The sequence below is a fragment of the Flavobacterium sp. Leaf82 genome (assembly GCF_001422725.1).
Classification (GTDB): Bacteria; Bacteroidota; Bacteroidia; order Flavobacteriales; family Flavobacteriaceae; genus Flavobacterium.
This window is the reverse complement of sequence record NZ_LMMA01000014.1, coordinates 1-57,671: the sequence shown is the minus strand read 5'-3', so window position 1 is coordinate 57,671 and position 57,671 is coordinate 1. Positions and strand designations below refer to the sequence as shown.

Annotated in this window: 43 protein-coding genes (1 of these 43 running past the window's edge); 27 read left to right on the top strand and 16 right to left on the bottom strand. The window is 34.9% G+C overall.

The genetic code is table 11. The features are described 5' to 3' along the window. Together ASF10_RS11585 and ASF10_RS11580 are read left to right on the top strand one after the other, a co-directional pair. Positions 1-93 carry the end of a hypothetical protein gene (locus ASF10_RS11585; RefSeq protein ID WP_056249215.1) on the top strand. Its footprint begins 96 nt before the window's first position, so the window shows 93 of its 189 coding nt (coding positions 97-189); its start codon lies off the left edge, out of view; the stop codon is at positions 91-93. A gap of 105 nt (positions 94-198) precedes the next feature. Then, on the top strand, positions 199-459 hold the full coding sequence (locus tag ASF10_RS11580) for a hypothetical protein (RefSeq protein WP_056249211.1): 261 nt from the start codon (positions 199-201) through the stop codon (positions 457-459). Between the two features lie 102 nt (positions 460-561). Here ASF10_RS11580 and ASF10_RS11575 read toward each other — a convergent pair whose 3' ends face one another. Beyond that, positions 562-2,280, bottom strand: a complete 1,719-nt coding sequence (locus ASF10_RS11575; protein ID WP_056249208.1) for an FAD/NAD(P)-binding protein — start codon at positions 2,278-2,280, stop codon at positions 562-564. A gap of 316 nt (positions 2,281-2,596) precedes the next feature. On the opposite strand from ASF10_RS11575, the gene ASF10_RS11570 reads away from it, so the two are divergent. The 7 genes from ASF10_RS11570 (at position 2,597) to ASF10_RS11540 (ending at position 10,236) form a co-directional block, all read left to right on the top strand. Then, positions 2,597-2,884, top strand: a complete 288-nt coding sequence (locus ASF10_RS11570) for a hypothetical protein (protein WP_056249205.1) — start codon at positions 2,597-2,599, stop codon at positions 2,882-2,884. 580 nt (positions 2,885-3,464) lie between these two features. Beyond that, positions 3,465-3,755: a GNAT family N-acetyltransferase gene (locus ASF10_RS11565; protein ID WP_056249203.1), complete on the top strand. Its 291-nt coding sequence runs from the start codon at positions 3,465-3,467 to the stop codon at positions 3,753-3,755. 51 nt (positions 3,756-3,806) lie between these two features. Next, on the top strand, positions 3,807-4,424 hold the full coding sequence (locus ASF10_RS11560) for an alpha/beta hydrolase (RefSeq protein WP_056249201.1): 618 nt from the start codon (positions 3,807-3,809) through the stop codon (positions 4,422-4,424). Next, on the top strand, positions 4,424-4,774 hold the full coding sequence (locus ASF10_RS11555; RefSeq protein WP_056249199.1) for a hypothetical protein: 351 nt from the start codon (positions 4,424-4,426) through the stop codon (positions 4,772-4,774). The genes ASF10_RS11560 and ASF10_RS11555 overlap by 1 nt, the downstream gene beginning before the upstream one ends. A gap of 334 nt (positions 4,775-5,108) precedes the next feature. Then, positions 5,109-6,047: a ring-cleaving dioxygenase gene (locus tag ASF10_RS11550; protein WP_056249197.1), complete on the top strand. Its 939-nt coding sequence runs from the start codon at positions 5,109-5,111 to the stop codon at positions 6,045-6,047. Positions 6,048-6,186: 139 nt separating this feature from the next. After that, positions 6,187-8,961, top strand: a complete 2,775-nt coding sequence (gene acnA / locus ASF10_RS11545) for an aconitate hydratase AcnA (protein WP_056249195.1) — start codon at positions 6,187-6,189, stop codon at positions 8,959-8,961. Positions 8,962-9,444: 483 nt separating this feature from the next. Continuing rightward, a complete protein-coding gene (locus ASF10_RS11540) occupies positions 9,445-10,236 on the top strand; it encodes a polysaccharide lyase (RefSeq protein ID WP_056249191.1) in 792 nt (263 codons plus the stop codon). A gap of 118 nt (positions 10,237-10,354) precedes the next feature. Here ASF10_RS11540 and ppk1 read toward each other — a convergent pair whose 3' ends face one another. After that, positions 10,355-12,403: a polyphosphate kinase 1 gene (ppk1, locus tag ASF10_RS11535; protein ID WP_056249189.1), complete on the bottom strand. Its 2,049-nt coding sequence runs from the start codon at positions 12,401-12,403 to the stop codon at positions 10,355-10,357. A 452-nt stretch (positions 12,404-12,855) separates the two neighbouring features. Here ppk1 and ASF10_RS11530 point away from each other — a divergent pair, with 452 nt between their 5' ends. Then, a complete protein-coding gene (locus tag ASF10_RS11530) occupies positions 12,856-14,157 on the top strand; it encodes a hypothetical protein (RefSeq protein ID WP_056249186.1) in 1,302 nt (433 codons plus the stop codon). 89 nt (positions 14,158-14,246) lie between these two features. Here the strand turns inward: ASF10_RS11530 and ASF10_RS11525 are convergent, their stop codons facing one another. Then, complete coding sequence (locus ASF10_RS11525; RefSeq protein ID WP_056249183.1) at positions 14,247-16,211, bottom strand: KUP/HAK/KT family potassium transporter; 1,965 nt, start codon at positions 16,209-16,211, stop codon at positions 14,247-14,249. Between the two features lie 386 nt (positions 16,212-16,597). Here ASF10_RS11525 and ASF10_RS11520 point away from each other — a divergent pair, with 386 nt between their 5' ends. The 5 genes from ASF10_RS11520 to ASF10_RS11500 all read left to right on the top strand — a co-directional run bounded on the left by ASF10_RS11520 (position 16,598) and on the right by ASF10_RS11500 (position 21,409). Beyond that, a complete protein-coding gene (locus tag ASF10_RS11520) occupies positions 16,598-17,641 on the top strand; it encodes an NADP-dependent oxidoreductase (RefSeq protein ID WP_056249179.1) in 1,044 nt (347 codons plus the stop codon). A 78-nt stretch (positions 17,642-17,719) separates the two neighbouring features. After that, complete coding sequence (locus ASF10_RS11515) at positions 17,720-18,160, top strand: nuclear transport factor 2 family protein (protein ID WP_056249174.1); 441 nt, start codon at positions 17,720-17,722, stop codon at positions 18,158-18,160. A 46-nt stretch (positions 18,161-18,206) separates the two neighbouring features. Next, a complete protein-coding gene (locus ASF10_RS11510; RefSeq protein ID WP_056249169.1) occupies positions 18,207-19,112 on the top strand; it encodes a helix-turn-helix domain-containing protein in 906 nt (301 codons plus the stop codon). A 104-nt stretch (positions 19,113-19,216) separates the two neighbouring features. Beyond that, entirely contained in the window at positions 19,217-20,359 is a 1,143-nt protein-coding gene (locus tag ASF10_RS11505; RefSeq protein ID WP_056249166.1) for a helix-turn-helix domain-containing protein, read from the top strand. 153 nt (positions 20,360-20,512) lie between these two features. After that, the gene (locus ASF10_RS11500; RefSeq protein WP_117611371.1) at positions 20,513-21,409 is read left to right on the top strand and encodes an alpha/beta fold hydrolase; all 897 of its coding nucleotides are present in this window, start codon (positions 20,513-20,515) and stop codon (positions 21,407-21,409) included. 46 nt (positions 21,410-21,455) lie between these two features. Here the strand turns inward: ASF10_RS11500 and ASF10_RS11495 are convergent, their stop codons facing one another. The 8 genes from ASF10_RS11495 to ASF10_RS11460 all read right to left on the bottom strand — a co-directional run bounded on the left by ASF10_RS11495 (position 21,456) and on the right by ASF10_RS11460 (position 31,762). Continuing rightward, positions 21,456-21,749: a hypothetical protein gene (locus ASF10_RS11495; protein WP_056249163.1), complete on the bottom strand. Its 294-nt coding sequence runs from the start codon at positions 21,747-21,749 to the stop codon at positions 21,456-21,458. Positions 21,750-21,792: 43 nt separating this feature from the next. After that, the gene (locus ASF10_RS11490) at positions 21,793-23,151 is read right to left on the bottom strand and encodes a S41 family peptidase (protein ID WP_056249160.1); all 1,359 of its coding nucleotides are present in this window, start codon (positions 23,149-23,151) and stop codon (positions 21,793-21,795) included. 63 nt (positions 23,152-23,214) lie between these two features. Next, positions 23,215-24,003: a hypothetical protein gene (locus ASF10_RS11485; RefSeq protein ID WP_056249157.1), complete on the bottom strand. Its 789-nt coding sequence runs from the start codon at positions 24,001-24,003 to the stop codon at positions 23,215-23,217. 57 nt (positions 24,004-24,060) lie between these two features. Then, positions 24,061-24,915, bottom strand: coding sequence for a T9SS type A sorting domain-containing protein (locus ASF10_RS11480; protein ID WP_056249258.1), 855 nt, complete (start codon positions 24,913-24,915; stop codon positions 24,061-24,063). Positions 24,916-24,982: 67 nt separating this feature from the next. Next, complete coding sequence (locus ASF10_RS11475) at positions 24,983-26,284, bottom strand: hypothetical protein (protein ID WP_056249154.1); 1,302 nt, start codon at positions 26,282-26,284, stop codon at positions 24,983-24,985. A gap of 430 nt (positions 26,285-26,714) precedes the next feature. Next, a complete protein-coding gene (locus ASF10_RS11470) occupies positions 26,715-29,957 on the bottom strand; it encodes a TonB-dependent receptor (RefSeq protein ID WP_056249153.1) in 3,243 nt (1,080 codons plus the stop codon). A 150-nt stretch (positions 29,958-30,107) separates the two neighbouring features. After that, on the bottom strand, positions 30,108-30,962 hold the full coding sequence (locus ASF10_RS11465; RefSeq protein WP_056249151.1) for a FecR family protein: 855 nt from the start codon (positions 30,960-30,962) through the stop codon (positions 30,108-30,110). Between the two features lie 221 nt (positions 30,963-31,183). After that, positions 31,184-31,762, bottom strand: coding sequence for an RNA polymerase sigma factor (locus tag ASF10_RS11460; RefSeq protein WP_056249148.1), 579 nt, complete (start codon positions 31,760-31,762; stop codon positions 31,184-31,186). 472 nt (positions 31,763-32,234) lie between these two features. On the opposite strand from ASF10_RS11460, the gene ASF10_RS11455 reads away from it, so the two are divergent. From ASF10_RS11455 to ASF10_RS11430, 6 genes are all read left to right on the top strand, one after another. After that, positions 32,235-32,525, top strand: coding sequence for a hypothetical protein (locus ASF10_RS11455; RefSeq protein ID WP_056249142.1), 291 nt, complete (start codon positions 32,235-32,237; stop codon positions 32,523-32,525). Between the two features lie 261 nt (positions 32,526-32,786). Further along, positions 32,787-33,164, top strand: coding sequence for a response regulator (locus ASF10_RS11450; RefSeq protein WP_082472424.1), 378 nt, complete (start codon positions 32,787-32,789; stop codon positions 33,162-33,164). Positions 33,165-33,274: 110 nt separating this feature from the next. Next, positions 33,275-34,720 carry an ATP-binding protein gene (locus ASF10_RS11445; RefSeq protein WP_082472423.1) on the top strand — a complete coding sequence of 482 codons (1,446 nt, stop codon included), beginning with the start codon at positions 33,275-33,277 and terminating at the stop codon, positions 34,718-34,720. Between the two features lies 1 nt (position 34,721). Further along, complete coding sequence (locus ASF10_RS11440; protein WP_056249134.1) at positions 34,722-35,153, top strand: response regulator; 432 nt, start codon at positions 34,722-34,724, stop codon at positions 35,151-35,153. 76 nt (positions 35,154-35,229) lie between these two features. Next, entirely contained in the window at positions 35,230-41,607 is a 6,378-nt protein-coding gene (locus tag ASF10_RS11435) for a HAMP domain-containing protein (RefSeq protein WP_082472422.1), read from the top strand. Positions 41,608-41,628: 21 nt separating this feature from the next. Continuing rightward, positions 41,629-42,852: a sensor histidine kinase gene (locus tag ASF10_RS11430; RefSeq protein WP_198529583.1), complete on the top strand. Its 1,224-nt coding sequence runs from the start codon at positions 41,629-41,631 to the stop codon at positions 42,850-42,852. Positions 42,853-42,915: 63 nt separating this feature from the next. Here the strand turns inward: ASF10_RS11430 and ASF10_RS11425 are convergent, their stop codons facing one another. Together ASF10_RS11425 and ASF10_RS11420 are read right to left on the bottom strand one after the other, a co-directional pair. Next, complete coding sequence (locus ASF10_RS11425) at positions 42,916-44,277, bottom strand: sensor histidine kinase (RefSeq protein ID WP_056249129.1); 1,362 nt, start codon at positions 44,275-44,277, stop codon at positions 42,916-42,918. Then, a complete protein-coding gene (locus ASF10_RS11420) occupies positions 44,274-44,963 on the bottom strand; it encodes a response regulator transcription factor (protein ID WP_056249126.1) in 690 nt (229 codons plus the stop codon). The genes ASF10_RS11425 and ASF10_RS11420 overlap by 4 nt, the downstream gene beginning before the upstream one ends. Positions 44,964-45,227: 264 nt before the next feature. On the opposite strand from ASF10_RS11420, the gene ASF10_RS11415 reads away from it, so the two are divergent. The 5 genes from ASF10_RS11415 (at position 45,228) to ASF10_RS11395 (ending at position 49,351) form a co-directional block, all read left to right on the top strand. Further along, the gene (locus ASF10_RS11415; RefSeq protein WP_056249123.1) at positions 45,228-46,556 is read left to right on the top strand and encodes a hypothetical protein; all 1,329 of its coding nucleotides are present in this window, start codon (positions 45,228-45,230) and stop codon (positions 46,554-46,556) included. Positions 46,557-46,568: 12 nt separating this feature from the next. Continuing rightward, entirely contained in the window at positions 46,569-46,982 is a 414-nt protein-coding gene (locus tag ASF10_RS11410; RefSeq protein WP_056249120.1) for a Dabb family protein, read from the top strand. Positions 46,983-47,009: 27 nt separating this feature from the next. Continuing rightward, positions 47,010-47,483 carry a hypothetical protein gene (locus ASF10_RS11405; RefSeq protein WP_241774941.1) on the top strand — a complete coding sequence of 158 codons (474 nt, stop codon included), beginning with the start codon at positions 47,010-47,012 and terminating at the stop codon, positions 47,481-47,483. Between the two features lie 372 nt (positions 47,484-47,855). Further along, positions 47,856-48,326: a hypothetical protein gene (locus ASF10_RS11400; protein WP_056249118.1), complete on the top strand. Its 471-nt coding sequence runs from the start codon at positions 47,856-47,858 to the stop codon at positions 48,324-48,326. A gap of 206 nt (positions 48,327-48,532) precedes the next feature. Further along, positions 48,533-49,351, top strand: coding sequence for an alpha/beta fold hydrolase (locus ASF10_RS11395; protein ID WP_056249116.1), 819 nt, complete (start codon positions 48,533-48,535; stop codon positions 49,349-49,351). A gap of 187 nt (positions 49,352-49,538) precedes the next feature. Here ASF10_RS11395 and ASF10_RS11390 read toward each other — a convergent pair whose 3' ends face one another. Both ASF10_RS11390 and ASF10_RS11385 read right to left on the bottom strand, forming a co-directional pair. Beyond that, on the bottom strand, positions 49,539-50,963 hold the full coding sequence (locus ASF10_RS11390; protein WP_056249114.1) for a SusD/RagB family nutrient-binding outer membrane lipoprotein: 1,425 nt from the start codon (positions 50,961-50,963) through the stop codon (positions 49,539-49,541). Positions 50,964-50,974: 11 nt separating this feature from the next. Continuing rightward, positions 50,975-54,169, bottom strand: a complete 3,195-nt coding sequence (locus ASF10_RS11385) for a SusC/RagA family TonB-linked outer membrane protein (protein WP_056249112.1) — start codon at positions 54,167-54,169, stop codon at positions 50,975-50,977. An 866-nt stretch (positions 54,170-55,035) separates the two neighbouring features. On the opposite strand from ASF10_RS11385, the gene ASF10_RS11380 reads away from it, so the two are divergent. Then, positions 55,036-56,388: a hypothetical protein gene (locus ASF10_RS11380; RefSeq protein ID WP_056249109.1), complete on the top strand. Its 1,353-nt coding sequence runs from the start codon at positions 55,036-55,038 to the stop codon at positions 56,386-56,388. A gap of 125 nt (positions 56,389-56,513) precedes the next feature. Here the strand turns inward: ASF10_RS11380 and ASF10_RS11375 are convergent, their stop codons facing one another. Further along, the gene (locus ASF10_RS11375) at positions 56,514-57,518 is read right to left on the bottom strand and encodes an OmpA family protein (RefSeq protein WP_056249106.1); all 1,005 of its coding nucleotides are present in this window, start codon (positions 57,516-57,518) and stop codon (positions 56,514-56,516) included. Between the last annotated feature and the right edge of the window lie 153 nt (positions 57,519-57,671).

Sequence of the window (57,671 nt, the reverse complement as noted above, 5' to 3'; positions counted from 1 at the left end):
GAAAGTGCTTTTGAAAGTAAATCAACAAATAGCAATCATTATAATTTTAATCTCGGAAATCCCGAAGAAAATATTGAGGATAATTTTGATTAGAAATATGATAAATATAACCTGAAGAAGAGAACCAAACAACTGGCACGCCAGACAAATAGATAACAATTAAACAAAAATCAAAACTTTGTTTTTTAACTTAAACATATGGAAAATTTAATTAATCAAGAAAATCTTGAAGATATAACACGATTTATAGAGGAAAAAATAGATGATATCCCAGCCGAATATATACTGTGTGGGGCAATAGGAACATTATTGCTATCATCATACCTCAAGAAAAACGGTCATAACAAAACAGCAGGAATACTAGCAGGAATAACCATTCCTATAATTGCTGTAGGGATCAAAAAATATACAAATTTGCACGATTCAGAAGAAGAAGAATTTCAAAATGAAATTGCTTAGATAACTTATTATTTTATGCTATTAAAACTAAAAAACTCGAATTTAAAAATTCGAGTTTTTTTAGTTTTTGTAAGTAGGTAAAAGAAATAGTATTGTTTATTTTTATGTTTTTAAGATATCATTTACGATTCGCAACGAAGCAGCTTCACAGAAATCCAAACCTGAATAATCAGGGTTAAGACCACCAATATAAGGTACAGCCATAATATAAATATGTTTATTGTATGCGCCATACTCATCAATAATCTGAAAATTGTCATTGATTGCTATTCCGGAAACGTTTAGAAAATAAGCTCCCTGTGCATCTTTTTCAATAGCTTTTTGATCGTTTGCATAAGCAGTCTCGCCTGCAACATTTGATTTAAATTTTAAACGAGCCGGACTAATAGCACGCTGCGACAATAAACTCTTAAAGGGAAAATCCTGATAAGATAAATGCGGCTGCCCTACACAATCGATAAATGTATTATAAGAAACGGAATGTTTTTTATTCTCTTCATCAGTAAAATGATACACTATACCTCCCTGATTTTGAGGTTCAACCGTACTGTCATCTCCAACAGCCACAAGTTTAAGAACATCAGCATGATAAAGAGCAAGCAGTTCTTCACAGGATTTTTGAGGAACAAATGCAATTACAATCGAAATTAAAGGCATTAGTACTTTTTGAAGCCGTTGCATATCTTCTGCTGATAAATATTTAGCTGGATGGTTCATCGCAAAACTAAGAACAGCCAGCATTTCTTTCCAATACACTGATTCTTGTCTTTTAATCGATTTTTCTGCCTGGGCATATTCTGCTTTTAAAAGCTGAAAAGGATCCAGACGTTCTCGTAATTCCATCATTTCTGCAACAAAATCTTCGATAGAAAGTGATTCAATGCGTTGATAAAATTCATAATCCTTCTCCCGGAATATTTCTTTAAAATCCTTTTCAAAAATAAAATCAAGTGATAAAAACCCATCATTATTTTTGCGGTGCTCTTCTATTTCTTTCGCCGTCAATAAAGATTTATTAGACAAATGAGAATCTTCTAAGTGAAAACGAACCGCCGGAAGCATGCCACTGCGCGAATGCATCATAATTTTAAAATCAGCGCTTTCAGGAAGCAATTTAAAATTTAAAATTCCATCAGTCCCTTTTTCAAATGATCCATTATTTCTAGCAATTGTTCTAATTGCATCGATTGCGGTCAAAGATGATCCTTTTACAGCAACAGCATGATTAAAACGCTTTACAAGCTTTTGAGGAGGATATGGAGCATCATAATAACCTTGTATTTTTCCTTCGTAACGAATGGGCCAGTTATGTCCTGTGCTGATAATGGCAAAATCAAATTCTTTGAGATCTGCATCCATAGTCTGAACATAAACTACTGCATTTTTTAAGTCATAACTTATATCAGTAACCATAGTTTGAAAATGTGTTCGGGTAGTAATTCCAGCATCTTCTCCAAGAGTGCGAAGCATTTCAAACTGTGCCGAAAGATAGTAACCAAATAACAGCCTTGGAATTACCTTATACTCATTAAATTTATCGGGATCCATATTAAATCTTTCCAATAATTCTTGCGGAGCGGTTTTTATCCAATCCGCCATAGAAGTAACAATTTCCGGTACTTCATTGTCTGAAACATTCGTTATATGTTCATCATTTGCACCTTCAGGACTATAAGGCATTCCGGAACCCAATTGAGATTTTCGCTCGAAAATATCAACTTCAAAATTCTTAACTCCTGATTCAACAAGTCTTTTATAAATAAAAAGTCCGCTTGGACCGCCACCTAATATTGCAATACGTTTGTTGTTATAATTATCCATTTGGTCGTTATTATTGATTAGAATGCCCGTTATCGTTCAAAAAAAAGGCAGCATTACAATGTTAAAGATTTGATTTTAAACTAAAATAAACAGCCTTACTTTTCAGGTGTTTTTAAATTAATCTTTCTATACAAATTTTAAATACTTTCTGCATATTCCTGTTATATTATTTAGGGGAGAAATTATAAAATTAAGCGAGTCGTTTTTAGAGAAACAAAACCATAAACACTTGTATTCCAAATTATTTAACTAATAGACATGCTTCAATAAATCCATTATTTATCAATTTTCGTATATATTTTTAAAGCAGTTTATCATGGAAACATTATCTACATTTCATATAAAAATTCTGCAGATACTTGCCGTAAGATACGGAATGAGCTGCACTTTAGAAGAGCTTACCAGCCTTCTGACACCAGCTATTGATATTACAATAGCATTTTCAGACTATATATCCATCGAAAAAGAAAAGCAGGCAACGGTATTAAATGCACTAATCGTTTTGGATAATGAAGGTCTTATCTTTTTAAATTCAAGTACCGATAAAAGTATTATTACTATAAAAGGTATGATTAAAATAGACAATACGTTATTTTGTAATTAGGTGTTTTAAAAAGATAAACAGAATTCCTGTTTCGTTGGCACAATTCCTGTACTTATCCCAGAGGAAAATCTTTTTTAATCCGGCATACAAATCTCATCCAATTCCGGATGCCAGATCTTCCATGCTTCATAAAATCTTTCGATTTGTATTTCCTTTTTGGTTAAAGCTTTCAATAGGCTATTAACTTCATTTTCTATTTTATACTTTTTTATTTGATTTCTAAATTCTGAATTTTGTATCTGAGATTAATTCAGGAAATTTCTATATCCTGTAATTACGCTCTAAAAATCTACGATATATCGGTAAATTACAAAATCTAAAAATCAGTAATTACCTTTAAATGAAGCTGTTTCATTTTAAGGCACATTATTTGAAATTTATTTGCTATTGAGTATTAACTTTGAGATAACCAGTACAGAAGATTAAAATTCCAAACTTATTATGCCGTTTTTAAAAATTAAAAAAGGAAAACTACAAGATTAAAATCTTTCTTAATTTAGATTAATCGATAGATTTTCGAGTCTTGTCTAAGTTTGTAAAAGAAATTTAACAACGATCAATAACAAAATATAACACGAATATGGAAACCATTAAACTAGAATTAGACGAAAAAAAACACGGTGCTTTTAATCTTTATGTTGATGACAAAAAACAAGGCGAAATGACGCTGAGTATCAAACCTGATGTATTGACTGTTTACCACACAGGCGTAGAACCTGAAGCAGAAGGAAAAGGTTATGCAAAAAAACTGCTGAACGAAATGACATCTTATGCACGTGCGAATAATTTAATGGTTTTACCGCTTTGTCCATACGTTCATGCGCAGTTCAAAAAAAATCCGGAAGAATATAAGGATATCTGGAAAAAATAATTAAAACAGGACAGATCACTACTTCTCCAATTATTACTAAAAATTAAACTTATGAATACAGAAATTTTAACAGACGGCGTACCTTTAAACGAAGCTAAAAAAGCCTTGATTATGATTCATGGCCGTGGCGCAAGTGCTCATGATATTCTTTCGGTTGCGAGACATCTTAAGGTTGATGATTTTGCATTGGTGGCGCCTCAGGCAGAAAACAGGACTTGGTATCCGTATTCGTTTTTAGCGCCTCTTAACGAAAATGAACCTTCTTTTTCAAGATCGTTAGAAGCTATTCATCAGGCTGTTGTAGCAGTTCAGCAAAACGGAATCGAAAAAGAGAATATTTATTTTCTTGGATTTTCGCAAGGTGCTTGTCTGGCGTTAGAGTTTACAGCCCGAAACGCTGCAAAATATGGAGGCGTTGTCGCTTTTACAGGCGGATTGATTGGCGATAAAGTCTATGAAAATCATTATGCCGGAAATTTCGAAAACACACCAGTTTTCATTGGTACAAGTGATCCTGATTTTCATGTTCCTGTAGAAAGAGTAAATGAATCTGAAGCACTTTTTAAAAAATTGGGAGCATCAGTTACTAAAAAAATATACCCAAATATGGGACATACCATAAGTCAGGACGAAATAGATCTAGCTAACGAACTTGTTTTTACAAAATAATGGTTCTGATTACCCGAATTTACAGCGATGAAAATGGCGATAGTCATTTTGAAGACTTCGAGATTCCGTTGAAAAACAATGGCGATATTGGATTTTTATCTGATGATGAACCTGTAAAATCTATCGTTTTCCGGGAAGTAAATCCCTCCTACGACTATGATTTTCATAATGCTCCGGACCGTCAATATATTGTCTTGCTGGACGGCGGCGTAGAAATTGAAACGTCATTAGGTAACAAAAGAAAATTTGAAACAGGATCAATTCTTTTGGTGGAAGATACTACAGGTAAAGGACACAAAACAAAAAATATTGAACCAAAACTTCGAAAATCAATATTTATAAAATTATAAACTGCCGACGATTTGTCGGCTTTTTTTTACTAGTTTCGGTCGGTATTTCTATCCTGAAACAAGAAAATATAAGTAAGGATTTTATCTCTTTTCTAAATAAAATGGCTTGCATCATAAAATTACGATATATCGTCAGATTCAAAACTTTAATTACAATTAAAACACTACAAAACAATTACTTAAAACAGTTGGAATATTATTTGTTTAATAGTTTTCCCAACAATAAAACAGCTTTTTATTTCTTAATCTAGGTTAATCGATTCATCGCTGTAACGTGAGTAAATTTGTAAAAGAAATCAATAACAAAACAATAACAATTTAATATTTAAATACCATGGAAAATACAATTTTAGGCTTACATCATATTACTGCAATTGCAGGAGACGCCAAACGCAACTTTAACTTTTACTCAAAAATACTAGGATTACGTTTCATTAAAAAAACAGTGAATTTTGACGATCCGGGAACGTATCATTTTTATTTTGGTGATGAAGTTGGAAGCGCAGGTACAATCTTAACTTTTTTTCCTTGGGGAGAAGGAATTCAGCAAGGAGTAAAAGGTTCCGGAATGGCTACAGAAATTGGATATTCTGTTCCTAAAGGAAGTCTTGATTTCTGGCAAAAACGTTTTGAGCAATACAATGTAATTTACAACAAACCTTCAGAAAAATTCGGCGAAAAATATCTTACTTTCTTAGATCCGGATGGTTTAAAATTAGAATTAATCGAGTCTAAAACAGAGGACAACAGAAAAGGCTGGGAAACTGACGAAGTAAAAGCAGATGTAGCTACAAAAGGTTTTCATAACATTACTTTGACTTTAAACAATATTAAACCAACTGCTGCAGTCTTAACAGAAATATTTGGTTATAAACTAATTGCACAAGATGTAAACCGTTACAGATATGCTACAGATGCTGTAGAAAGTGCTGCAATTGTAGATTTGGTTGAACTGGCAGACGAAAAACGCGGTCATGTTGCAAACGGTTCTGTACACCACGTTGCTTTTCGTGTAAAAAATGACGAGATTTTAATGCAGTTCCGTGAAAAAGTCGAAGCTTACGGATTATCTATTACGCCACAAATTGACAGACAATATTTTCATTCTTTGTATTTTAGAGAACCGGGAGGCGTTTTATTTGAAATTGCTACTGATAATCCCGGATTTACAGTAGATGAAAGCTTAGAAGAATTAGGTTTAAACTTAAAACTTCCTGCGCAATACGAGTCTCAAAGAGCCGCTATTGAAGAACATTTGGTAAAAATTAATTAATTCAACATAGTGCAAAAATCCAAATAATAAGGATTAAAAAGCTGTCTAATTTTTAGACGGCTTTTTAACTTTTACTTAAGACCAAAAATAATTTATATCTGTTACCTTTTATTGATTTTTAATTATATACCATTTTATTATGCAAAATGACATTTACCAAATAAAAAAAGTATTAAAAACTGCCGGCAGAGAGTTTTCATACTATAGTCTTACTGAGATGCAGAAGCAGGGATTTGAAATCGAAAAAATGCCGTTTTCTATCCGTATTCTATTAGAAAATGTATTGCGGAATTTTGATGATTTTGCTATTACTAAAGAAAACATTGAGACATTATTAAACTGGAAACCAGAAGCATCAGACAAAGACATTCCTTTTAAACCTGCAAGAGTACTTATGCAGGATTTTACGGGTGTTCCGGCTGTAGTTGATATCGCTTCGCTTCGTGCTGAAGCTGCAAGAAGAGGAAAAAATCCCGATGCTATTAATCCGCTTATTCCCGTAGATTTAGTTGTAGACCATTCTGTACAAGTTGATTACTTTGGAACAGAATATTCGTATCAGCGAAATATGGATGAAGAATACAAACGTAATAGCGAACGTTATCAGTTTTTAAAATGGGCACAGCAATCTTTTGCCAATTTTAGTGTAGTACCGCCCGGAATGGGAATTTGTCATCAGGTTAATCTTGAATATCTTTCTAAAGGTGTGATTGAACGCAATGGCGAAGTTTTTCCGGATACACTGGTAGGAACTGACAGTCATACTCCTATGGTAAACGGAATTGGTGTTATTGCCTGGGGCGTGGGTGGTATTGAAGCCGAAGCTGCAATTCTGGGACAGCCTATTTATTTTATTATGCCGGAAGTTATCGGACTTAAACTGACTGGTAAAATTCCGTTGGGTTCAACCTCTACAGATATGGTGCTGACTATTGCAGAATTACTTCGTAAATACGGAGTTGTTGGCAAATTTGTAGAAGTTTTTGGCTCCGGTCTTGATAATTTAAGTGTTCCGGATCGTGCAACAATCGGAAATATGTCTCCTGAATTTGGATGTACCGTGACCTACTTCCCTACTGACGAAAAAACATTAGAATATATGAGGCTCAGCAACAGATCTGAAGAACAAATTCATTTGGTCGAAGATTATTGCAAAGCCAATATGCTTTGGAGAACTGGCGACGAAGCGATTGTTTATACAGATGTTCTGGAACTTGATCTGTCTTCTATTGAGCCAGTTATTGCCGGACCAAAAAGACCACAAGACAAAATATTGCTTAAAAATCTGGAGCCTGCATTTGCCGATGCACTGGATAAAAACTTTGGAAGAAAATATAAAAAACACACAAAGCAAACTACAACCTGGTTTGCAGAAGGCGGTTCACAGCCTTTAAACGAAAACAAACCAGTTCCTGAGAAAGTTCAGATTGACCCAAAAATAGAAAACGGAAGTAAAAGTGTCGTTGTCACTATTGGTTCAGAACAATTTACGCTTTCAGATGGTTCAGTTGCCATTGCCGCCATAACATCTTGTACCAATACTTCGAATCCTTTCCTGATGATTGGTGCGGGATTAATTGCCAAAAAAGCGAGAGAAAAAGGAGTAAATATAAAACCATGGGTAAAAACCTCACTTGCTCCGGGCTCAAAAGTAGTAACGGATTATTTGATCAAAGCAGATTTACTAAAAGATCTTGAAGCTCTGAAATTTCATGTCGTAGGTTATGGTTGTACCTCTTGTATTGGTAACTCCGGGCCTTTGCCTCCGCATGTCGCAAAAGCTGCAGAAGAACATGATCTTGTACTTGCATCTGTGCTTTCAGGAAACAGGAATTTTGAAGCCAGAATTCATCCTCAGGTTAAAATGAACTTTTTAATGTCGCCAATGCTTGTGGTTATTTTTGCCATAGCCGGAAGAGTCGATATTGACATTATAAATGAACCACTTGCTTATGATTCTAATCTGTTGCCTGTATATCTTAAAGATTTATGGCCGGAAAATGATGAGATCAGCAAAATATTAAGCGAAGTCCTGACTCCAAAACAATTCGAATCCAGTTATTCGACCATATTTGAAGGTAATGAAACATGGAAACAGCTTGAAATTCCTAATGAAAAAATTTACCGTTGGGATGATAATTCAACTTATATAAAAGAAGCCCCGTTTTTCAAGGATCTTCCGGATCACCCAAAAGCGCTGCAGGATATAACAAATGCCCGTACATTATTGGTTTTGGGAGACAGCGTAACTACAGATCACATTTCGCCGGCAGGATCTTTTAAAGAGAATTCTGCAGCAGGAAGTTATCTTTTAAGCCGCGGTGTAGAAAAAAATGATTTCAATTCGTATGGTTCCAGAAGAGGTCACGATGAAGTAATGATAAGAGGAACATTTGCCAATGTTCGTATCAAAAATGGATTGGCCAAACAAGAAGGTGGTTTTACGACCTATCTTCCAACGGGAGAAGAAATGAGTATTTACGAAGCATCGGTTAAATATAAAGAAGCCCAAACCCCTTTAGTTATTCTTGCCGGAAAAGAATATGGAAGCGGATCATCAAGAGACTGGGCTGCGAAAGGAACTTTCCTGCTTGGCGTAAAAGCTGTTTTGGCAGAAAGTTACGAGAGAATCCATCGAAGCAATCTGGTTGGTATGGGTGTATTACCGCTCCAATATAAAAAAGGTGAAAATGCGGCGAGTTTAGGACTTACCGGAAAAGAAGTTTTTACCATAAACGGAATTGCAGAAAATGTTACGCCTTTGAAAGAATTATCAATTACTGCCGTTAAAGAAAATGGAGAAATATTCAATTTTAATGTTATAGCAAGACTTGACTCTCAAATCGAAATAGAATATTATAAAAATGACGGAATACTTCAATATGTTTTGAGGCAATTTCTTCAAAAATCATAAAACAAAAATCACTTTGATTATATTAAAAAACAGGCTTTGTATAGAGCCTGTTTTTTTATTTTTATATTAAGCAACAATCTTAGTTGTATCAAAACCATCATTTTAAGACTGCATAATTTTTTCGTCTATTTTTTGATAATATCATTTTTAAAATCTAAAAAATAAGTATAAAACACATCTATCAGATTTTTTTGTACCCAAAAACGTACTTTTTTACTCCCTGTGCAACTTGTTATTAATCAACTTTGTAGTGTCAATTACTAATCGCATAAATGTGGTTTGTATTCAACAATAAAATATAACAGCATACCAATTTCAATATAATTACCTGAAACAGAATCAAATAAAAAACATCTTTTTATTTATATATCTATTCGATACGGATTTTGAGAATTGCAAAAGGCTTTTGTTTCAGTATAAAAAGATGATTATTATTTTATTATTTACTCACTATTAATTATTACTAACCCTTAACCTTTAAAAATGAAAAAAGCATTTAAATTAACCAGTTTGCTATTTATTACAGCATTAGTATTTAATTCCTGCGAAAAGGAACAAGCTCTAAATGTGCCGGAAAGCACTATCAAAGACGAGTTAAAAATTGTTAACAACGACGTCTCGCAAAACACAAACAAAGCCGAAGCCTTAGCCGCAGCAGCAGCCGGTAGTGCCGCAGCCAGAACGATTACCTTAAAAACAAATACCCTAACATGTCCGGGTGGTTTGTGTACATCATTTGGCGTTTGGTCCGGAGATGTTTACACCGTTTGGTTCACGATGAAATTTAACTCTGGATTTTATTGGAGCAGAGGTGGTAAATGCGGATATGGTATATTAATTGGCGATCAAAATACCGGTGGCGATCCGGGATGGGACGGTAATGGCGGAAGTGCCAGATTTATGTGGTATTGTCCCAACGGATCAAACACTGCCAAAGGAAGCGGAGCTTATCTACAACCTTACGTATATTATAAAGATCAGCCGGGACAATATGGTAATGATTTTGGAAAAAAATATTACATTCAGGAAGGTGTTACCTATAACTGCCAGATATCTGTTAAGTTAAATACAGGATCAAATACAGACGGATATGTCAAGTATTATGTAAATGGAACGGAAATGCTGAATCAAAAAATTCGTTGGGTAACTAACGATTCTAAACGAAATGTGAATGCAGTAAGTTTGCACACTTTCCGTGGCGGAAGTCAGGATTACTGGACAGCTCCGGTAACAAGTTCTATTTATTATCCTAGTGCAACCTGGGATGCGCTATAAAACCAAAGCTTAAATATTTTTATTATAACTAATATAATTATCTTAAGTTGAGATCATTAACACAAAAGCCTATTTCTAACAAAATGGGCTTTTTTATGTTATTTACTTATTATGAGTTTTAATCGTTATAAACTTCAACCTGATTATTGGCAGATATCCAGTTGTAAATTTCTGTTTGAGAACGTCTTGGAATATCGTTTTCAATTGCATGCAATTCGTTTTGACCTTCAGAATTAATCTCTCTTCTTTTTGTATTATCTTCTAATTGCAATTCGATAATTTTATTAATTTCTGCCATATGATTTTCATCAGATATAGGAAAAGCAACTTCAATTCTTCGATTTAAATTTCGGTTTAACATATCTGCAGAGGACAAGTAAATCTTTTCATTGCCATTATTCGCAAATTTATAAATTCTCGAATGTTCTAAAAACATATCTACGATGCGATAGATTTTTATGTTTTCAGAAACTCCCGTAATTCCGGGCAATAACGTGCAAATTCCGCGAACTATAAGCGTTACTTCAACATTTGCCTGACTTGCTTCTATGAGTTTGTTTATAATATCCTGTTCGTCAACGCCGTTTACTTTTAAAAATATCGAAGCTGGTTTACCTTCTTTTTTGTTTTGTATTTCATTATCAATCAACTCTATTAATTGATCTTTCATATTAAAACCAGCTACCAAAAGGTGATTTATTTCTTCTGACTTTTCTTTTGTTTTTAAAAAAGTAAAAACTTTCTTTAGGTCATTTGTATATTTTTCTTCGGAAGTAAAAAAACCAAAGTCGGAATAAATACTTGCGGTACTTTCGTTGAAATTTCCGGTTGATAAGTAACTGTAGTATTTTTTATTACCATATTTGTCTTTCATGGTAACGGTCGCCACTTTTGCATGAACCTTTAAATTAGGCATACTCTGAATTATTTTTATTCCGGCATTTTTCATTTCCCTAGACCAGAATAAATTATTGTATTCATCAAAACGCGCTTTTACCTCTACAAAAACAGTTACTTTTTTTCCGTTTTTTGCTGCGCTTATCAATGCATTTGCAATTAGCGATTGTGACGAAATGCGGTATAATGTAATTTTTATCTCAAGAACGTTTCTATTAATTGCCGCCTGATTAAAGAACTGTAATACATAATAATACGATTGATACGGAAAGTGCAGCAACTGATTTTGCTTATCAATAATTTCAAAAATAGACTTATTACTTTCAAAAGGCAAATGTTTAAGTCCGGGATAATTTGCTCCCTGAAGATTTGGTTTAAGAGGATTTGGTTTAAGAGGATTTGGAAACTTGAATAAATCATAAAGATTATGATGCGTTCCTCCTTTTATCATCTCGTCTTTTTTAAGCTGAAATGCTTTTTTACAGACCAAAATTGTATCTGCATCCATATTATAATCATATAGAAACCTTGTCGATGAACCTCGTTTTCGTTCTTCTATTTTTGCTTCAATTTTAGCAATTAAATCTCCTGAGTTTTCATCTTCTATCAGATAATTTTCATCCCTGTTTAGTTTTATGGCATTACAGGAAACCACTTTTTCATTGGGAAATATTAGCGATAAACAATTTTTTATTATGGTATCAATCGAAATAATATAATGCGTATTTCCCTGACTTTGCAATTGTTTATATCGATCCAGTTTATCAGACGGAATATTTAGATAAGCATAATGAAAATTGCCTGCCCTGTCTTTTAGTTTTACCATAAAGTACAAGCTTCGATTGCTTAAAAAATAAGTTCTGGGAAAGCTTATAGAAATATAAATTACCTGAATATAAGACAAAATAATACTTTTAAAATAGTATTCGATCTCATTCAAATGTTCTTCTAAAAGTTCCTGATTTTCATAGTAAACAATGTCATTCGCTTTTAATTCACGCAATATCGAACTGTTCCAGATTATTCCAAATCTATTTTGCTGAAGATTAACTTCTGCCAGAATTTTATCCAGTAGATCTTTATTTTTCTTTGAATTTTTGATTAGCAATTTTCTGATTTTAACCCTGAAAAATTCGTCCAGATTAGAAGAATGAATGGCTAAAAATTTAATTCGTTCGTATAATGCATTATTGGCATCATCAGCTTCATCTAAAATACAGTTGTTGAAAGAAAGCCACGAAATTTCTGCGGGAATAAGTGAGTTTTGCACGTTTAATAAACTTCAGTTACAGGAAAATAAATTGTTTTACTTTATTGATCGACTTGTAAATTTCAGCATTAATTATCTTAAAATACAAACCCACACAACCACTTAACCATAATTTAACTTATGGACAACATATCTTAATCTTCCTGATATCATTGTTATAAAGTAAGTAAACATGCTATCCTCACCGCGATATATACTCTATTTATCGCATCGGTTTTACTGACTTCGCAAGAAACAAATAATCTAAATCCTGTTAACTTTTTGTTAACGGTATTATAATACCACCCAGATAGTACGATTTCTCTTTTACAGTACTTATAAATAACAAGAATTATAATTCAAAAATAAACTTCTTGTTCTTATTCCTATTTTTTTATCAGTTGCTTTTACTATCGAATAGTTTATCAAAATCATTGAATTTAAACATGTTATAAACCATTAAACCCAGAATTATGAAAAAACAGAATCGAAAGAAGATTTTAAGTAAAGTGTTAATTATTGTATTATCTGCAATTACGTTCTCTTGTCAGGACACGACATTAGAGGAAACAGAAACTACCGCCGTGGTAAAAGAGCAGCAAAATTTCAAGAAAATCAGTGCGGCAGCAACTTCTGATTTGGCAAGAAGATGGGCACCAATTCATTACAAAGATGTAGATGCCACAGGTACTTATGCCGAAGGTGGAAAATCTGATTATCTTACGGCTATTAATTATGATAATGACTGGAATGGTGAAAACAACTGGAACAATCTTCCGGCTTTTGCCAATTCTTTAGCGGCACATTGTTACTATTCGATTGTAGAATCGAATACGCACTGGTATATTACTTATGCTTTTTTCTCTCCAAGAGACTGGACAGATAATCCGCTTTTATATTCGTTAGATCAGCACGAAAATGATTTAGAAGGCGTATTAATGATTGTAGAAAAAGATGGTTCTAATTATGGTGCATTAAAAGGGGCTGTTACCGTAAGTCACTCTGATTTCTTTTCGTATGTACCATCCGGAAGTTCTTTTGTAAGCGGATTGGAAAGCATTGACGGAACATTGCAAATGAGAGATTTTAACGGAGAATTACATCCTGTTACAGCACAAGATGCTAAAGGACACAGCCTTAAAGCGTGGCCGCAGCACGATATTGATGGAGACGGAATTATCTATTATCCATCTGCAAGCGGAGTAGCACAAATACCGGCTGACAATTATGATAATTATGTGGAGTACAAGCTTGTTGATATTTTTGAAAGCGGCGGATTATGGGACCAAAGATTTAATACACAATTGTTTTCAAGTCCGGCTGGAGGTTTTACAGGAAATGATTTTAAAACTGGCGGTGCAAACGCTCCGTGGGCATGGAATGACGGAAATGATGCGATTGTACAAGGTGGGGAATTTGCAACAGATCCAGCAAAATTAGCTGATAATTATTTTGATGGCGTGGGCAATCTTTCCCGTACTTATACTAATAATAAATATACATCTACTGCCGGAGGTATTGTAACGCTTTACCAAAATTGCAATTATACAGGTTATGCAATTGCTTTGCCAGTTGGTAATTACACATTAGCTCAGCTAAAATCGTATGGAATTGGAAATGATGATTTGTCATCTGTTCGATTAGAAAACGGATATAAAATCACCATGTATCAAAACGATAATTACGGCGGAGAATCTGTTGTAGTAACAGGAAATAATAGCTGTTTAGGAAGTTTTAATGACAAAGCCAGTTCTGTAAAGATTAGCGCTCTCTAAATTTTCTTTTAATAGGGATATGCAAATGAAAATATAGAACTAAACTATATTTTCATTTGCATATCCTATTTTAATCCTGCCTAAAAAATTTAATTATGGATTCTTGTCATTTTAAAATCTTCCGGAAGATGCAAAAGCATTGGGAATTTTTCGACTTTTACAGAACTGGTATCAAGTCCAAAACCTTTTTCCTCAGACAAACTGAATTTCTTAAGTAAAAAATAACCATTCATAATTAGCTTCTCAGACCACGTGAAATCGTTATCCATTGAGAGGATTTTTTTAGACAGCACAAACTTAAAATCTCCCATTATGTTATTGTTGTTCAGCGATAAGTAACGGCTTGTTATATCTACTTCCCTATTTATAACCATATCCCGAATCACTTCCTTAAACATTAGATTTGTTTTCATGGGTTCCCTGAATCCAAGATAAAAATCAATTCGGTATAAATCATCTTTGATCATTTCAGTAACTTTATAGTCTCTTCTGTAAGGATGATCAACAATATTAATGTGAATAAACCAGTAAATATCAGCTCGTTTAGGGCGCATTTGCAAGATAGAATAAATCACTTTCTGTTCTATTTCAGTCTTTCTTACAGCATTTGTCATATAAACCAAATGCGTTGCATATTTAGGAATTGATTCGTCTATGCTTAGTTCTGCAAGTACTTTTTTATAACCATCAATAGGTACATATTTGGTGTAATTTTTACTGATCGATTTCGCTTTCCACCAGGTCGACATTACGGCAATAAGTATTAAGGCAACAAATACGGCAACATATCCGCCGTGCATGAATTTGTTAAGGCTGGCAATTAAAAAACTAATTTCGATTACCATATAAATTGTTATTGATGCTGAAATAATATACCACGGAATTCTTCTCATTATCAAATAATAATTAAGCAGTAAAGTGGTCATAATCATACACAAAACAATAGCAAGTCCGTAAGCAGCTTCCATTTTTTGAGATTCCCTAAAATGAAGCACAATCATAATACAACCCAACATCATCAACCAGTTAATCGACGGAATATACAATTGTCCTTTTTGTTCTGTAGGATATTTGATTTTTACTTTTGGCCAGAAGTTAAGCTTAATCGCTTCATTGATTAAAGTAAATGAACCGCTTATCAAAGCTTGCGAAGCGATAACCGCAGCGAGTGTAGCAATTATTATTCCGGCAGGAATAAACCATTCCGGCATCATTAAGTAAAAAGGATTTGCGTATTTTCCGCCAAGGCTAAACAAGGTTTCCCCTTCATGCTGAATCAAATATGCCGCTTGTCCAAAGTAGTTCAGCAACAATGCACTTTTAACAAAAATCCAACTGATCCTGATGTTTTTTCTGCCGCAATGTCCCATGTCAGAATATAAAGCTTCGGCTCCCGTTGTACACAGGAAAACAAAACCTAAAACATAAAATCCTTCCGGATGAATACTTAGTAAATGATATGCATAATAAGGATTCACCGCTTTTAAAACATCCGGATGATGCGAGATTTGCATGATTCCCAATACTGCCAGCATTCCAAACCAAATAAGCATTATAGGTGCAAAAAATTTCCCAACTAATTTAGTTCCAAACTGCTGAATGGCAAAAAGCGCGACTAAAATAGCAATAATTATGGGTACGGTATCAATTTTGGGATATAAGGTTCTCATTCCTTCAATTGCTGAAGATACTGACATTGGCGGCGTTATGATTCCGTCTGCAAGCAATGCGCTTCCGCCAATAATAGCCGGAACAATTAACCATTTTACTTTTGTACGCCTTACCAATGCATAAAGGGCAAAAATACCGCCTTCCCCATTATTATCAGCACTTAGCGTAAGGAAAATATATTTTATGGTAGCTTGCAAAGTCAACGTCCAGAGTACCGCAGATACTCCGCCCAAAACTACATTTTTATCAATATTGTGAATTCCAATTATGGCTTTCATTACATATAAAGGCGAAGTACCAATGTCTCCGTAAATTATTCCTAATGCAATAAATAAACCTCCAAGAGTTAATTTGCTATGTAAGTCGTTATGTTTTAAGCTCATAAATTTAAAATGTTATCCCTATTTTTTTCTGATTTGTAAAATCAACTCTTCTGTATAAATATACTCAGAATTTTCGTGACTTTTTCTTTCAATAGATTCTTTTTACAACGGTAGTATTTGTTTGAAAGTATGTCATTAAATATTCCTGAACCAATTTTAGTTTTATCGTTTGTTATTATTAGGCTTTATTTCTAATACTGTTTTACCCTTTCATTTTCTTTTTTCTAAAAAAATCCCAGAGATTCTGACTACATATTTAGCAATTCAGACTAATTTTTGACGGATGCCGTAATCTAATTTTGTGCCATAGAAAGACAAGAATTTCTATGGCAATAAAACGCCCTTGTCTTTTATGAAAAATTTAAAAACTAAAAAAATAATACAGAATGACATCATTAGAAAAAAAAGCAAACCCAATTGAAACTCCATCTAAAATGATGGCAATTAGATTACATGAGTTTGGCGGTACCGAAGTTTTACGTTACGAAGAAGCACCAGTTCCCAAATTAAAGTCAGGCGAAGTTCTTATTCGCGTGCATGCAATAGGCGTTAATCCGCCTGATTGGTATTTGCGGGATGGTTATAAAATGCTTCCGCCGGAATGGAGACCACAAGTCCCGTTTCCTATTATTCTGGGTTCAGATGTTTCAGGAATTGTTGTTGCTGTTGCCCAAGATGTAACAGATTTCTCTGCGGGAGATGAAGTTTTTGGAATGGTTCGTTTTCCTAGTGTTGGCGAAAGTGCTGCTTATGCACAATATGTAGCTGCTCCGGCAACAGATCTTGCTTTGAAACCTTCCGGACTTGATCACATACATGCGGCAGCCTCTGCAATGGCGGGATTAACGGCATGGCAATTTCTTATCGAATTAGGACACAATCATCCAAATCCTCTTCAGGCAGAAATGCATCAGCCATTGCCGCTTAAAGACAAAACAATACTTATAAATGGTGCAGCTGGCGGTGTGGGACACTTTGCCGTACAGCTCGCAAAATGGAAAGGTGCGAACGTTACAGCAGTAGCATCAACTACTCATGAGTCGTTTTTGCGTGATTTGGGTGCCAACCATTTTATTGACTATACTAAAACTCCTCCGGAAGATGTTGCTCATAATATTGATATTGTTCTGGACACTTTGGGAGGTGCAAATACTGGTCGTTTCCTGAAAACAATTAAACCCGGCGGTGCTTTGTTTCCTGTATTTTTAGGTTTTTCTGATCACGACGAAGCCGCTAAACTAGATATTACGGTCTCAATGACACAGGTTCGATCCAATGGTTTACAACTTTTTGAACTGGCGAAATTATTAGAAGCCGGTACGATTAAAGTTGCCATAGACAGCACATTTACACTTTCAGATGCTAAAAGTGCGCACGAACGAGCTGCAAATGGACATATTCAGGGTAAAATTGTTTTAATCGTTGATTAAAAAATTTCACCATAATTAATATCATTTAGAAGCTGTCGCATTTTTGGGACAGCTTCTATTAAAATAAAAATAGCAATAATGAATAATAAAGAATTAGAAGATCGAATTTCTATAAAGGAATTGATTGACAGAGTTTCTATTTTAGGAGATCAGCGCAAGGTAAAACAACAAGTTCAATTATTTTCTGAAGATGCGATATCAGAAACTTACAGCGGAAATACTGTTCTTTTAAAACTAAAAGGACGAAAAGAAATGGAACTGGCTTTTACCGATTTTCTTCAAAATTTTGAAACGGTGTATCACTTAAACGGACAACAAACTGTAACTATAAATGGCGATCATGCCACTGGAACGTCTTACTGCCAGGTTACACTTATTGGGAGCGAAAACAGTAAAAAAATGAAAACCACGATTGGGGTACTTTACCACAATGATTATATTCGGATTAATAACCGCTGGTTAATTGCTAAGCGTATTGGTAATTTTAACTGGCAGGAAAAACGGGAAATAAATCCATAAAATGATGTTTTTAAATTGACTGTATAAATTGTATATTAGCTTTATCATGAAAACCCAATCACAACCTGTTGTTTACAAAAGCATTTCGGCATACATGCGTGGCATGGGAATGCCTGTACCATTGCATCCTTTAGTGGCTTTGAGTACTTATGACGCCAATAAGGTAAGTCTTGAAAATGGTGGACGAACAATTTTAGCCGACTTTTATAAAGTTTCGTTTAAAAAAGATTTTAAAGGTCAGGTAAAATACGGACAGGGATCTTATGATTTTGAAGAAGGCGGAGTGGCTTTTTTAGCACCAAACCAAGTAATTACACTATCAAGCGAGGAAAGTTGTTATGAAGGTCACAACCTTTATTTTCATCCGGATTTGATTCGCAATTATCAATTGGGGAAAAATATTAGCCAATATGGTTTCTTTTCGTATGCCGTAAAGGAAGCGTTATTTTTATCGGATAAAGAAAAAAAAGTAATCGCCGGATTGTTTGAAAACATTGCTGCAGAGTTAGATAATAATATCGATCTCTTTAGTCAGGATGTTTTGGTTTCGCAAATCGAGTTATTGCTTAATTACAGTAATCGTTTTTACAACCGACAATTTATTACCAGAAAATCTGTTCATGATGATATTATCACTCAAATGGACACCTATTTGGCAGCTAGATTTGAAGATCAGTCTGGCGGAATCCCAACCGTTTTAGAGGTGGCTGAAAATTTGAATGTTTCCCCAAGATATCTCACGGATATGCTCAAATCTCTAACGGGACAAAGTGCACAACAACACATTCACGACCGATTGATTGAAACTGCCAAAATGATCTTAAGCACAACCAAACTCAATATTGCCGAAGTTGCTTACCAACTTGGCTTTGAACATCCGCAGTCTTTTAATAAATTATTTAAGCGCTATACCGATCTGTCTCCAAACGCTTTTAGAAAATCCTTTAATTAATCAAACTCTATTTATCTTCTGTTATTTCGCAAGTGCAGTCTGGTAATATTTAGTAATTTTATCCTTTTATAAACAACTTATGTCTAAGATTAAAATTGCTTTTAATGGATCAACTACTTAGCTTTTTTGTTGCGGGAACAACTTTATTACTGGCATTTTTAATTTTTGCAAATATCAATCAGGTAAATACCAAATCAAATCAATGGTTTGGGACTTTTATAGTGTGTGTTTTTCTAATTCAATTTAATGATTTATTAGAAAAAACGGAGTTTATGAAAACAAGAATGCCAATAAATGATTTTCTGGGTTTGACAGATTTTATAGTTGCTCCTGTCTTTTATTTTAGTGTACTTTATTTTATTCAGCCCAATAGAAAATGGCGTTTAAAAGATAATTTTCATTTTGCTTTTGCTGCTATAATGTTGATCTTGCTTTCTCTTTCGGTAATAATCGAAGTAAAACAACCGCCAACGGCAACTGATATAAAAAATGCTGCTGTAATAGTTACTGTTTTTAATGTGTTTTTTTGTGTTCAGGTTATTTGGTATTGCATTTTGGCGTATAAAAAAATTACTTTTTACCAAAAGAACTTGCTTTTATACGCTTCAAACACGACTGCAATTAATTTAAAATGGTTACAGAAAGTGGTGATTTGTGTTTTGCTGATAACGGCGCTTTGGCTAATTGACATTTTTTTTAGATTAGCAAAAAACAATGTTTTATTTGATCATTTTGCGAGTCTGATTTATCTTGTGGCAATTTTTTTCATTGCCTATTATTCTTTAAAACAAAAAGAGATTTTAGATCTTAATCAACAAGAAAAAGAAGAAATAGATGTTATTATTAGTGAGAATTCTAATCCGGAAAACAATCAGAAAAAACTAATTCCTGATGTCGATTTACAAGAACTAAAATTGGTTTTAATAGATATGATGAATAATCAAAAACCTTTTCTGGATCCTGAATTAAGTTTGTTTAAACTGGCTTCGCAATTGGATGTTTCATCGCATCAGCTTTCATATGTTATCAATAAAGGTTTTGACGAAAATTTTTATCAATTTATCAACCGCTACCGAATCGAAGAAGCAAAAAAAATGATTCAGGATCCTAAGATGCAGCATTTAAGTTTAATGGGAATTGCTTTTGAAGTTGGCTTTAATTCTAAAACAGTTTTCAATACCACTTTTAAGAAAAACACGGATCAGACTCCATCAGAATTTAAAAAAGCAAATCTCGTTTTGGTATAAACTGTTTATGGTTATTTTGATTTTCTTGTAATTAAGAAGTTTGTAGATTATAGTTTGTTTAAAAGAGGTTCTGATTCATAAATCAGAACTTTTAACTGGTAAATGATCCTAATATTTGTATCGAATTTACTTTATAAAACTAAAAACGCTACAATGATTTTTAAACACGAAACACGAAAATTAAAACCCCAAAAAAGCATCAAAATTAGAATACTCTCTGTTTTTATAATCCTGATTTCTGTGCTCTCTTTTACCTCTTGTTCAGACGACAATAAAAATCGTAAAACTGAATTTTCCGGAACGACAGTAAATTTAGGAACTCATAAATTAATGGCTTATACAGTATCTAAAAAATCCAAATATTTGGTTGTTTTTGAGTCTGGTCATGGCAATGATCATACGTCGTGGTATAGCACCGGAAGAGCTTCTGAAATTTTATCAATATCTGATTATCTAGACTCAGATGTTTTATTATATGACAGGGCTGGTTACGGAAAATCAGAATTTAATACGGAGCCTAGGGATATTAATAAATTAACCAGTGAACTTGCAAGTGTTATCGATCAGTTTGCAAATGGCAGAAAGGTTGTGCTTGTAGGACATTCTTTAGGAGGATTGATTATTAGGGATTATGCCATAAAAAATCCGGAAAAAGTTGCGGGTTTGATATTTGTTGATGCTTCTCACGAAAAATACAATCAGTTTTCGCAAGATCAGATAAACACTTTTTATAATACTTATAAAGCTGCTTATGGCGCAAATTCAGGTATTGCACTGGAAACACTTCAGTTAATTGCTGATTTTAAATACACGGCAACATTACCTAATTTGCCTGATGTTCCGGTTATTGCGATAACAAGTATGAAAACAGATACTGAACATAATGCGGCAGACAGACAATTATGGTACGACTCTAAAGAATCGCTTAAAGCCGGAGTAACTGATTTTAAACAAATTGCAACACTAAAATCCGGACATTTTATACAACTAGAAGAGCCAGAACTTGTCATGAAAAATATCAGGCTAATTCTCTCTAAGCTTTCTGTTTAAGTTTACAATTCGCCTATTGATAAGCAAAAATTAAAAAAGATTAATGTTATACGTCAACATTAATCTTTTGCAGTTTGGTGACTAAAATTCTAATTCTTTTATGAAGAATGCTTCTGGTAGACTTTTTTTTGAGTTCATAGTCTTTCGCACATTTCTTGAGTTCAGCCAGCAAAAATTTAAAGTTTTCATATAATAACGTCAGTTCTTCCATGTCTTTTTGAATTTTGGAATCTTCTTCTGATATCACATTGCTTTTATTTTTGTCAATGCCGGACATTTGCTCATATTTATAAAACACATCCAGTAAATTGCGATGTTCCCTATTGTCAATTCCTTGCATAATATCGTCCTTAAAATCTTTTAAATTATAATATAGCCTGAAATTAAGGTAGTATTTTCAACAAGGGATCAACATCTGTAGAAATGACAGAGAGCGGCAATGATCTTAGCGTTGCTGTTTTTTGTGTTGCTGTATTTCCGCTTATGGTGTTTAGTGCGGTTTTTAATAAAATTTCTGACTTATTACCCAGAGTAAAAACTTCTGGTTCCTGAATTTCATTCGCCAAAATGGTTGGATTAATTCCTTTAGAATAATCTCCTTCGTGTCTGGAATTGAATAATTTATAAATCGAAGGATACAATATCCAGCCTTTAGTTCCCGCAATTCGGTCATCTTCTATAGGAAATCCGGCTACATCTTTACCAAATGTTTTTTCTCCTATAGTGACAACGTTTATATACGGTTTGAGGTTGTTAATAATAAGTTCTGAGGCAGATGCGGTACGATTTCCGCATAAAACATACACTTTATTTATCGACGGATGAACGTTTTGTAAAGCATCAAAACCTACCCTGGATTCGTTACTTTGCAATGCCTGCAAAAATGTTTGGTCTATGTTGCCTCCGTTTGCGTTTCCTTCAAATTTTATAAAGAGATCACCGGATTTAATATTAGGGGCTACAATAATACTTAAGGCTGTTGCGGCGGCGATATCTCCTCCTCCATTATATCTTAAATCCAAAATTAGCTCTGTAATGCCTTTACTTTTTAATTCCTGAAAAACAGGAAGAAACGATTGTGCTTGCCCAACATCAAAATGTGGAATTTCGACATATCCAATTTTGGTGTTTTTTTCTTCGATTATTTGGTATGAAATGGGTTGTAAAAAAGAATATCCCTGTAATAAGGAAACTTGTTTTGCCACAGAAAAACCGGATTGTAAGGTATAAGTACTTGTTTCTAAATCTAAATGCGATGCTGTAATCATATTTTGATACAAGCGGTCATAATTTCCCTGATTCAATTCTGTACCGTCTATTTTAGTAATGAGTTGCCCTCTTTGCAGCCCATTATTTTTTGCAGGTGAATCTGCTAATACATATAAGATTGCCCCGTAAATTTTTCCTTTAAATTCAAAGAAAGAAACATCAAAACCAAATTTCCTTCTTAGGCTTTGTGGTGCTGTTTCGGGCAATGCAGGATGTAAGGCATAAGAATAAATGTCATCCTTTTGCAATAATCCTGCAAAATATTCTTTTGGGTTCAAGGATAAATCATTTTGATCCGGCATTGTTGCATTCCAGCGGTAATATTTTTTCATTTGCTGGTACATCCAATCATTCACATATTCATTAGAACCTTGCTCATAAACAGGAACATAAGGATCATCTGAAGTACAGGAGAAAATAATTGTCACCAAAAAAAATAATGGCAAAATGAGAACTGAAGGATATTTCTTCATTTTATACACTTGAAATTTATAAATCCGGATTTTAACTTTATCACTAAAACAAAAAGAACCTAATTATTTAAAAACAAAAAAATCAGTCAGGTTCAGCGTTCCGTCTACTCCTGCAAAAGCGCCATTGGCATCCTTTTTTTCTTCTAATATGATTAATTTTGATTTATTGACTGACATGGTCATATTCAGCGTTACTTTCTTTCCCGTAATATACGATTCTGTTGTACCGTGTTTTACGAGTTCCATTATAATTGTTGGCGGTGAACTAAACGAAAACTCGATAAATGGGCTAAATTGGTCTTTGCCTATGTTTTCTACAACTCCCAAAAGCTGACCGTTAAGCTTGCGAATAATTCCGTCTAATTTTCCTGTGTAACCTGTTTTTGAATATAAGTTTAGCGTAGGAAAAATAAATCTGTATCCGTTATAACCAGGTTGTTTTAGAACTCCCGGTTTTAAGGAAACAATATTATCCAGCCAAATATTTTCTTTGGCATAGAACGAGAGTGTGTCTTTGGTTTTCTTTGCAGTAAAACGGTACGTTCTCAACAGTTCTTTGGTCGTTTTACTGGTAAACTCAAAAACTTTCTCCTCGTCTCCATGATATACAAATTCGTAATCTTTCTCTACTTTTTTAACAAAAGCGGTACGTTTCTCTTTTCCTATTTCTACCGGTTTACCATTTACGGTTATTTGTATCGAATCATTTAGTGCGCTGTATCCAATAATAACGACTTTTCCGGGCTGATCTGTTTGATTTCCATAAAGAGACGTTAGTTCGTCATTTGCACATGATGCAAAAAATGCCAGTGAAACCCAAAAAATTAAAACTCTTGTCAATATATTCTTCATATTCTTTTGTTTGTATTGTAATATCTTGTTTGTCAAAAATTTGTAATCTTTCAATAGTTACTTTTTGATAAATTTTAATTTTCCGGTAGTATTGTTGTTATCTGATATTAAAAGAAAATAAACACCTTGTGCTAACTCACCAACACTTAAATTCTCTTTTTTATAAGGTGTTTCTTTTACTAATAATCCAATAGAATTGTAAATTTTTACAGTCGTTTCTTCTGTTTGAAATTGTTCTCCTAATTCTAATTCTAAATTCTCCTGAACAGGATTTTGATTCAGTTTACAAACCTTAGCTCCCAACTCGACATCATCAACTCCTAAAAGTGCCTGAGCAATTACTGAAACTTTATCAATTTCGTAGCCAATAAAACCTGTAGTAGTATTATTTCCTAATGCAATATATACGGATGTCTGACCTGAAAACTGAGATATATCTATCGAATAATCCTTAAATTCAGGTTCATCGATTGTTAGTCTTTCTAAATTAATTTTACCAATAAGTGTAAACGTTGCCGGATCCGGTGAAGTAGATCCATATACAGATAACTCCTGATTGCTGTCGTAAGCACTGGGCTGTGCATTTAAAACCAGTGTTACTGTTCCGGAATAAAAAGACAAATCCTGAACTGGAGATATGGCTAAGTTATCTTCTAAAGTTTCTAATGGCGATGCGGTTGCTAAATCTATATTGTAATTTCCTAAAACAGAAGCAGTACCATCTACAATAGCGTTATTTTCGTCAAGTTTGATATTTTTTCTGGCAATCCAGTTACTTCCGTTGCCGTCTTTGTCGAGTAAAATCCAGTCTGAAGCATCAGCGTCATCAAAATCATCTTCCCAAACTGTAAATTGTGCTGACGATACAGCTGAAACCAAAATAAATAATAATAAAAGTAATTTTTTTTTCATTTTTTTTATTTTTAAAAACATGGACAGAAATATTCTGTCCATGTCCAATTTTAATAATTTAACCTAATTAAAAATTTGTAAACTTAGTCCAGTTGCTTGTCCAATTGGCTTCTGTTTTAAATGCTCCTGTAGTTCCTGTAAAATTCAAAGCACCATCATTAAAAAATGGTTGGCTTAATGACCATTTTGTAGCCGGATTAACAGTAGATGTAGCATTACCAATTCCGCCTAAAACAGTTCCTGCTGGTAAAAGTGCATTATCAAATCCGTGAATTGATACTCTTAACCAAGTAGAACCACTTGGTACAGATGGAGATTCCCATCTAATTCCTGTTTTATATCCTGTAACAGTTGCATCAGTAAGAGATATTTTTCCAGCTCTGCGCACGTGTATAGCATTTTCATATAAAGCAGCTACTGTAGAGGAGCTTACACCAATTATTGATAATTGAGATATAACCGGTCTAGTAATAAGTGTAGTTACAGTTCCTCCTGCATTGTTATCTAATTCGATACCATTAGAATCAGGATTTCCGCCACTTAAACTGTGAGTAGAATTACTGTCAGCAATAGCAATAGCTTTTGTAATTGAACCTGTGTAACCAAGATCAAAGTCAAAGTTATCATCATCAGCAGCAAATGATACTAAATGAGTTGCGTTTACAGTACCTCCAAAAAACTCATAAGAATCGTCTCTTCCGTAAGAAACCTGAATGTGGTTTACTACAGTTCCGTTACCAACTCCTGCAAATGTTAATCCGTTGATTTCGATATCAGTATCTAAAATACGTCCTGCAAACTCGATACGTACATAAGTCAATGAACCTGCATTATGAGCATTGTTTGTACCACCATAATAAAATTCAGCAAAATTAGCCTGATCGTCTAATCCTTCAACAATATTTGTAGTCGAACCATTGTTTACTTCAGCATTACCCAATACAACTACACCACCAAAATCTCCTGGAGCTGCTACTGTATTTGCATTGCCGTCTAATAAATTATAACTTGTAAAAACTACTGGCGCAGTAGCAGTTCCCTGAGCATCTATCTGACCTGTTTTTGTAATTACAAGTACACCTGTTGCTACTCCCGGAGCCAGAGGTTTTGCTTTAATGAATGTTCCTGCCTGAATCGTAAGTTTAGCACCGTCTTTTACAGTAACTACTCCGTCGATTTCCCAAACTTTGTCGTTTGTCCATGTAGTATTGGTTGTAATAGCACCGCTTACCGTCTGAACTGTTGCTGGATACCCTGTGTAATCAGCACCTGAAGCCTTCATAGAAAAAGAAGAATCTGCAGAAGAATCATCATTTTGGCAAGAGCTCACTAATAGAGCTACCATTGCGAATAGAAAAAAATTTTTCATAATAATTTAATTATTGCTATATTTGCCGCTATTACAAACTAGGCCTTTGGAGAGAGCAGCAAAATATCTTTCCTTAGGTCTTTCTCTTTTTTTGGTAAAGCACTTTTTCTATAAACTACCCGCTTTACCATCGGGGTTTATACCTAAAATCTATCTGTCACTCTTAGGTTTTTTTTATCGCAGTGAAGATTCGCTTTCCATCCTTTTAAAATTTCCACGTAAAAGAGCAACAGTTTTGCTTCGATTTTAAAAGACCTTCGTAAAGTATTTTTTCTCTGTTCTTTATTTAATGCACTAAACAAAAAAGAAATCTAATACTTACAACTATATACATTAGCTTTTGAAAACTTAAAATATCATCCCTCTTTTTTATTGTTAACGGTTTCTTAATATTCAGGATTTACAGACCTCTGTTTATAGATCTGTGTGCTTAAAAATTATAATTAAGAGATAATGACGCCGTTCTTCCGCTCCATGCCTTAAATACAACCTGATCGATATCTTCATCATATTTATCTGTTGCGTGAGCGCCCAGACTGTAACGGTCTCTTGGGTTTGAGCCGTAAGGAACTTCCTCGATATGCGAATAACTGTTTGTATTGTTGTAGGTTTCTATACCGGCATCAAACATGTTTTTAATACTGAACTTTAGCTCCAGATTTCTGTCTTTAAAAAACTTATAACTCACCTGCGCATCCGTTACGGCATATGGCATTCTAATTTCTTCAGACTCGTAGGCATATCCTACCAGAATATACTGATCTCCAATAGCATTATGTCTAAGGCTAAAACCAAATCTTTCGCCTACATAATCTAATCCCAGATTATAGGTATAAGGTGATTGCCCGTATAAAGGTCTGTTGGCTTCATATAATCCGCCTGTTCCGTCCAGGTTTACATACGATGTTACTTTTGTATCATTGAAAGCTGCATTTCCGTAAACGAATATTTTTTTCAGGGTTTCTCCTTCTCCTAAAAAAGACAAACTTTTGTAAAACTCCATTTCAACTCCCCATAATTTGGCATTATTAGAGTTAAGATTGTAGATGTTCCTAATTTTTGATGGCGTATAATTACCAACAGCCTCAATAGGATTGTCTATATTTTTGTGGTAAACACCAAAAGATAAAATTTCTCCGCCAGACGGAAACCATTCCATTTTAAAATCATAATTATTGGCAACACTCGAAACCATTCCGTTCGAATAGTTGTAAATTTTTGCAGCGCGAATCGGATCAAAATAAGGAATGCTTACACGCTCAGCAAATTGAGGTCTTAAAACAGATCTGTTATATCCTAAACGAATATTCATTTTGTTGGTTGGACTAACAATGAAACTGGCAGAAGGTAAAAATTGCCATTTTTTATCGTCTTTCTGATCTGTTATAAAATCACTTGCAGATTCTGCCTGACTTGCAATCTGAGTATAGATATAACTTTCTGCACGTACGCCCCAAACCAGTCTAAACAAGCTGCTTATTTTATTGTCTAACATTAAATAAGGAGAATGTACTTTGACATCGCCTTCGTATTTGTCACCAAAACGTCCGTAATTTCTCCAGCCAAAACCACCATAATAATACTTAGAACCGTCCAGTAATTCAGAAAGCGGTCCATAAATATCTGCGCGATCAACAGAAGCTCCCTGCCCTACTACAACCAATGCATTCGAAACCTGCTGGTTTGTCGCTATTTTATAAGTACCAAAATAACCCGCCTTAACCGTATTAGTAAATGTGTCACTAAAATCAAAAGGAAAATTTAGATTAACAGCCCAGTTATAATCGTTTTCATCATTGGTATAGTTGTCCCTGCTAAACGGAAACTTGCTTGTACTATTATAAACCTGATGGTAAAGTAATTCGTCTTCGCCTACTTTTTTGCGGTATGTATCTATAAAAGTGGCATCTTTTGTATCTTTTGTAACATTGCCGTAAGCCGCATACCAATCCAGTTTTAATTTGCCAAATTCGTGATTTCCTTCGAGTTTACTCTGAATAAAAGTTTGATAAACCGGATAATTTGTTTCAGATGTATAAGGAAGCGCAGTACCGTTTACGATTTCTTCGGCACCTACATTATCTCTCCATCCGGTGATTTGCGTGAGCTGGTTATTATAAATATGCATTGCAGTGTTGCGCATTGTAATTTTATGGTTGCCCAACTGGATCGCAGTGTTAAACATTCCGCCCAAAGTTGTATTATACGAATAACTTGCACCGCTGTTTCTAAAACCAAATTTCTCGAAAACCGAATATTCTCTTCCTTCTTCTCCTTCTTGCCCAAATTGCGAATTGCTCATAAAGTTTCCTCTTTCCGTATGTTCAATTTCTAATTTTTCTTGTGTATTCTTAAAAATCAAAGAACCTACAAATCCCCATTTATTACTGTCTTTTAACTGATAAGAGCGTCCTAAAGCAAACTGAAGCGTCGTTCCGGGTGCTCCATATGTTTTATAAGTAGAAAAATTATCTTCTGTAAATCGTTTGGACTCTTCTATAAAAGGTCCGGATTCCGCTTCGGTTTTTGGCACCTCTAAAAAAGCCAGGTTCGTGGGATAATCCCGTCTTCCGTCATCAAAACCCAAATAATCATAATCTCCTTCTTGTTTGGTAAGTCTTTCTTTAAATACGCTTCGACTGTTGTAAGAAGTGCTTATAGAAACACTTGTAAAATCTTCTTTAGGAATATCTTTGGTTTTTACCTCTACAAATCCTCCCGCAAAATTGGCATACATATCCGGAGTAGCCGTTTTACTAACCACAATACTTTCTACCATTGCCGTTGGAATAATATCAAAAGAAAAATTTTGCTGATACGCATCTGTACTTGGCAGCGTAATACCATCCATTACAGCTTGATTCCAGCGTTCTCCCATCGAGCGAACCACCACATATTTATTGTCGATTGTAGTAACACCCGTAATACGTTTTAGCGAACTTGCCACATCTTTATCCGGTGTTCTCGCGATTTGCTCTGCCGAAATACCATCAGAAAACTGCGCTGCTTTTTTTTGCTGCAACAACATTCCTTGTACAGATGCGGTTGCTTGTTTGTAATTTTGAACAATTACAACCTCTTTCAGTGATTCTGCATCTTCTTTTAAAGAAACTACGAGCGGAGTTTCGCCGCCTTCCAGAACTTTAACAGCCGTGATTTTTTGCGTTTGAAAAGAAATAACACTTATCTCAATCGTATATTCTCCCGGTTCTAATTCCAGTATATAATTACCATCGATGTCAGATTGCGTTCCCAAACCCAGTTCAGCCACTTTTATATTTGCGCCCGGTAACGAAAGTCCGTTGACATCTACAACTTTACCTGTAATTTTTCCTTTCCTTTTTTTTTTGGCGGAATCCTTACTATTTACGGCTATATTATTCTCATTTCTTCTAAAATTTAAATGAGTCTGATTTTGTAAATCACTTAAAATTTCATCTATCGAAACATTTTCTTTTTTAAGTGTAATTAGCGGCATGCTTAAATCCAGATCTTTTTGATAAACAAATTGATAGGGTGTACGGGATTTTAGGTTATCGATAATTTTTTGAGGTGACGAATTTTTAAAATCAACCGATACAGTTCCGGTTTGTGAATAAACAGAATTTACTCCGCAGAAAAAGCCAAAAAATAAAATCCAAAAGGCAAATTGCCTGGAAATGTCATTGTTCATAATTGATGATTGTTAGTTTATTTGAATTATTTTAATATGATTATTTGGGTCAATAGTGTTCAGAAAACGCAACAGCTATCCTGTCGCCTAACCAGCAAGGATTTCTCCCGACTGATTAAGCCACAATAGTTTTCTAGAATTTATATTGTTTTACTTACTGATCAAAAAGGTATTATTTCCAGTCGATCTAATTTTGATCTCAAGCGCAAAAGCAATCGTTTGCAGCATCTCATATAAACCCTGCCGCGTATCAAGAGTTCCTTGTATGGTCAGGTTTTTGAGATCATTATTGAGATAGTTTACCTCAAACTGATGGTCTGCCTTTAGCTTTTCCAGCACTTCTTCCAGCGTTAATCCGTCGACATAAATCAGGACCTTTTTCCATTCTGGTTCTAATATTTTAGTTTTTTGTTTTACCAGCGATGCCGTTTTTGCGCCATAAGTTGCTTTATAACCTCTTTCGAGTAAAACTACTTTTTGCAGGGTTTCAACCCGTACTTTACCAGTTCTAACATTTACCTCCGGTTTATCGTTATTGTAGGCATTTATATTAAACGATGTTCCTAAAACTGTTGTCTTTATTGCGCCGGACGTAATAATAAACGGTCTTGAAGGATCCCTTTTTACTTCAAAAAAAGCTTCGCCTTTTAGCGTTACCGTTCTTTCGTGTTTTAAAAATGTAACAGGATATTCAATTTCAGAATTTTCGTTTAGCCAAACCCGTGTTCCGTCTGATAAACACAAAAGCCGAATATCATTATTGAATGTTTTTGTGGCTGTAATTTCAACTTGATTTTTATTCTTATTAAGTTGTGTGAAAATCTGATAACTTGTAATCGAAAAAATAAATACAATACAAGCAACCGCTGTCCAGTTATAAAAACTTTTATATTTATCAATGGTAACATTCCGGATATTATCCCACATTCGTGATTTAGTTTCATACGGAAGAATTCCTCTGTTAGGTATTGCATTCCATTCTTCTTTTAATTTTCTGGATCCCATTTACAATTAACATTTAATATTAAAAACTCAGGCGAAATCTATCGATTCAACTACATTAGATTTTCAATCAGTAAAATATCATGGGGCAACATTACTGTTAACGTTTTCTTAATGTAAATACACATTAAGCCCTCCCTGATTTTTATGCATAAAAAGGTATTACGCTTGTAAAATAGCGCAAGTTGGCGTTTCTTATAAAACAGAAAATAAATAAATCAGAATTACGAAACCATTTCTGACTGACTAATAAAAAATAAGGCAAACCAATAGAGTTCATGGTTATTTACGGCATTCTTTTTAAGAAATTGCAAGGTCTTCGAAATTTGGTTTGCCACAGCACTTTGCGACATATCCATTTCTGCGGCAATCTCTTTGTAGCTTCGGTCTTCAAACTTATGAAGGCTGAAAATCTTTCTTCTTTTTGCAGGTATTTTATTTAAGAGATATTCTATTTGTTCTAGTTTTGCGGTAATATCTTCCTCAGTTTCTGAGACGCTGTCAAGCTCTTTTATAAGCTGATCATTTTCTACAGAAAATATTTTATTTTGTTTTTTATACCATTTTGAAATTTCCTGCTTTGAGCTTTTAAACAAAATCGCCTCTAAATCTACTGCCGGATCTAATTTTGTTCTGTATTTCCAGAGATGAATAAATACATTTTGGGTTACATCCTCAGCATCTGCAAGCTGTGATGTATATTTTTTTACAAAACAAAAAACTTTGAAATGATACAAATCATAGATTTCTTTAAAGCTGGAATCATCTCCTGCACGTAAGCAAATTAGCAAATTAGAACTCATAATATACTTTTAGATTGTTAAAGAAGACCCTTACAAAAGTATAATAAACCTCATTTGATATTTTTAAGAAATGGTCATTTAATAATTTATTAATATTGCGATATTTTACGAATTTCATTAAAGCTTAAACCAATCTTCTACTATAATTGATACTATTTTTATAAAGTAGAACTGCGCACTAATAAATACTAAATAAAAGATATTCAGTCTTAATGCTTCTTTCTAATTAATATGGTTTAATGTTATTAAAGAGTTTCCATTTTATTGTGGTATTTCAAATGTCTTTATGATTGATCTATTTTACTGTACAAATATTCTAAATCAACTTCCTTCGCTTTTTCGTTAAGATGAAAATTTAACAATCCTGCTTAAAAATTGTGTAAGATTCGCTTTGCGTAGTTAGAGTACTTTTAAAAAAAATCTATTTGAAAATTTAGAGACTTGGTAAACTATTAATTTAAACCCATTTTATATGAAATCCGAAAACTACACTTATACGTCTGAAGAATTTGCGGGCGATATGACATATTATGAAGAACAACTATTATTAAACTACGACGATTACCTTGACAATGCTTTTGAATCTGAATTCGCTAGTAATCATTACAACTTAGAACTTGGAGATTTGGAAGAAGATCTTGAGGATGATATGGAATCAGAATATGATGAAAATGATTGGGAAGAACTGGAATCAGAAAAAGATTCAGGAGGAGAATATGACAAGAACGAAGAAGAGCCCGGAACTTTTTTAATGAGAAGTTAAAAACACATAAATATTGCATAAAAAGCCGATGATAAATTCATCGGCTTTTTGCATGAAAAAAAATTACAACATGAAAATTATAAAACATTAAATTAAAATTATGTAAGATATTGTAAAATCATAATTCTAATTTTCTTTCTTATATTTTATTTAAAACAACCTTTATATGACAAAACTTTACGCTAATATTTCTTCATTATTTTTCGGTTTACTTACACATTTCAGCAGCGGGTTTGTCTTTACCATAAACTCTGAAAAATAATGATATACAAAAACATACTTCAAATCGACGACGATATCGACGATTGTGATTTTTTTATGGAAGCCGTTCAGGAAATTTCAGGCGCTGCTTATACCGGCATGCAAAATCCTGTCGAAGCACTTCGAAAATTAATTGGAAAACAAATTCAGCCGGATGTTATTTTTCTGGATTTGAATATGCCTGTAATGTCAGGATTTGAGTTCTTAACCGAAATTAAAAAACAGGATGTCATCAAAAATATTCCTGTCATAATATTTTCTACTTCTCAATTGAATGAAGTAATAGTAAAAGCAAAAAATTATGGTGCAAACGAATATATTTCGAAGCCAAGCGATTTTAATGAATTAAAAAAAATTCTTAGTTATTATATCATATAATACATGTCTATATACAATCCTGTTTGTTCGTTATTTATTAAAAGTCTTCTTTTTTTTGCTATTTTTATTATTGAATTAAGGTTCAACTTCATTTATTTTAAAAGAAGACAATGAAACTATCGACTCAAATACTGTGGGCATTTACTCTTGTAATCTTACTTTCTATTGCAGATTCGTATACCAATTACAACATGTCGAAAAAAGTACAGCTTAATTCGCAATTCCTATCTAAGTCTGAAGCCATAATTCGAAATTCGAACAAAACCCACAGGGCAATTCTTGAAATGCAAAGCGGCGTTCGCGGTTATTTATTAACGAGCGACACCACGTTTTTAGATGCTTATTATCAAGGCATAAAAAAAGTGCCGAAATTTTTTGCAGAACAACAAATCCTTGTCGGACAACATAATACACAGCGCTCCATACTCGATTCTATCAGTGTGCTTCATAATGAATGGCTCGCTTATACTTCTAAATTAATCGAAGCACGAACTCAAAATACAAAGTCCTTCGAGGTTCTTTTTGAAACCGGATTAAAAAAACACGTTGGCAAAAATATAAACGATATTATTGTCCAAAAGTTTAAAAGGTTTGACAAAATAGAATACAAAACCAGAAAACACCACAGCGTAATGTTGCTGCATTCGCTGGAAAAAACCAGAGTATTTTCACTGATCTTTTTATCCTTAACCATATTCGTAGGCTTTTGCAGTATTATTTATATTGTAATAATGATCACAAATAGAATCAACTCAATGGTTCAGGTGGCAGATACGATCTCTAAAGGAAAATTTACGGTTATAGAAGATTACAGAAACGATGAGTTGAGCGCCCTTGCCTCTTCACTGAATATTATGTCACGCCGACTTGAAAAAAATATTCATGAACTCGAAAACAAAAATGAGGAACTAAACAAATTTGCTTACGTAGTTTCTCATGATCTTAAAGCTCCTTTGCGAGGCATTTACAACGTAATCACTTGGATTGAAGAAGATTTTTCGCAAGAACTTTCTCCAAGTCTCAAAAATTATCTTGACATAATCCCAAAAAGAACCCAGCGAATGGAAGCCCTGATTAATGGTTTACTCGATTACGCACGCATCAATCGCAAAACACCTCCTGAACAGGTCAATATTAATATGCTGGTATCTGATATTACGCAATCTATGGTTCCCAGAGAATTTATACTGGATATTGATTCGCTTCCTGAACTTTATACAGAACGTCTTAAACTGGAGCAATTATTCTCTAACCTGATAAGCAACGCAGTAAAATATGCCAAGCCGGAAAATGCACGCATAGAAATAAGATGCAAAAAAGTGGGCAGTTTTTACGAGTTTTCAGTAAAAGATAATGGCATTGGGATTGATCGTGAATACCATCAAAAAATATTTGAAATTTTCCAGACACTCAGAGAAAAAAATGAACTGGAAAGTACCGGCGTTGGATTGGCAATAGTTAAAAAAATCATTGACGAACAGGGAGAAAACATTTATGTTCAATCAAAGCTTGGCGAAGGCACTGAATTTACCTTTACATGGCGAAATAATAAATAGCATGAGAAAACCTAACATTTTACTAATTGAAGACGATGAACTGGATACTATTTCCGTAGAACGTTCGCTGAAAAAATTAGAAATCACCTATATACTGCACACCGCTTACAACGGTCTGGAAGCACTTAGTTTATTGCGGGATAAAAATAATCCGCTTGTTCCGGACGTTATCCTTTTAGACATTAACATGCCCAGAATGAACGGAATAGAATTTCTAAAAATTCTAAGATCTGATGAAGAGTTAAAAGATCTGAAGGTTTTTATCATGACTACTTCTTCTGAAGGCAATGATCGAATAACCGCCGAAGAATTAGGGATTTCAGGATATATCATTAAACCCTTAAATTATACTGATAATACGAAAAGACCGGATTCGATGGATGCTTTTGTGCAGTTTCATCTTCGGAAAATTTTAATAAATGCCAATCTTTAAATCATCAAAATAATTCACCAATAGCATACCAAACCCAAAATCCAAAAACATAATCTACACCAACGTACACCTAGCTATGAAAAAAACAAAACATATCGATAAAACACCAGACGATAAGTTCCTCATTGCCTTGCCTATTGTAACAGATGAAAATACCTCTGGCAGCAAAAGCAAAAAAAAGAATCCCGAAGAGGAATCTATCCTGAGTGATGCAGAGTTTTTAAAAATTTTACTAAAAGTAAAAAATGGTAATTTCTCCCAGCGTTTTCCTACTGATCAAAACGGAATAAAAAGGTCGATCTGCGATACTTTAAACGAAATCATTGACCTGAATGAAAGGATGGTTTTTGAATTCCAGAAAGTCGGTAAAAGCATTGGTAAACAAGGAAAATTAACCAATCGTGTTGTTCTCGATGGTGCACGCGGTTCGTGGAGTTCCTGTGTAGATTCTGTAAACACACTGATATCTGATCTGGTTCACCCAACGATTGAAATAGCGCACGTAATTACCTCAGTGGCAAAAGGAAATTTATCTCAGGAAATGCCTTTATCTATTGAAGGGAATCCGCTTCAGGGAGAATTTTTGAGAATTGCAAAAGAGGTAAACGGAATGGTGAAACAGCTGAACCTTTTCTCGATGGAGGTTACGCGTGTGGCGCGTGAGGTAGGTACAGAAGGTAAACTGGGCGGTCAGGCAAAAGTGCGTGGTGTGGGCGGTGTATGGAAAGATTTGACCGACTCTGTAAATAAAATGGCGAGTAACTTAACTGGTCAGGTTCGTAATATTGCCGATGTAACGACGGCGGTGGCTAAAGGAGATTTATCTAAAAAAATTACCGTTGACGTAAAAGGAGAAATCCTCGAACTTAAAAATACCATCAATACCATGGTGGATCAGCTGAACTCCTTCTCATCTGAGGTTACCCGTGTGGCTCGTGAAGTAGGAACAGAAGGAAAACTGGGCGGACAGGCACAAGTAAAAGGTGTTGGAGGAACCTGGAAAGATTTAACAGATTCCGTTAACCAGATGGCGTCCAACCTAACCGGACAGGTTCGTAATATTGCCGATGTAACAACGGCGGTAGCAAAAGGTGATCTTTCGAAAAAAATTACCGTTGACGTAAAAGGAGAAATCCTGGAACTAAAAGATACGATTAATACGATGGTGGATCAGCTGAACTCCTTCTCTTCTGAGGTAACACGTGTATCACGTGAAGTAGGTTCTGAAGGAAAACTGGGAGGTCAGGCAAAAGTACGAGGTGTGGGTGGAGTTTGGAAAGATTTGACCGATTCTGTAAACCAAATGGCCTCCAACTTAACGGGTCAGGTACGTAATATTGCCGAGGTAACAACAGCCGTAGCAAAAGGAGATTTATCTAAAAAAATTACCGTAAACGTTGAGGGAGAAATCCTGGAACTTAAAAATACCATCAATACCATGGTGGATCAGCTAAACTCATTCGGTTCTGAGGTAACTCGTGTGGCGCGTGAGGTAGGTTCTGAAGGTAAACTGGGTGGTCAGGCAAAAGTAAAAGGTGTTGGAGGAACCTGGAAAGATTTAACCGATTCCGTTAACCAGATGGCATCCAACCTAACCGGACAAGTTCGTAATATTGCCGAGGTAACAACCGCCGTAGCAAATGGTGATTTATCTAAAAAAATTACCGCTGTAGCCGAAGGGGAAATTCTGGAATTGAAAAAAACCATTAATACCATGGTAGATCAGCTGAACTCCTTCTCGTCTGAGGTTACCCGTGTGGCTCTTGAAGTAGGTACAGAAGGAAAACTGGGCGGACAGGCAAAAGTAAAAGGTGTTGGAGGAACCTGGAAAGATTTGACGGATTCTGTTAACCAGATGGCATCCAACTTAACCGGACAAGTACGTAATATTGCCGAGGTAACTACAGCCGTGGCAAAAGGAGATTTATCCCGCCAAATTACGGTTGATACCAAAGGAGAAATCTTAGAGCTTAAAAACACTATTAATACGATGGTGGGACAGCTAAATTCATTTGCATCTGAGGTTACCCGTGTGGCGCGTGAGGTTGGAACCGAAGGAAAACTGGGTGGACAAGCGCAGGTAGAAGGTGTTGGAGGAACCTGGAAAGATTTGACCGATTCCGTTAACCAGATGGCATCCAACTTAACCGGACAAGTACGTAATATTGCCGAAGTAACAACAGCGGTAGCAAAAGGAGATTTGTCGCTCCAGATTACCGTTGACGTAAAAGGAGAAATCTTAGAATTAAAAAATACCATCAATACCATGGTGGATCAGCTTAGAGGTTTTGCCTCTGAGGTAACAAGGGTTTCGCGAGAAGTAGGAACCGAAGGAAAACTGGGCGGACAGGCGAATGTTCCCGGAGTTGCCGGAACCTGGAAAGATTTAACAGATTCGGTTAACCAAATGGCAGGAAATCTTACTGCTCAGGTTCGTAATATTGCCGATGTGGCGATTGCCGTTGCCAACGGAGATATGTCCCGAAAAATTACCGTAGACGTACGTGGAGAAATTCTTCAGTTAAAGGAAACTTTAAATACCATGGTGGACCAGCTTCGTGAGTTTGCCTCTGAGGTTACCCGTGTGGCGCGTGAGGTTGGTACCGAAGGAAAACTGGGAGGTCAGGCAAACGTTCCCGGCGTTGCAGGAACATGGAAAGATTTAACAGACTCTGTGAACCAGATGGCGGGTAACTTAACCACGCAGGTACGTAATATTGCCGAGGTAACGATTGCCGTAGCGAATGGAGATATGTCCAAAAAAATTACTGCCGACGTACGTGGAGAAATTCTGCAATTGAAGGAAACCGTAAATACGATGGTGGATCAGCTTCGTGCCTTTGCCTCTGAGGTAACTCGTGTGGCGCGTGAGGTAGGAACTGACGGTAAACTGGGCGGTCAGGCATTCGTGCCGGGGGTTGCCGGAACATGGAAAGATTTAACGGATTCCGTTAACCAAATGGCTTCTAACCTTACCGGACAGGTTCGTAATATTGCCGATGTAACAAAGGCGGTTGCAAATGGTGACCTTTCGAAACAAATTACTGTTGACGTAAAAGGAGAAATTCTGGATCTAAAGAATACTTTTAATACGATGGTTGAACAGCTGAATTCTTTTGCCTCTGAGGTTACGCGTGTGGCACGTGAAGTTGGTACAGAAGGGAAACTTGGAGGACAATCTCAGGTAAAAGGTGTTGCCGGAACCTGGAAAGATTTAACGGATTCTGTGAATGTAATGGCTTCGAATTTAACGGGTCAGGTTCGTGGAATCGCAAAAGTGGTAACATCAGTAGCAAAAGGAAACCTAAAACAAAAACTATCTATTGATGCTAAAGGTGAAGTTGCACAGCTGACTGATACGATCAACGAAATGATTGATACGCTGGCTACATTCTCTGATCAGGTAACTACGGTGGCGCGTGAAGTGGGTGCAGAAGGAAAACTGGGCGGACAGGCAAATGTACCGGGAGCTTCAGGAACCTGGAAAAACTTAACTGAAAACGTAAACCAACTGGCAGCAAATCTTACCACTCAGGTACGTGCGATTTCTGAGGTTGCATCTGCGGTAACACAAGGAGATTTAACGCGAACAATTGGTGTTGAAGCAAAAGGTGAAGTTGAAGCGCTTAAAGATACTATCAATCAAATGATTTATAATCTTAAAGCAACCACTTTACGTAATCAGGAACAAGACTGGCTGAAATCGAATTTAGCTAAATTTACCCAGATGCTTCAGGGACAAAAAGAGCTTAATGCCGTTACTAAAAAAATCCTCTCTGAACTTGCTGCTGTTGTTACAGCGCAACACGGACTTTTTTATATCCTGGAAGAAGGCGAAGAATTTATGGATTCTAAACTAAATTTAATTGCTTCTTACGCTTACATCAAAAGAAAAAATTCACCTACCTCCTACGCTATGGGCGAAGGACTTATTGGTCAGGTTGCGATAGAAAAAGAACGAATTATTTTAAGTAATGTTCCAAAAGATTACATCAGAATCAATTCTGGTTTGGGAGACGCAAAACCAAAAGACGTTATTATTCTTCCCGTTCTTTTTGAAGGGCAACTTAAAGCTGTTATTGAACTAGCTTCGCTTGATACCTTTAGTCAGACGCATTTAGATTTCCTTGAAGGATTGACAGAAAGTATTGGTATTGTATTGAACACGATTGAATCAAATTCAAGAACCGAAGAATTATTGGTACAATCACAATCACTGGCAAGTGAGCTGAAAAGCCAACAGGAAGTATTGAAAAATACGAATGAGGAACTTGAAGAAAAAGCTATTTTATTAGCGAATCAAAAAGAAGAAGTTGAGCTTAAAAATCAGGAAGTCGAGGTCGCCCGTAAAGCCCTTGAAGAAAAAGCAGATCAGCTTACGCTTACTTCAAAATACAAATCAGAGTTTCTTGCCAATATGTCGCATGAGTTAAGAACGCCGCTAAACAGTTTACAGATTTTAGCGAATGAACTGATTGCGAACAGAGACGGGAATTTATCCGAAAAACAAATTCAGTTTGCCATCACTATCAACTCTTGCGGAGATGACCTTATCCAGTTAATCAATGACATTCTGGATCTTTCTAAAATTGAGTCCGGATATATTTCTGTCGATTATAACCCGATTAGTTTTGCTGAAATCAGCCGATTTGTAGAATCTACCTTCAACCCTATTTCTCAGGCAAAACATCTTCATTTTGAAATCAATATGGATAAAAACCTGCCGGAAGTAATGGAAACCGATTCGCAAAGATTAAATCAGATTCTGAAAAATCTTTTATCCAACTCTTTCAAATTTACCGAAAAAGGAGAAGTTACACTTAAAATTTACAAAGCCAATAATAGTTGGAAAACCAAAAACATTAGTCTTGACAATGCCGAAGCTGTTGTGGCGTTCGAAATCTCGGATACCGGAATTGGAATCTCCAAAGAAAAACAAAACATCATTTTCGAAGCTTTCCAACAAGCAGAAGGTTCTACCAGCCGTAAATATGGAGGAACAGGTTTGGGATTATCGATCAGCCGCGGTCTTTCGGATTTATTAGGAGGAAGTATCGAACTGGAAAGTGATACCAATATTGGAAGTAAATTCACCTTGTATCTTCCTTTAAAATTCGTTCATATCCCGGAATTAGAAGACATTACGGTTAATGAGGAAACCAATGTAATTCATGCCGGAAAAAGCCGTTTAAAATCGCTTCCTTCTGCCAGTTTCAACACATCAGACATTGATTTGTATTTTGTAGATGAGGTTGGTGACGACAGAACGGATATTAAACCTGATGATAAAATTCTTTTAATTGCCGAGGATAATATAACATTTGCCAAGGTTTTGCTTGAAAGAGCGCATCAGCACGGCATTAAAGCCATTGTAACGACTAAAGGAAATGATGTAATTGATTTTATAAACCAATTTCAGCCACATGCCATAACAATGGATCTTAATATGCCTGATACAAGCGGATGGAAAATTCTGGACAGGTTAAAAACCGATTTTACGCTGCGTCATATTCCGGTTTATATTATTTCCGGTGAAGACGAAAGAAATAAAGGACTGAAACGCGGTGCAAGAAATTTTATGCTGAAACCGGTAAAAAATGAAGCGCTGACTTCGCTTTTCAATGATATTCATAATTTCAAAAACAAAAAAGAAAAGAATCTTCTGATTGTCGATGATAACGAAAGCGAGTTGAAACGCATTGTAGAATCGGTTTCCGGTGACGATATTTCGATTTTTACAGCGCTGACAGCAAAAGATGCGGTTGCATTAATTGCTGAGAAATCGTTTGATTGTATTATTTTAGATTTGGTCTTGCCGGATGCTGACGGTCTTGATCTTATTAGCGATCTCGAAAATAATATTGCCGGACAGGAAACCGCTATTATTATACATTCTGCAGGAGATGTAAATAAAAAGCAACGCAGTAAACTAAGCAGGTTTGCGCACAATATTATTACGAAAAGTGCACTTTCTATTGACGAATTAGTCGATCAGACGGCTCTTTTTATGCATCGTGTCCATAAGGATCTTCCTGAAAGTATGCGAGAAAGAATTGAAGAGTATTACCTGAAAGAAGATGTACTGATAAACAAAAAAGTATTGCTTGTGGATGATGATGTTCGAAACCTATTTGCTTTAACCACAGCTCTTGAACGTTTTGGACTGGATGTAATGAGCGCTGAATCCGGTCATGAAGCTATTGATATTCTAAATCAAAACCTGAAAATCGATATTGTCTTAATGGATATCATGATGCCGGAACTGGATGGTTATGAAACAATGAAAATAATTAGAAAAAACATAAAACATAAGGATTTAACGATTATAGCCGTTACTGCAAAAGCTATGAAAGGTGACAGACAACGCTGCATTGAGTCAGGCGCGTCAGATTATATTACCAAGCCTGTAAATGTTGAACAATTATCCTCTTTAATGAGAGTGTGGTTAAAATAATTATTTTTAATGATAAGCATCATGGAAGAACACGCTGTTAAAATATTAATTGTCGACGACAAAAAAGAAAACCTGCTTTCCTTGCAGGTTATTCTTGCTGATAGAGGCTATGAATTTGTTGAGGCGACTTCTGGTAAGGACGCCTTAAGAATTTTGCTTAAAAACCAGGATTTTGCTATTATACTGATGGATGTACAAATGCCTCTCATGGATGGATTTGAAACCGCTGAACTCATTCGCCAAAGCGATAAACTAAAAGATGTGCCTATTATTTTCCTGACAGCCAACATGAATACTACGGATTACATTTTTAAAGGATATCAATCCGGTGCTGTAGATTATATGATTAAACCGTTGTCAAGAGAAATACTTCAGGCAAAAGTATCTGTGTTTACGGAGTTGTATAGAAAAAACAGGGAATTACGGTTTAAAGAAGAAGAAACCAGATCACTAAATTCTAAGATTGTAAAGGCAAACGAAGAATTGGCAAAGCAATATCAGGCAATCGAAAAATATGCCGCTGAGCTTAAAAAGAAAAACATTGAGCTCGATGCTTTTACTCATATTTCGAGTCACGATCTTCAGGAACCTTTGCGAAAAATACAAACCTTTACCAATATTATACTGGCAAATGAATATCCAAATCTAAGTGCTGAGGGCAAAAATAAATTTGAAAGGATTTTATATTCTACTAATCGAATGCGGGATTTAATTAACGATCTTCTTGTTTTTTCCCGCACAAATATTGCTGATCGTGTATTTGAAATTACAGATTTAAATAAATTAGTCGAAGACCTGAAAGAAACCATGCAGGAGAATATTTCAGAAAAAGGCGCTGCAATCGTTACGGATCTTCACGGATCTGCTAAGATTATTCCTTTCTTGTTTGTGCAGCTTCTGGAGAATTTGCTAAACAATGCTTTGAAGTTCTCTCAAAAGGAAATTCCGATTGAAATTCAAATTAAAAGCTGCATTAAAAAAGGTGAAGAACTTCAACATCAGGAGTTATCTCTATCCGAAAACTATTGCCACATCAGTTTTCAGGATAACGGAATAGGTTTTGAACCGGAACACAGCGAAAAAATATTTGGCGTATTTCAAAGGCTTCACAGCAGGGATGTTTACGACGGCACAGGAATTGGTCTGGCAATTGTCAAGAAAATTGTCGAAAATCACAATGGCATAATTACAGCAACAGCATTCCCTATGAAAGGCGCAACCTTTAATATTTATCTGCCGCAATAATCAGATAAAACAGTAAAAATCAAGGGACAGAAAAATATCTGTCCCTTTTTATATGAAGTAAATTTAAACCGGCAGCGTAACGATAAATGTTGTTCCTTTTCCCACAACAGATTTTACATCGATTAAACCATTATGAAGGCTTAGAATTTGTTTTACAACAGATAAACCAACTCCATACCCTATTTCGTGGCTTTTATTTTTTCCTCTGTAAAACAAATTATAGATTTTCTCCAGATCTTCCTCAGGAATACCAATTCCGTTATCAGAGAATGTCAGGACAATACTCTCTGCAAAAGTATTGATGTCTACATGACACGAATGATCTGTTGAATATTTGCAGGCATTTTCCATAATATTAGAAAAAGCAATTTGAAGAAGATACGGATTCCCGTTATAATTATAGAAATTTGCATCGCTATCTTCTAAGTTCGTGTAGCTTATACCAATCTTATATTTTACCTCTTTTTTGTTCAAGAGATTTAGTTTTGCATCAACCAGAACTTCATCTATTCGAATATCAGACATTTTTATTTGTGATATATCATAATTAGCACGTGCAAAATCCAAAAGTGCCGTAGAAAGCTGAGAAACATGATTTGCTTCTTCCAAGGCATTGTCCAAAGAAACTTTATAGTCGTCAATCGTCTGGTTTAGCTCTTTGCCCAGTTCAATTTCAGCAATTAAAATAGAAAGCGGCGTACGGAATTCATGCGAAATTGTGGTTACAAAATTCCTGTGGTTATTAAAGGATTTCTCTAATCTATTAAAAGTATCATTAAAAGTCTCTGTAAGTTCATAAAGTTCGTCTTTTGCTTTTGGCACAATTATTCGCTTATTAAGATTATGTTCTGATATATCCCTGATTTGAAAAATAATATCCTTTAAGGGTTTTAACGTGTAATAGGAAAATCCAAAACCTATAATAAATATCAATACGATCGAGGTAAAATACACGTAGACCAAATTCTCCTTAAAAACACTAATATGATTAAGACCGCTTACGTCTATTGCACGTCCTACGATATAAAATTCTTTATTATTATCAATGTATAAAATTCCACGGTATTGGTATTTATCATCAGACCAGTTTAGGTATTTATTCTTTTTGATGGACTGCAATATCTTCTGATTGCCAAGAGGCGGCATATTATCAGAAAAATAAAGGTCAAACTTATTGTCATAGACACTGATATCTGCTTCATTAAGAACTTTTTTGTTTTTTGTGTGCAGGAACTTTATAAGGTCTTTATCAATCTGTGCATCAAATATAAACTCAGCGCGCCAGGTTATTTTATAATCAAGGCGGTCAAAAAACTCCTCTTTTCTGTTTTTTTCAGATACAAAATAAACGCTGTAGGCAAAAACAAAAAGAATAAAAGCAGTTAAAATGGCGTAAGCAAGAGCGGTGCGGGTTACTAATTTCATATTTTACTGCTTAAAATAAATCCCATTCCAACCTTGGTATGAATTAGTTTTTGATCAAAACCTTTGTCAATTTTTTTTCTCAGATAAGCAATATAAACATCGATATAATTGGTTCCGGTATCAAAATTATTGCCCCAGACATTATCGGCAATTTCGTCACGGGTAAGAAGTCTTTCCGGGTTTTGCATCATAAAATGCAGCAGATTAAATTCTTTTGGTGTCAGGTTTATGGTTACGCCTTCTCTATAAATTACTTTGGTACGTTTGTCCATAACAAGATCACTGTAGGTTAGTTGAGCGCTTTCTTCTAAAGTGTTTGTTGCATCATTTTTGCGTTGCAGTAACGCTTTAACCCTTGCGTAAAGTTCTCTTATTTCAAAAGGTTTCACCAGATAATCATCTGCGCCGGCATCAAAGCCTTCAATTTTTTCGTCAATAGTTCCCAGCGCCGTAAGCATAATGATTGGGATCTTTTTTCCGGAATGGCGGATTTTTTTACAGAACGTAATTCCATCCATTCCTCCCAGCATAATATCTGTGATAATCAATTCAAAATCAATTTTCTCTAAAAGTATAAGTCCTTCCTCTGCTTCTTCTGCAATATAAACCTGGTAGCCCTGACTTTCCAATCCTCGTTTAAGCAGCGCAGAAACCCGGCTGTTATCTTCTACTATCAATATCTTCATTTGTATGGCTTGATTTTAAATCGGAGTCAAATTTACGACAATATTTTCTTTTTCTAAAAGGCTAATATCTTCAGATTAGTTATACCGAAGCTTAAATATCACTGATTTTCAATTATTTAAAATTAAAACAATCTATTTTCTAATAACATTCTATAGCCTTTCTAATGGTTTTCTAATACCCCAAAGAGTATGCTGAATCTACCTTTGTCCTGTCAAAAACAAAGTAGTGATCACTACCAAACAAAATGTAAATTTTAACTAAACATGAAAACAGGTTATTTAAAAATTGGAATATGTTTTTCTCTGCTTGCAGGGTTATTTAATACCGTAAATGCCCAAAAGAAGAACGATTTTGGAAACCCTACTCTTACGCATTATCTAAACGATGAAAAAACGCGTTCGATATCTTTTAGCGGTTATACTGAAATATGGGCGCGTTATCTGGAACTTAATCCGGGAAGTCTTGTAAATGGTGAGCAGGTAAACAGTATTTCGGATTTATCATTGCGCAGGGTAAGGGTGAAAATGGCGTATCAGCCTACAGAAAAATTCACTTTTATACTACAGGGAGGTTTAACGAATGTAAACGTAGCCACGAAAACATCTCCAACATTCGAACTTCTGGATGCTTATGCAGAGTACAAATTCAACGATGTGATTGCTGCCGGTGCGGGTCGATCTACCTGGAAAGGATTATCCAGATTTACAACAGGACCATTGAATACTTTATTATATGATTTCCCGTCTTATGCAACCGGAAATGCAGGGATATCTGATGAAACCGTGAGGGAGTTCAGCGTTTATGCAAAAGGACAAATAGGCAAACTTGATTACCGTTTGGTTATTGCAGATCCGTATACGAATGTGAGTTCAGATCCGCAATATAATGTAGCTACTTTTAGCAAAACCCATCCTAATAAGGATTACTCGGGTTATTTTAAATATGAATTTTTTGATAGCGAAAATAATTCAACACCTTTTCATTCCGGAACATATAGCGGTAAAAAGAAAGTGCTTGCATTAGGTGCCGGATTCGAATACATACACAATGAACTATGGCATCTTGATGAAGCGAAAAACACCATTAATGATGATGAAAAGAGCTTTGCCGTTGACCTTTTCTACGATACGCCGATAAACAAGGAACGTGGTACCTCTTTTAGTGCTTATGCCATGGCAATGAATAATAATTACGGTCCTAATTATACCCGTTATTCTGGGGTAAGTAATCCTGCAAGTGGCGTAAATGCAGCCGAAAGCAGTCTTAACGGTGCCGGAAATACATCGCCGGTTATAGGGACGGGTAATACGTATTATGTACAAATTGGTGGTACACTACCCTATTTTAACAAAGACAAAAGCAATCTACAGCTGCAGCCTGCGGGAAGTATTATGCTTTCTGATCTTGACGGACTTCACGATAAGGCGCTGACTTATGATGCCGGTGTTTCCTTATTAATGAATGGCATGTCGTCCAGATTAACTTTTGATGCTCAAAACCGTCCAATTTATGCCTTAAACGATGCCAGTCAAGCCACGGTATCAGACAGAAAATGGCAGTTTGTTTTAAAATACAGAATCGACTTTAATTAAAAAATTACTATTATGAAACGAAGAAATTTTATTATCAAATCTGCGAGTGCCGGAGCGCTTTCGCTTATTGGAGGAGAAATATTAGCCAATAATAAAACAGAACCTCAACCTAAGACTGTCTATTTTCATTATTTGTTGTTTTGGCTAAAACCTGAACTTACCGCAACGGAGGTAAAAGATTTTAAAAACTTTTTTGAAGGACTTAAAAAGTTGCCTTATGTAAAAAATGTACGTTATGGAGGACCCGCAAATTCATCTCCAAGACCTGTAATGGACAATTCTTTTACCTACAATGCCTCTATGGAATTTGATTCTCTTGAAGACTTAGAAACGTATGGTAAACTTGACGGACATCTGGCTTTAGTAGCAAAATATAAACCATTTTTTAATAAAATGATGGTTCATGATTCCGTTTACATTCAATAAAAAATATTACTTTTAAATACTATCAAAATGAAAAATTTATTAAAAGGATTTATCCTATCTGTAGTCCTTATGTCAGCAAACAGCAATAATGCACAAAATCACAAAAATGTTTCGGTAAAACCATTAGAAGAAGCATCTGAGATTCCTGCTTACCGCCTTATCAATAATCCTGATGGAACGAGTTCATTCGAAAAAGGTTCTATTCCATCCTTAAAACACATGAATACTGCTTCGTTCTGGTACAGCAATAAAACAGAAGAATGGGAAAAAAACGCACATCCTGCACCCAGAAAACAATATGTAATAACGGTAAAAGGTAAAATTAGATTTAAGGTTTCTGATGGAAGTACTTTTATCATAGAACCCGGTGTAATTTTACTTGCCGAAGATTTAAAAGGTAAAGGTCACAGCTGGGATATGGTTGATACGGATGTTTGGGAACGTTTATACATACCTATTACAGAGAACTCAGAGGATCTTTTTGAGCCTGAATCAAAATAGTTTTAAATGTTTTTAAGCAGATATTCTTGTATATCTGACTTTAAAATTAAATCCCCTTTACTAACAAAAGGGGATTTTTTTATGTATGATACATGGACTATTGGAATTGGTATTTCGAAAAATTTTGGTAAAAAACACAATTAGAATTTTATTTCCCTATTCGAATAAATGTTATCTTTAACATATATACTTTTTTTAGTAACTTTCACTTAAAGAACAACTTATAATTTTAAAACATGCGAGAAGTAATGATTAGAAGTAAAGTTTAAAAGTATTATTAATGTCCAGATCCTACAAAATCCAAATCTTATTATGTAACATAACACGCTGAAAAAGAAACTAAGTTTGAGAAGTTTCACTAAAAATAATATTATGAAAAATTTCTGCATGCTTTTACTATCAATTTTCTTTTTTTCATGTCAACAAAAAGAAATCAAAAAAAATCCCGTTCCAGTCTCAGATTCGGTTTCAGTTATTGAAAAGGAAAATATAGAAAAGAACAAACAAATTGGCGATACTATCGTCCTGAATTTTAAAAACGAAAAAGGTTTATATGTAGCCGAAGGTTCGTTAGATTCTATTCATCCCAGAGTATATCTTAAATTTAAAAATGAAGATTCAGGCGAAATAAACGCAAAGATTCTTCCGTCTACAGGCAAAGGAAACATCCGTTTTAACCAAATTATCTTTCCCGATCAAAGTTCAGACGGACCGTTTGGAATGGATTTAAAAATCAATCTCACGCAAAAAGGAAATCATATTCTCGTAATTGGACATTCGCAAATGGCTGATAATCCGTTTTGGGGAAAATTTAATGTGGAGCTTGAGCAGAAAAAGCAATAATGATTTTGGTTTCTGTATAAAGAATAAATAAACCTGAGCCAATTAAAATTACGACTAATTTCATTACTTAATCTAGATTAATCGATAAGTCTTTTCTACCCCTGTAAATTTGTAAAAGAATTTAAATCAATAAAAAATCAAGATTTAAAGACAACATTAAACACAGATATATTTATAACGATTAATAACCTAAAACTAAAAGAAAGATGAGCACAATTACAGTAAAAGACGGAACAGAGATTTATTACAAAGATTGGGGAACAGGACAACCAATTGTTTTTCACCACGGCTGGCCATTATCCAGTGATGATTGGGACGCACAGATGATGTTTTTCCTAAAACAAGGATACAGAGTTATTGCTCATGACAGACGCGGACATGGTCGTTCCGGACAAAGCTCAGAAGGCAACAACATGGAAACTTATGCAGCAGATGTAGCGGAATTAACTGCGGCACTTGATTTAAAAAATGCGATTCATATTGGTCACTCAACCGGTGGCGGAGAAGTAATACGCTACGCAGCAAAATATGGTAAAGAACGTGTTGCAAAAGCGATAATAATTAGTGCGGTAACGCCAATAATGATAAAAAACGAAGCAAATCCTGATGGTGTGCCATTGTCTGTTTTTGATGAAATAAGAGAAGGTACAGGATTTAACAGAGCACAATATTTTTATGATTTTCCAATACCATTCTACGGATGGAACCGTGAAGGAAAAACAGTTCAGGAAGGAATTAAACATAACTGGTGGCGTCAGGGAATGATGGGTTCTGTTTTAGCACATTATGAAGGAATAAAAGCTTTCTCTGAATCAGATTTTACCGAAGATCTTAAGAGTCTGGACATTCCGGTTCTTGTATTACACGGAGAAGATGATCAGATTGTGCCTTATAATCAAGCTCCTAAAGCGGCTAAATTATTAAAAAACGGAAAACTAATTTCATATCCGGGATTTCCACACGGTATGCCAACTACGGAAGCAGAAACTATTAATAAAGATATTTTAGAATTTATAAAATCTTAAGAAATATCTAATATAAAAATGCAGTTTACATTATATTATAATACTTTGAAAGTGTTGCAAAAAGTAAGTTGTATTCAAAAACAAAAAACCTCCAAAGTCATATGACTTTGGAGGTTTTTAAATTCTATAGATACTTAATTACATCTTGAAATTGTGTTACAATTCAGTAATTAAGTTTATTTGTTGCTTATTTTACATCAAACCACAATTTTGTAGTCAGTAAATCTTTTCCCTGAGCAGATACTGCTGCCTGGTAACTATTTCCGTTTAAGGATTGTTCTGTACCCGGATAAAAGAAACGCGAAGGTATTTGTCCGTTTAAAACCGTATCAGGACCTGCTGTTAATACAGGATAATCCAGTCTTCTCCACTCCACAAATGCATCAAGACCTTGCCCGAAGAATGCGATCCATTTTTGCGTACCTATTGATTTTGCATAATTTGTTGCATCATATTTTACCGTTGGCTGGTTCAGATAATTAGAAACCGTTGTAGCATTGGTAATCCCAAATTGATTTAACGATGCCGTAATGGCACTTTTATAAAGTTGTTCTGCATCTCCTGCAATATAACCACGCGCTACAGCTTCAGAAAGATTAAACAAAGTTTCTGAATAAGAAACAAGTACAGCCGGCGATGTTGACGTCAGGAAATAACTTCCCGGTTTTGATGTTTTGGCAAAACCCTGGCTGTTTGCAGCACTATTTGACAATCCGTTGCCACCACCAACATATTTACCTACAGTTGCATCTGATGGTAATTGAGCATAAACCGGTAAACGCGGATCTGATAATTCGTTTAACTTATCAACCAAAGTCTTCGAAATACGAAAATCATCTCTGGTTTCAAACCACGCCGAAGCTGGATTTTGCTGCGGAGAACTGATATAAATAAACTGAAATATTTCACTATTACTGCTTATTAATCCTCCAGCATCGCTTGTCGCATCAATCGCCGCTTGTTTTGCTAAAGCTGGTTCTTTGTCTGAAATTCTCAACGCTATACGCAAACGAAGGGAATTTACCAGTTTTTTCCATTTCAAAACATCTCCTTTATAGGCTAAGTCTCCGGTTACAGTTCCGTTTGCCGGACTTAATAAAGACTGAGCTTGTTTTAAATCTTCCAGTAATCCTGTGTATACTTCTTTTTGTGTATTATATGCCGGAGTTACTTTTAGACCTGCTTCTTTATAGGGAATGCTTCCGTAAGCATCTGTCAATAATAAAAATGTCCATGAACGAAGTGCAAGGGCAATTCCTTTATAATTTGAATTTGCCTGTTGCTCCGGGAAATTAATAATCGTGTTCAAATCTGTAATCAGGGTTGCATATCCCGTATTCCATAAAGTGGCGAAAGAAGTGTTAGACACATCGTATCTGTCCGGTTCTGTATATTGAATTTTAGCCCAATGCTGAACAAACAGCAAAGACGAGTTAAAATTATTATCTGATCCCCAATATATATCTGCTCCCTGTTTTAATGATCCGGTTAAAAGATAAGGCGCAAGTGGTGTTTCGGTTGCATTTGGATTTTTATTAATATTATCCAGACTGTCGCTGCAAGAGACCAGTGATACAGCAAACAGCGTTATATAAGCTATTTTTTTTAGCATGATTCGTGTTTTTAAAATTTAAGATTAACATTAAGGCTAAAACTTCTGGTAGTTGGCAATGACAAACTCTCCAAACCTTGTCCGTTTCCGGTATTGAAAGCTGATTCAGGATCAATATTTGGTACGTCTTTGTAGATAAAAAACAAATTACGACCTACCGCAGTAATACTTGCCCCCTGAAAGCCCAGCTTTTTAGCAAATGATTTATTAAAATTATAACCCAGTTTTACTTCTCTTAGTTTTACAAAAGTTGAACTGTAGATATACGCTTCGCTAATGTTGAAGGGTGCTTTGTAATATTCCTGCGCACTAAGTACAGACGTATTTGGTCTTCCGTCAGCATATACACCGTCAAAGATCATTCCGTCATCATACACCACAGCACCGCCTGGAGCAGCAACTCCAGTTGGAAGCAACGTCTTAGTACTTCCTGTACTTGTAGTTGTTACATAGTAATTTAATCCGCCATTTGCTGCATCACGACCCGGAAGAGTCTGCTCTAAAACACCAGTATAATTACCTGTTCTATTCGTTCCTGAAAAAAGTTCTCCACCTACGCGAGCATCAACAAGAAATGAAAGCTCAAGGTTTTTGTACGTCAATGTGTTTGTAATACCGCCTAAAAAGTCTGGAGTATAATGTCCTAAAACTCTTTTTTGAGGATCAGCTTGTGGCAAACCATTCGCTCCTACTACAATTTTTCCATTTGCATCACGCAAATAAGCAGTTCCATAAAGTGCTCCGTAAGCTTGTCCTACAGATGCCAATACATCAACACCTCCTGAAGTAGAAATGGTATAGTTTTGAATCTGTTTTTCATAGTCAAGAATATCTACTTTGCTTATATTCTTTGAATAATTTACACCCACATTCCATTTAAAACTTTCTGTCTGAACAGGAGTTCCATCCAGCTGAATCTCTAAACCATGGTTGTTAATCTTACCGGCATTGATTAATTGCGAATTGTAACCACTTGCTGTAGTTGTTTTAATTTCCAGAATCTGGTCAAAACTATTCGTGTTATAATACGCTACATCAAGGTGTAATCTGTTTTTCCAGAAAGAAGACTCTAAACCTAATTCAGTCGAGCGGGTCGTTTCCGGTTTCAGGTTCTCATTCAGTTTCTTTTTAGAAGAAGTTTGAATTGGGTTACCATCAAATGCCGTTTGAAAATCATAAACCGTAGCCAATTGATACGGATCTGCATCGTTACCAACTTCAGACCATCCACCACGTATTTTTAAGAAATCAAGCGTACTGCTTTTTAAATTCAAAGCGTCAGATAATACTAAACTTCCACTAATAGAAGGATAAAAATAAGAGCGGTTGCTGCTTGGCAATGTCGATGACCAGTCGTTACGTCCGGTAACATTCAAAAAGGCATAATTTTTATAGCCTAATTGTGCTGATGCATATGCACTGTAAACTTTTAACTCTGAGAATACATTTGATGAAGTCAAAGGATCTCTTGAATTCGTTAATGTATACAAATCCGGCACAGCTAAACGTGGTGCTTTTTGATAATTGTTTGCATCGCTATGATTACGTATGTTGAATCCTGCAAGCGCATCTACGCTAAAATCATCGTTTACTTTTTTAGTATACTGCAAGATTCCCTCTGTATTTCTTTCGTCTACAGTATAAGCATCTTCTGCATATGACCCAAAAGGTGTTCCGTTTGTACCATATTTAATCGTGTATTTTCTGCGATCGTTGTAATAATCAACTCCCGTACGCAATTTAAAAAGAAGCCCGTCTGTAATTTTTGCTTCTAAATGGATATCTCCTATAAAACGGTTACGTTGTTGACTGGTTGTATTGTAATAAGCATTCCAATACGGATTACTATAATAACTGTTATTCCAGTTTACATCTCTATTGTTTCTAAGCTGATCTGTATCTACCTGACGTCCAAACCAAAGAAACTGAAGCATTACACCCGCAGCACGGTTTCCTGTTGGTCCGCCCGGCAATGTTGGTGCAGTTGTAACAATATAGTTTCCGGTTACACCTACTTTTATATTTTTAGATATTTGGTAGTTGGTGTTAACTGTAAAATTTGTTTTGTTTATTTCACTGTTAGGTACAGTTCCTAATTGTTTTTGATTGTTTATTCCTAAACGAAAATCTGATTTATCATCTGATTTTGCGATAGAAATACTATTATCATATGTAAGACCCGTATTAAAGAAGTTTTTTACATTATCAGGATGTGCTACAAAAGGCACTGCTACTCCATTTGAATTAAATTGCGGAATAAGACGACCATCCATTTTAGGACCCCAGCTTTCATCAACTCCATCATTAACTCCGCCTCCTTTACCTTCTACATAACTAAACTTTCCGTTTGATCCCTGACCAAATGAATTTTGAAATTTAGGCAAACTCGCAACTTCAGAAATTGTTATACCAGTGTTGAAAGTTACACCAAGTCCTTGTTGTGTTTTTCCTGATTTTGTAGTAATAAGAACAACCCCATGCGCTGCACGAGATCCGTAAAGTGCCGCAGCATTTGGACCTTTTAATACCGTTAATGTTTCAATATCCTGCGGATTTAAATCGGCGATTGCGTTTCTAAAATCTCTCGTAGCTCCACCAACAGTTCCTAACTGCGAGTTATCTACCGGAACTCCGTCGACCACAAATAAAGGCTGGTTGTTTCCTGAAATAGAGGTTTCACCACGAATAATAATACGCGAAGATCCCATATCTCCTTGAGAATTAGTAATACGAACTCCTGCCAGTTTACCGCTAAGACTATTTAAGAAATTCGTCTCTTTTGTGTCTGACAATTCCTTGCCTTTAAGTGCCTGAGTAGTATATCCTAAAGATTTTTTTTCTTTTGTAATACCAAGTGCCGTAACCACTACTTCTGAAAGTGCGTTTTGCTCTTGTTCAATACTAACAGTAACCGGATTTGAAGTCACAACAATTTCTGTTTTTTTATACCCCAGATAACTAACTATAAGTGTATAAGGAAACTTTTGTCCGGTTTGGAAATAAAACTTTCCATCAAAATCTGTTACAGCTCCGTGCGTAGTACCTTTAATGTTTATCGAAGCACCAATAACAGGCTCCTTTGTAACGGCATCGATTACGGTTCCTTCGAGTTTGGACTGAATTAACGGCTTGGTTTCCTGAGCTTTAATTCCTATGGAAATTAACAAAATGCAAAGCCATGCATATCTATTTAATTTTTTTTTCATTACTTTGTTTTAGTTTAATAAATAAGGTGAGCCGAAAACGGATTTACTCCTCTCGCTCTCCTTACAGAGATGTACAATTTCTTTAAGCTTCGCCATTTCTGCTGCAACAGAAATGGTTTTTTTATCTGCAACACATTCGTTTTTTCATTTTTACTTATTTTAGATTACTTTATTTAAATGTTTTCTACAAGATTTTAAATCCTAAAATTAGAATTCATCTTATTAAATATTTCTGTGGATTTTATAGTTTGAAGTATTTTCAGGAGTGGCAAATTATAAAGCTTAGATTGCCAAATAATTCTTTGCTTGCTCAAAAAATGAAAATATTATTTAATGCTTTTTAATGTTTTGTATTCAATCTTTATTTTAAATTCTACCAATTTGATAGAACAAAAGTATGTTAAAAATATTAACCCGAAAATTTTAAACGTTTTTTTTGTAAAAAAAATGTTAATTAAAGTTTTACTAAAATTTTAGATCATTATAAATAAAGGAGTTAACGCAAATCACACTTTTCTTGCTATGTAAGATTTTTTTTAAATCTACAGCCATAAATTGCTCAAAATGCTGGATATTGAAATCTATTTCTCTTGCTAAAACGATTTAATAGGAGACTTTTCCACATTTTAGTTTCAAATATTACTTTCAATTTTAATAATTCAGCAGAACAAAAAATTAAGTCCATTAATTATTTAATTCGAAATCAATTACTTACAAATCACGGCAAAAACTTCAATTCTTTAAGATATTACTTATTAACATTTTTGAGTAATAATCAGATATATCTTGTTATTAATTATAAATAATGTATAAATTGTGCGCACCAAATGGAATCATTTTTAACATTAAAACTATAGCAAATTTTCATGAAAGAATTATTGGAAGCATCAGAGAGATGGAAAAAAGAAGGAAGTGAATACAAAAAGGATATTAATGAATGGCTGGATATTATCTACATTCAAAAAGAAAATCCCACAACAGAATGTCCTGAAGAAACCAGAAAGGATATGGGCGATTATGTTCTGGAGCAACTTATCGAGTATAATAAAAATGGAAAGCACAAAGAATTTCGCGAGCTTTTTCCGCCCGATAATGATCCGCTTTCTGATATTTTAGACAAACCAATGTGGTACAAAGTCCGAAAAGTAGCAATACTGGATGACAATACAATACTCGCAAAATTGGGAGATTATTATGAATGGCAAGGAGTTTACACCATTAAGGATGACGAAATAACTTTAATAGACGATTTAATTGGTTTTGGTTTTAGCGAAAACAAAAAATACTATGCAAAAGTTTATGACACAAAAATTGAAGTACACGAAGGCTGGAACGGTGCAATAATATCAACATTTAGTTTGCCGGACGATGCTACAATCGAACAACTTCAATATGAAAGTATCGAGGTTTTTTCTACCGGTAAAGAAGTCGTATTGATTACTTATAACGGTATTTTTGTTATCAACGAAAACGGTTTTGAACTCATACACGGAGGTCTTATTACGGATGAAGACGACGAAGATGAGGATGACGAAGAAGATTACGAGGAGGAAGAAAATGATGAAGATGAATACGAATCTAAATATCAATTTCTTCATTATCCACATGCTGCTATTTCGCCAGATGACAAATATATTACTGTAGGATCTCAAAATTCATCACACATTGTATTGATGCAGCAAAATCAAAAATGGGAAGAAACTGCCAATATAGAACAGCGTTCTTCTTATCCTAATATTGCTTGTTTCAATTATAAATTTCAGCCGCCATTACTTGCATTAGGCTCTTGCCATTTTTCAAGAAGCGGAACTTTGGGTGTATTATTAGATAAAATTGAGGGTTTGCAGGCTTCCGGTTATAATATGGATAGCGATGCTCTTTTTGTTGTAGACGACAGACGATGGATATTTAGTATGTATCCGTCAGCTCATGGATTTTATCTGGGGTCAAATGATGGTTATTTATGGCTAAAAGTTAGTGATGAAAAATCATACTACACACACATAGGCGGCACAATTATGTCTATAGATGTTGCATCAGACAGGCAGCATATTGTTTTAGGTACTGTATCAGGACAAATAATTGTATTGCGCTGGGAAAATGTAGAACCAATTGAAGGTAAAAACATTCGTGTCGACCCTTACCTAATTACAAACTTACCAGTTGTAGATGAAAAACGTTACCTTTTTATGAGTGGTAACGAACCGTTGATTTGGTAGGAAACAGTTTTATTATGTTATAAAAAAAATGCTAAACTTAATTGTTTAGCATTTTTTTATCTCTGGTTTTTTCTATCTGTAAATTGTATTGAGCAAGATTTTTTTGTTGCAATAGCCACAGGATTCTATTGTATTTTAACCAATTCTACTCTTCGGTTTTCTGCTTTGTTTTCTTCGGTATCATTGGTTTTTAAAGGTTTTGAAGCACCAAATCCTTTTGCTTTTAATCTTTGTATGTCAATTCCTTTTGCTGCCAGAGCATACATTACCGTATTGGCTCTTTGAGTAGACAGCGTTTGGTTTCTGGCTTCGGTACCAGAATTATCAGTATGTCCTTCTATTGAAAGTTTTAATTTTGGATCCGCATTCAACAACGCTAAAATCTCTTCGACAACTTCTTGTCCGTCCGGTTGTAAAGAAGCCTTGTCTGTATCAAAATTAATATGCAAAACCGCTTTTCCAGTTTTATCAATGTCGGATTTCATTTGCTCTGCAGAATATTTTTTAATAGTTTGCTCAAAATCTTTAAGCTCCATTATAAAAATATTTCCCTGCGCTGAGTTAGACTGAATATTTACGACATATTTTTTCCCGCCGTTCTTAAAAGCATATAAAGCAAATGGCGATTCACTTTCTCTTAAAAGTCCGCTAGTACGATTTTTTCCGTTCCAGGAATTTTTTTCTAATATCGCTCTTTGCTTTTCGTCCTCCGGAAACTCTCCTTTATAAATTTGCTTCGCTCCTATTTTATCCAGATAATCATAAAAACTTTTGTCGAATAATTTTTGATTGAAATCTTTACCATCAGAACCTTCAAATGTCAAAATTCCCAGTTTTCCCTCAGTCGCATAAATACTGCTGCCGGTGTAGTTTTGCATTGTTTCATAATCAAAAAATTCAGAAAGACCGTTTTTTTCATTACTTACCTTAAGTCCTGTTGGCGCAGTAAAAAACGGAAAATTTCCAATATCTTTTAAATCGGGCATTTCATTCCAGTTTATATCTTTTGAAACAGCTTCTTCTTTTGTGTTTTCTACTTTATCCGTTTCTATTTTTTGCTCTTCTTTTTTTTCATTTTTACACGAAAACATTACGATTCCTAATAGCGCAACAATTGCTGTTTTTTTCATTTTTCCAGTTTTAAATTACAGGTTATTTTTATTTAATAGCGTAAATAAGTAAATAAAATCATAATCATAAATACCTCCAAATAATCAGTTTACAGAGATAATCTTTATATTATAATAGCTAATGTATAATTATATTTTTTAATAATAAAGTGT

Coding starts and splice junctions, on each gene's coding strand:
- ASF10_RS11525 (WP_056249183.1), bottom strand. CDS start 16,211: ATGAGCTTAAAACATAACGACTTACATAGCAAATTAACTCTTGGAGGT.
- ASF10_RS11405 (WP_241774941.1), top strand. CDS start 47,010: ATGAAAAATTTATTAAAAGGATTTATCCTATCTGTAGTCCTTATGTCA.
- ASF10_RS11575 (WP_056249208.1), bottom strand. CDS start 2,280: ATGGATAATTATAACAACAAACGTATTGCAATATTAGGTGGCGGTCCA.
- ASF10_RS11425 (WP_056249129.1), bottom strand. CDS start 44,277: ATGAAATTAGTAACCCGCACCGCTCTTGCTTACGCCATTTTAACTGCT.
- ASF10_RS11500 (WP_117611371.1), top strand. CDS start 20,513: ATGATTTTTAAACACGAAACACGAAAATTAAAACCCCAAAAAAGCATC.
- ASF10_RS11420 (WP_056249126.1), bottom strand. CDS start 44,963: ATGAAGATATTGATAGTAGAAGATAACAGCCGGGTTTCTGCGCTGCTT.
- ASF10_RS11400 (WP_056249118.1), top strand. CDS start 47,856: ATGAAAAATTTCTGCATGCTTTTACTATCAATTTTCTTTTTTTCATGT.
- ASF10_RS11550 (WP_056249197.1), top strand. CDS start 5,109: ATGGAAAATACAATTTTAGGCTTACATCATATTACTGCAATTGCAGGA.
- ASF10_RS11385 (WP_056249112.1), bottom strand. CDS start 54,169: ATGAAAAAAAAATTAAATAGATATGCATGGCTTTGCATTTTGTTAATT.
- ASF10_RS11510 (WP_056249169.1), top strand. CDS start 18,207: ATGAAAACCCAATCACAACCTGTTGTTTACAAAAGCATTTCGGCATAC.
- ASF10_RS11445 (WP_082472423.1), top strand. CDS start 33,275: ATGAAACTATCGACTCAAATACTGTGGGCATTTACTCTTGTAATCTTA.
- ASF10_RS11480 (WP_056249258.1), bottom strand. CDS start 24,915: ATGAAAAAAAAATTACTTTTATTATTATTTATTTTGGTTTCAGCTGTA.
- ASF10_RS11580 (WP_056249211.1), top strand. CDS start 199: ATGGAAAATTTAATTAATCAAGAAAATCTTGAAGATATAACACGATTT.
- ASF10_RS11430 (WP_198529583.1), top strand. CDS start 41,629: ATGGAAGAACACGCTGTTAAAATATTAATTGTCGACGACAAAAAAGAA.
- ASF10_RS11520 (WP_056249179.1), top strand. CDS start 16,598: ATGACATCATTAGAAAAAAAAGCAAACCCAATTGAAACTCCATCTAAA.
- ASF10_RS11505 (WP_056249166.1), top strand. CDS start 19,217: ATGGATCAACTACTTAGCTTTTTTGTTGCGGGAACAACTTTATTACTG.
- acnA (WP_056249195.1), top strand. CDS start 6,187: ATGCAAAATGACATTTACCAAATAAAAAAAGTATTAAAAACTGCCGGC.
- ASF10_RS11515 (WP_056249174.1), top strand. CDS start 17,720: ATGAATAATAAAGAATTAGAAGATCGAATTTCTATAAAGGAATTGATT.
- ASF10_RS11485 (WP_056249157.1), bottom strand. CDS start 24,003: ATGAAGAATATATTGACAAGAGTTTTAATTTTTTGGGTTTCACTGGCA.
- ASF10_RS11450 (WP_082472424.1), top strand. CDS start 32,787: ATGATATACAAAAACATACTTCAAATCGACGACGATATCGACGATTGT.
- ASF10_RS11495 (WP_056249163.1), bottom strand. CDS start 21,749: ATGCAAGGAATTGACAATAGGGAACATCGCAATTTACTGGATGTGTTT.
- ASF10_RS11565 (WP_056249203.1), top strand. CDS start 3,465: ATGGAAACCATTAAACTAGAATTAGACGAAAAAAAACACGGTGCTTTT.
- ASF10_RS11440 (WP_056249134.1), top strand. CDS start 34,722: ATGAGAAAACCTAACATTTTACTAATTGAAGACGATGAACTGGATACT.
- ASF10_RS11530 (WP_056249186.1), top strand. CDS start 12,856: ATGAAAAAACAGAATCGAAAGAAGATTTTAAGTAAAGTGTTAATTATT.
- ASF10_RS11470 (WP_056249153.1), bottom strand. CDS start 29,957: ATGAACAATGACATTTCCAGGCAATTTGCCTTTTGGATTTTATTTTTT.
- ASF10_RS11475 (WP_056249154.1), bottom strand. CDS start 26,284: ATGAAAAATTTTTTTCTATTCGCAATGGTAGCTCTATTAGTGAGCTCT.
- ASF10_RS11460 (WP_056249148.1), bottom strand. CDS start 31,762: ATGAGTTCTAATTTGCTAATTTGCTTACGTGCAGGAGATGATTCCAGC.
- ASF10_RS11490 (WP_056249160.1), bottom strand. CDS start 23,151: ATGAAGAAATATCCTTCAGTTCTCATTTTGCCATTATTTTTTTTGGTG.
- ASF10_RS11380 (WP_056249109.1), top strand. CDS start 55,036: ATGAAAGAATTATTGGAAGCATCAGAGAGATGGAAAAAAGAAGGAAGT.
- ASF10_RS11555 (WP_056249199.1), top strand. CDS start 4,424: ATGGTTCTGATTACCCGAATTTACAGCGATGAAAATGGCGATAGTCAT.
- ASF10_RS11570 (WP_056249205.1), top strand. CDS start 2,597: ATGGAAACATTATCTACATTTCATATAAAAATTCTGCAGATACTTGCC.
- ASF10_RS11540 (WP_056249191.1), top strand. CDS start 9,445: ATGAAAAAAGCATTTAAATTAACCAGTTTGCTATTTATTACAGCATTA.
- ASF10_RS11395 (WP_056249116.1), top strand. CDS start 48,533: ATGAGCACAATTACAGTAAAAGACGGAACAGAGATTTATTACAAAGAT.
- ASF10_RS11465 (WP_056249151.1), bottom strand. CDS start 30,962: ATGGGATCCAGAAAATTAAAAGAAGAATGGAATGCAATACCTAACAGA.
- ASF10_RS11390 (WP_056249114.1), bottom strand. CDS start 50,963: ATGCTAAAAAAAATAGCTTATATAACGCTGTTTGCTGTATCACTGGTC.
- ASF10_RS11560 (WP_056249201.1), top strand. CDS start 3,807: ATGAATACAGAAATTTTAACAGACGGCGTACCTTTAAACGAAGCTAAA.
- ASF10_RS11415 (WP_056249123.1), top strand. CDS start 45,228: ATGAAAACAGGTTATTTAAAAATTGGAATATGTTTTTCTCTGCTTGCA.
- ASF10_RS11375 (WP_056249106.1), bottom strand. CDS start 57,518: ATGAAAAAAACAGCAATTGTTGCGCTATTAGGAATCGTAATGTTTTCG.
- ASF10_RS11435 (WP_082472422.1), top strand. CDS start 35,230: ATGAAAAAAACAAAACATATCGATAAAACACCAGACGATAAGTTCCTC.
- ASF10_RS11455 (WP_056249142.1), top strand. CDS start 32,235: ATGAAATCCGAAAACTACACTTATACGTCTGAAGAATTTGCGGGCGAT.
- ASF10_RS11410 (WP_056249120.1), top strand. CDS start 46,569: ATGAAACGAAGAAATTTTATTATCAAATCTGCGAGTGCCGGAGCGCTT.